Here is a 42,761-nt window from a genome sequence, read left to right as displayed (position 1 = left end):
CCGGTACAATATCGAACTCATGCCCTAAAGGCTGCCTAATGAAACGACCTGTCTAACTTTATGGGGTCAGTTCATATCCAGGATCCTGCTTTCAATCCTGACCATCCTCCAGCTGGCTACAATTTGGGGTCACCTCATTTTATGTATGATGTTTCTAGGTGGCGTCCAGTTGAAGAAGCAAAATCACGAAAAGAGCCTTTACTCATTCTGCAAGGAGCACGTGATTATCAAGTAACAGTAAAAGATGAATATACAAAATGGCAAGAAGGGCTTGCAAACCGCAGGAATGTTCAGTTCAAAAAATATCCGAAATTGAATCATTTCTTCACGGAGGGTGACGGAGAATTAAGTCTTCCTAGTGAATACGAAATCCCTGCTAACGTTCCCGAATACGTCATCCAGGACATTATTACATGGGTTAACGAGACAAAAAAATAAGAAAACATCAAAAGCCTTCATGCAATTATCATTGCGTGAAGGCTTTTTGAAACTAGTGATTCAGAGATAGCTATTATAATGCAGCAAAACGAAAATTATATTTTTCTACGTACTAAATAAAATGCTAAGGAACCCATAATAACAGGTGCAACGAAGTCAAAAAAATGTGAAAAAGTAAAAGTAAAAAGAAAAAGATATGGTATAAGTGTATAGATCAATGCTAGTCCTATAAATAAAGGAATCCCAAATTGAAACTCTCTACATCGTTTAATTTTCCTATATAAGACTTCCCCAATTAGACAAGCTATAAGAGCTGGTATACTACCATAAGTGACGATAGTTTTTATAAATCCATGTAAGACGTCCGGGTGAATAAAGCTAGGATTAAAAATATATGAAATTAAGAACCATCCAAAAATAAAAGCAAATAGACTTGCAGCATAACTAACTACAAATTTGATTAAAGTAAGCAACGTAATCATCCCCATAATTTCTTAATATTATCTTCATTTTATCATTTTCTCTTAAAAAGATTCCAAAAGGATATACTTGCCCTTCAGCTTTCTTTTTTAACGCTTGTTCAAGACGTATTTTTTGATGTTATTTTGTATAAAAAACTTTTGGGAGCAACCCGCTCTATTAGGTTGATAGCGATGGGGTGCCGCCAGCATTCCGAAAAAATCACGCTAAGCCAAAAACCATAATAAGCTGTCCGTATGAGCAGCTTATTTACATAAAAAAAGACACTCTAAGGTGCCTTTCTCCGACTCGATAACCACTTTAATTTTACTAATGTGTATTGGACTTTCCATCCTCATCAATGAATGGAAAGTAGAGATGCTTCAATTATGTACCGATTTGGAGCGTCTCCTATATAGTCAAAAGGATAACAAGTTGTTAATGTTAATGTCGGCTCACTTTTTTCTACAATAACTGTTCGATCTTCTGAATCTGTTACCCAATGCTTGTTAATTTTATATGTATATGTTTTATTTTCATATTCCACGATAAGTTGGTCATTTTCCTTTAACTGACCAAGCTCGGTAAAAACAGTATCTCTATGTCCACTTAAAACTGTATGACCATTTCCTGATGGTGTAGTAGTTAAGTCACTAACAAACATACCTACACCCTTTTTTAGTACTTTATCATCAGCTCCCCAATATATAGAGTATTTCTTTTGTATTTTAGGGATAATTAAATATGCTACTTTATTTCCTAACTGATGGTTTACCTTTGAAGCAGGAATTTGTACAGGTTCTTCTTGTAATGAAGTGTCAGTCTTTATCTCTGTCTCTGTTTGATTGATGTTTTGCGTTTCATTTTCTTTAGAAGATGTGGAGGTCTCATATTGTTTAGCCTCGTTAGTTGTTAACGACTCTGCTGATTGTCTAGCACTATACCATTCTAGAAAATAATAGGAAAAGATAGTAAGTCCAATAACAGTTAAACATAAGCCTATCCATTGTTTTTTATTCACTCTTATCACTCCATTTGAAAACGACAGGATTTCTCCTGCCGTTTTAAGGAACTATTTTATGCGTTTGTCTTTTTACGACGGAACATTAATACAGATCCAGCTAATGCTAATCCTAAGCTTGCTAACATCATTGTAACACCGTTTGATGCTGTATTAGGTAATTTTTCACCTTGTTTTTTCGTTTCTTTTTTCACAACTGTATTAGTATTTTTCTTTGTTTCTTTTACAGTTGTTTGAAGCTTAGTTTGTTCTTGTTTATTATTTGTTGTTTGATTGTTTTGTTTTGAATTCTCTTGCTTAGTGTTTTCTTGTTTAACAGGTTCTTGTTTAGTATTTTCTTGTTTAGGTTGTTCTTGAGGTTTAGTAGTTTCTTTATTTTCTGTTGTAGTATTTGTGCTCTTTGGATATTTATAATCTTCACATGGAATGCCGTCTTTATCATTATCTAAACGGTGCGGATCATTTCCAACACCATATCCATTTTGATCCCAGAATGCTTGAGCATCTTGTTGACTTTTAAAATGGCCACAGTTTTTTGTATCATTAGGACTCTTAGCTGCAAATGCAGAAGAACTGTACCCCACTGTTAATAGTGTTACCGCTGTTGCTGAAGCTAATAATTTTTTCATAAATTTCTTTATCCTCCTAAATGGTATGTATTTACATTGAAATATTTTACATTCTAAAAATTAAAAATACAATAATAATTTGTAGATAAATGTAATATTTCTAGATAATAATACCAAACTATTAATTCGTATATTGTCATATTATGTCGAAAGAAAATAAAAAAAGAGCCAAGGCCCTCTTTAATAACTACTAATAACCATAATCACTATTCTCACAGTAATATGAATTTGATTTAACACAACAAATATATGTTGTTTGTTGGATAAATAATGGCCTTGATGAAGCTTTAACTGAAGTGGCATTTAACATCCTCAAATAAGAAAGTCCGTGTATCTCCCTGGTGTTAATCTAATTGTTTGTGGAGTTGTGAAATTAAATGTTCTACTAGTCAATGTGACGAACGCAGCAAATATCGGGCTAAAACTAAAGCGAATAAGAGTTTTATTGTGGTTAGTTGTAAAATTTTCAAATAGAGTAATCGTAGAGTTAGATGGAATTTCAAGACTTGTAGGGTTAGTTTCTGATCCAAACATTGTAAAGGTCTCTATAAAACAGTTGGTAAAATTTGAAGAGTTACATGATTATCTTTATTGAGATCAAAATAAGCTTACACATCCAAGTCGTTGATAATAGCTAATATTTGATGATCTGTCCATTTGCCATTAATCCTTATATTTTCTTTCGCTATACCTTCTTTTTTAAACCCCACTTTTTCTAATACACGAATAGATGCTATATTATCAAGCATCGCTCCTGCTTCAATTCTATGTAGCTTTAATTCCCTAAAAGCAAAATCTACAACAAGTTGAAGAGCCTCTGTTGTATAGCCCTTTGCATTATGCTCCTTATCTAAAGTAAATCCCGTATAACAGCTTTGGAGGTCTCCCCTAACAATTTGAGTTAATGAAATGTCTCCAATCAGTTTATCATTTTCTCTTAAAAAGATTCCGAAAGGGTATACTTGCCCTTCAGCTGTCTTTTTTAGAGCTTGTTCAAGACGTATTTTTTGATGTTATTTTGTATAAAAAACTTTTGGGAGCAACCTGTTCGAAAAATTGATAAAGAATAAGCGATTGAAGGATGAAAACAGAAGACTACAAGGAAAACTGTATGAACAAATATAATGAAACAAGGCTCTTACTTTGTAGTGGTATCCACAAAGTAAAAGCCTTGTTTTTTCTACTCATTTTTTATATCAGTCTTGATTTTCCGATGGAAAGGCACAGAAAATCTACTACAGAAGTTGTGATACCTCTAGGATTAACAAATTCTTTAAATTTCTGTGTACTACGTACAAGCCCTCTACTTTTGGCACGTACCTCTAATTCAGCTCGAACTTGTATTGTATCCAGAGCCATTCTTTCTAAAGCATGCGCAGAATATTTACGATCATTAATTTCGAGTTTTTAAAACTCATTTATTGTAACTGTAAAATGTGGTTTGAATTTTACTTCGATTGTTTTGTTTTCTACGCCACCTTGGACATATAATGAGTCATTACGGGTATAGATTCGTTTCGCCGAATGCATCTTGGTTTCAAAGATGCGTTTATTTTTATAATACAAATTTAATTCAACAGTTTCCTCGTAATAACACATAATCATTACTAATTCAAAGCCTAATTTATCTATTTTATTATATCTATATGCACCTGCACCTGGAATAAAATAATCTTCTGGTTCACTCTCGAATATTTCTAATAATTCATATTCATCATATTGTATATTCAATTTAACAACTCCTTACGTGAATGGGCTCAATCCACTTTATTTATAATATTCACGATTTATTAGGTACAACGGATACAACATCGCCATTATCATTCAATACGACTCTAACATCTTTCCCATCGTATTGCCATAGACCAGGTTTATTTCCAGGTTTTTTAGTAGCATGCTTAATTGTTTCTTCTACTACACTTGGTGTTACACCACGTGGATCAACTTTTTTTAATTCCTCCATGTATTCTTTTGATCCGAATGTGTAACCATTCCTTTCAGCTCTTTCACGTGCACGCTTTGTAAGTTCTGCTCGAACCTGAATTGTATCAGGCGCCATTCTTTCAAGCGCATGTTCAGTATACTTACGCCCATCAATGACGCCGCCACCTCTTGGCATACTCCATCCAATTTCTTCTGTTACCTTTGATACTTTTCCTAAATCCTTCGCTTTTTGCTCTAATTCTCCATATTTACCAAATACTCGACCAATAACTTTAGGAGTGCCACCTACTAGTGTAGAAACAGTTCCCCATACATAATCATTCGGCTCATATTTTCTGTCTGTGAAAAATTCTCTTCCGTTATAAAGTTGCAGACCTTGTTTAATTTGCCCAATAACTGGCATAAAATCAAGTGACATGGACCCAAGTTCATTCGTACGCTTCTGTTCTTCCAGATATTCTTTCATTTTTTCAGGTGGTACACCAAAATCCTTAAGACGATTTGTTAAACCGTCCATGTTTCCGACATTTTTAGCTACGTTAGATGTATCAATTTTATATCCCGCAATCTTATTAGCGGAATCTAAAAGGTGGTTCGTAGCGTCGATACCTGACATGATATCTGTGTGAAGAGTTGGGAAGGCTTGTTGCGCTTCTTTAATGTGTGTAGAAACACTTCTTGTTAAGTCTTCGACCATCAAAGCTTGCTTATGTAAAGATTTAGCTGCTGTATCTACTGATTTAGCAAATTTATCTACACTTTTATTAAAGGTGTGTAAATCTTTAGCCATGGATTTATATGCGGGTATCCTACCCTTGAAATCTTCATGCCAATCTTTTATTTCTGTTGCAGTATCCTTTAATCCATTTGCTTGTTTTTTTAATTCATCTTTCGGTAAGGAATCTATGAATCCTTTTATCGGTTGAACATATGCTTCATCTATTTCTACAGGAAAACCATAAGCCGCGTCTAGTTGTGCGGCAAAAATCTGTGCATATTGGTCCATGAATTCTGCCACGAGTTCTACTACTTGTCTTTTCGTTTCTGGTATCAAATCTTTAGCAGCTTGTACATTGTTAATCATTGTACCAGAGTCTTTTGTTGCTTTATCTAAAACCATAATACTATCTTTTAATAACATAAACTTATGGATTTTACTAAAATCATCCTCCATCATTTGCAAGTTCGTGAGGATAGATTGATATTTTACTTGTACATTTGGGTCAGCTTCTTTTGCGTTTATGTTATCAACTAAGCTTTGTATATGAGATCCTTTTAAAGTCGTTAGGAACTGATTCAAACTTTGTGTCAATTCGCTAGATTCTAGTATAGCCGTATCGATATTCTTCGCTTGATTAGCATCAGCTAAGCGTTTTGAGTGTTTTTGTATTAATTCTAGTCCGAATTTCAAATCGTTTACATCTTGACGAATCGCATCCATTTTATTGGATAAAGATTGATCAAACAAAACTACAAATAGTTTTTTTACAACGTATGTCTTTCCGTTATAATTTACTCTAAACCATAACGGATCATCTTCTCCCACTACTTCAAGAACTTCATCGTCTCCAACTTGAATAGGATTATATCCTTTTAAAACTGTTCTTGAACCGTATATATTATGATCAAATGAATTAATTTTTACCCAGCCTTTGACCATCTTTCCTGTTCTGTCGAATTGAAACTGTTTACCTTTATAAGTTACATCACCTTTTTGAATTGCCCCTTCATCGTTTGCGAAGTACCAATGTGTAGCCTGCGGGAACCAGCCTTTTTGGGCTGCACCAGTTGTTCTATTAAAATAATAGTCCTTCCCGTCAACGGTATTCCATCCCACAGCTAGATTACCATTTTTATCGAAGAGATAGGTATCATCCCCTGAACGTAATAATCCAGTATGTTTCACGCCTGGTTTGTCATAATAGTATTTCTTTTCTCCATCTACAACCCATCCAACCGATTTATTGTTTTTTATACCTGATGTTTCCATGATTGTTCTATATAAGAACACAGAAAATTGCTCTCTTGTGACAAGTCCATTTGGATTAAAATTTCCATCACCAGTACCATTTGTAATTTTATTTCCAGCTAATATTTTGACATATTCGTTAGCCCAATGACCTTTCATATCCGTAAAGTCAAAATTCCCTTTCGGTTTTAAATCGAATGTTCTGACAAGCACTGTAGCCATTTCAGCACGCGTCATATTATTTTTCGGATTGAATTGTTTCTCTACATTTACGCTAAATATGCCCCGTGCAGTAAGTGCCAAAATTTCCTTTTTAAAATTGCTGTCACCAATATCAACAAATGGATTATTGGTACTATCTTGCGGTTTTAAATATCGATACAAGAATGCAGCAAGATGTTCGCGAATAATAGGATCCGTAGCACCGAAATATCCATTTCCGTATCCTGTTATAATCTTATTTTCAGCCATATACATCATTTCTTTATATGCCCAGTGGGTTTTAGGAACGTCAATAAAAGATGATGAATTCACTTGACCATTTTGTTCTGCATACGCTGTTCCTACTGTACTGAATAATAAAATACATATCACAGAACTTAAAAATAATTTCTTAATTGTATTCATAATAGATCTCCTATTCAATTTTTAAAAATATAATTGCAAAATCAGCACTTATTTTATCCTTCATTTACGGCGTCTTATATAATTATCAAATTTCTATTCATACTAATATTTCGCATAAGGACAACCTAAGTCATTCTGTCTAAACAATAATTAATTCATAAGATGTTTCATGTTTTAAATGTAGTAGCCCGTTTATGGAACCTTCTTAATAAACAGTAAAACCAAGTTTTTTAATTTGAAAATCCCTTAGTCTAAAATTCGCATTATGTTGACGAGATCCATAATAATACTAATCTCCTTTCTCTTTGACGCGGCCTATTTGATTTAAAACTTCGACTTCCTCTGTAAACATTGGTGCATAGGTAGAAAGTAATTAAAATAATGATAATATAAGTCCTATGGTTTTCTTCATACTCGCATCTCCTTATCAATTCGTAAAAAACTTTTTAATTATATATTAGGTTTATTTACTATTAAAATAAAAAAATATAAATATGCATAATTGCATATTTACCTTCTCAATAGAGTGTACTCTATTGAGAAGCTTACAAGTTATTGATTTTAAAGGATTTAGAGTTTCTCAAATACACTTATCAAAATCGAAGCGTGGTATTTAATTTCAGATTGGCCCTTGAAACTCATAATCGTTTCCGTACCCCTATAATGCTATTCATTTTTTTATACATTCCTATCCTAGTGTGGGTTGCAGAGTTTCCGTTTTTTACTGAATTAGCCGAAAAAATCACGCTAAGCAAAAAATATAATAAGCTGTCGATATAGACAGCCCTTTACATAATTATCGTTATTGGAATCAAAATAAGCTTACACATCCAAACTGTTGATAATAGCTAATATTTGATGATCTGTCCATTTGCCATTAATCCTTATATTTTCTTTCGCTATACCTTCTTTTTTAAACCCCACTTTTTCTAATACACGAATAGATGCTATATTATCAAGCATCGCTCCTGCTTCAATTCTATGTAGCTTTAATTCCCTAAAAGCAAAATCTACAACAAGTTGAAGAGCCTCTGTTGTATAGCCCTTTGCATTATGCTCCTTATCTAAAGTAAATCCCGTATAACAGCTTTGGAGGTCTCCCCTAACAATTTGAGTTAATGAAATGTCTCCAATCAGTTTATCATTTTCTCTTAAAAAGATTCCGAAAGGGTATACTTGCCCTTCAGCTGTCTTTTTTAGAGCTTGTTCAAGACGTATTTTTTGATGTTCTTCTGTATAAAAAACTTCTGGGAGCAACGGGCAAACTCGTTGAAAAAATTCGCGATTTCTAATATGTAAGTTAGCTAACTCGTTAGCATCAGCGGTTTTATAAAGCCGGATATAAATGTGCTTCCCTACTAGTTTCATAACATCCCTCCAACATTTTTTATTACAATTTTATATGTCTAATGAGGAAAAAGTATACCGTATACTATATACAGTTGGATAATATCAGGAAGCATTTTGCACGAAAGAAAAGACACTCCATATGAGTGTCTTTTCCAATAGTTTTTAGCAGAAGCAAGAAGCTCCAACGATGATTAATAAAATGAATAACACAACTAATAAAGCAAAGCCTCCCGAGAAGCCACAACCGCCACAACTACCACCATAACCCATAATAGTTCCTCCTTTAGATAAGAGGGGAAAACTAAGGTTCACTCATGTATTTTAATGGATTCGTTTTATCTTATGTTTTTTCGTATTGATTGAGCAGGTCCTTTCGAAAACTATTCACATATTAACTATATTTTTAAAAATGAATAATTTAACTATAACAATAAATAGATAAATTAATATAATGTATTAATTCTAAAAGAAGGGAGGAATAGCCATGCAATTAGTTTGTTTTAAAATAGTAAGTGGTCAGTATTTCTTGTTTGTAGAAGGTATTCAAATTCCTGTACCAATTCCAGCAGTTGCTGCAGCTTTATTAATTGGTTTAGGAGTAATTCCACTTTGTTCTTAATGTAAGGAATTCAAATCATTCCTATCTTTCCATTGGAAAAGCCTCAAGTATAGGAATACTTGAGGCTTTCTTTATATTAAAGAAAAAACACCTTACAGCGCTTGAAGATCTCCTGATTTAACTAATGCGGCCGTTACATCATCACCGAAAGTATTGAGACAGAATACTTGCTCTTCTACCGTATCCATCACTGTAGCTTCACCTATCACGCCACCTTGAAGTTTAATAAAATAGTTATGTTCTTCTACAATTTTACTAAAATCTCCATTTGCCCATCTTTCAGTAATTGCTAATAGTTCTTCTTTGTTCTTGAAATTGTTTCCGTTTAGAATGTTTCTTACTTTCTCTGCATTCTTTTTGGACATAGGGGTTGCTCCCTTTCCTTCACACGCTTTTACTTTTTGATGAGTCATACTATGCATAGCTGAAATCACTTCTTCTTCAGTAGAAGTTACTGTAATGTGAAGTTGTGCATTTGAGCCTTTCACTTCTGCTTCATTCGATAGTGTGTCTTCTTTATTAACCTCTGCAAAAACATGGTCCTCACTCTGAAGCGGGACTTCAGCAAACTGTAACATTCCATAAGTCATACCAGTTGCAAGTACTACTCCCCCTATAATAGATGCTAGCCAATACGTTAGCTTCTTGTCCATCTTCATTTCCCCTGTCTTCGTTTACATACATTAACTAAAGAATATCATATTTAATTCCTTTTTATTGAAGAGTCTCTAATTTCTACTATCTAAAAATATTCTCATCGTCTAATGTAATACGATATAATCATTTTATAATACAAAAAAAACATATTCTCATTCCCTATTTTTTTGGAGGTGATTGTCTTGAATAAAAACATCAATCTACTTCTTCAAATAATAATTGGAATTATAATCATGATTGCACCTATTCTCATAACAGGATCTATATACGATGTCACTAAATCATTTGGTGAACTATTAGTGGCAGAACTTATTATAAGAACACTTTCTCTCATTATTGGACTTTTAGTTATTAGCACAGCTTTGCATTGTTATTCTCAATAATTATTCACGTTCAAAAAATACAATATTTCACATACCAATTCTTATGTATGAAGACAACTAAAACAAGTGTTACAAAAAAATATAAAAAAGACATCTTTTCTAGGGAAAGATGTCTTTTTTATATAAACCTTAATGTTCGTTCTGTAAAACTCTCGCTTCCTTTACTCCTTCTTTCTCTTCTTTTAAGAATAACGATACGATAAATGCAACAATAATAAAGATTAACCCAAGTGCAAATGCACCTTGGAACCCTGAAGTTAAACCGTTTAACTTCTCTACTGGATTCAGTGGATTTGCGGAGCTTTCCATATACTTAGTTGTTCCTGAAGACATTTTCGAAATAAAGATAGCTGTACCAATTGCACCAGCTACTTGTTGCAACGTATTAAACAGTGCTGTTCCATGCGGATATAAATCTGGTGTTAATTGATTTAAACCGTATGTTTGTGCTGTCATGACAAACATAAGTCCAACCATTAATACGCTATGCATAACAATAATTTGTAACATTGATGTATCAGGAGTAATGCCTTTAAATAAGAACATTGCAATCCCTACTAACACAATGCCGGGAACGATAATAACTTTCGGACTAAATTTATCAAATAGTTTACCTGCGATTGGTCCCATTATAGCGCTAATAACACTTCCTGGAAGCATGATAATTCCTGATTTAAAAGCTGTAACGAGTAAAACGGTTTGCAGGAACATCGGTAATAAAGTCATCGTTGAAAATAACGACATCATCACAATGACAATTAATCCGACTGATAATGTAAACATCGGAACTTTAAATGCGCGTAATTCTAAAATTGGATTCTCAATTTTTAATTGTCGAACGACAAAAATACATAATGAGATAAGCCCAACAATTAAAGCACCATATACTTTCGTATCAGACCATCCTAAATCACCTGATGCACTAAAGCTATACACAAATCCGCCAAATCCTAATGTCGATAAAAGGATTGATGGGTAATCTACTTTTGGCCTTGTTAACTCTGAAACATTTTGAATGTACTTCATCCCAATCATAATGGAAATGATCACGACAGGAATAACAATATAGAATAACCAGCGCCAATTTAATGAATCCACAATTACTCCAGATAATGTAGGACCAATTGCCGGAGCTGCCATCATCACAAGTGCGATTAATCCCATTGTCGCACCACGTTTTTCAGGCGGACAAATAATTAAAATCGTATTCATTAATAACGGTGAAATTAACCCTGTCGCTACCGCTTGGACAATACGGCCGATTAATAAAACAGAAAATGTTGGTGCAAATCCCGCAATTAATGTACCAGCTAAAAACGTTACCATAGCGATCAAAAACATTTGTCTCGTTGTGAGCCATTGCTGAAGTAACGCTGTAATTGGGACTAAAACCCCAACCACCAACATGTAAGCTGTAGAAAGCCATTGAATCGTTGAAGCTGTTACGTCAAATTCCTTCATTAATACTGTTAACGCATTACCAAGTAATGTTTCATTTAATAATGCAACCATTGCTCCTAAAAGTAACGCAATTAAAATGGGGGTATGTTTCAAATTAGAAGTATCAACTTTACCACTTGCGGGGCTCTTAGTTGTCATATTCATTTACAGATTCTCCTCCTGTTTCTTACTTAAAAAACTTTAAATACACCAGAACACATGTAATATAATATACATATGTAGATTAAAAAGGGAGAATCAATTTTCAACCACTGTATATTTAATCTACAAAAAAGGAGAATTGTAGATGAATGATAACGAAAAACAACTTGATTTACGTATTAGACGTACACATAAATTACTGTGGGATTCCTTATTTGAATTAATGACGCAATCAAAACAGAAATATAGTACGATTACGATTAACCAAATATGTGACCGCGCTATGGTACACCGAACAACCTTTTATAAACACTTTGAAGATAAAGATGCTTTATTAACATTTGGATTTAAACGATACGGCAAGATGATTGCTGAAATACCGGTTTCAGATCGATTAAGTAAACCATTTCAAGTAATGGAACAATTCCTACATCATGAAGAACTCGGTAAAATATTAGAAACGCAAATGTCTGATGAACAATTTATTACCCGTACACATTATTTAAGTCACGAAACGAGAAAACAAGAAATAGAAGCATTAAATCAACTTTGCAAAAACCATACGATACCAAATGATTTAATCATTGAGTTTTATTCAGGGGCAATCACCTCATTAAGCACATGGTGGTTTAAAAATAAAAAAAGCGTTTCTGCTGCTGAAATGGATAGGTATCTCCACCAACTTATTAATCGGGATATTTTTCAGTTTGAAGAGGAATAAGACTACACCTTTTCAATCATGCAATCAAATTGACCACAAAATAGGAATATGATATATTTTCCGTAGAATACTATATAAGTATGACATCAAATAAAATGGCATATAATAAAAAGAAGAGATGCGCTAACATCTCTTCCCTAACTGCTACCGCTTAGGGTGGTGGTTATTATAAGCTATTTCTTTTTGCGGAACCCACCCTTTTGCTTGTGACGGCGCGGAGTGGGTTTTTTGTTGTCCTTATCCAGAAGTTGCTTCCGCAAAAAATACGCTGAAACTTCGCGCACAGTCGCTTTGACAAACTCTTTTACAAGGTCAAACAAAAACTCCATATTATCACCTCCTTTCCTTCCGAATAGAAAGAAGGGATAACCATCCACCCTCACAATATGCAGTTGACTTTATTTTATCAAATGATTGTAAAGATATTATGTAAACAAAACAAATGAAATTTTACATAGAAAAATATGAGTTTATATTATTTTCATTTTTAATAAGACTTTTTTAGATGCTATCTTCAAATAAGGTAACATCTAAAAATTGTGCAAAGAAATTTCCACCTAGTATCTTCTTATATTTTATGTAGTCTGCGTATTTAATCTTTTCTACGTTCTTTAATTACTTATTGAATATAGTCATACAGATTTTTCGCTAACAATAAACAAGTTACTGTAATGAAAAGAGCACGAACATACCCGCTCCCTTTTTTTATAGCAAATTTGGAGCCAACAATCCCTCCAGCAATTTGAGCAATCCCCATTATAAAACCATATGCATAGTTTACTTGCCCTACATACATAAACATCAACAATGCACCAACATTACTTCCTAAATTAAGAAGCTTCGCATTACCTGCTGCTTTTAAAAAATCATACCCAATAAATAAAAGAGAAAACATTAAAAACGAACCTGTTCCAGGACCTAGAAATCCATCATAAAAACCAATAGCAAAAATAAAAAAGGTAAAAATAATGACGTGTCGACCAGACAATTTCTTATGAGTGGAAATACTACCCCAATCCTTTTTGAATATCGTATAAATAGCGACCGCACCAAGCATAATCAACATCAATGGCTTCAGTACTTCTGGATTCATTAAATGAACGGTCCATGCCCCTATTATGGAACCTATGAAAGTGAGCGGAACTAATTTAAACGCCGATTTCAAATCAAGATTACCAGAACGATAAAACACAATATTACTAGTTGCACTCCCCATTGTTGATGCTAATTTATTCGTGGCTACTGCACTTGCTGGATTCAATCCTGTAAATAATAAAGCTGGTAAAGCAATGAGTCCGCCACCACCTACAACTGAATCAATAAATGCAGCTACAAATCCAAAAACAATTAAAATCATTAATACAGATGGGTCTAAATAAAAATCCATACTAGTAGCCTCCCCTTTAGTCACTATTGTAATAGTAACTATCAATTTGCTAAATGTAAAGAGTTATTGTAACGTTGAAATATAAAGTGAAACTTTAATCAGTGGGGGTTTTGTTCATCCCCCACTGATTATTAGCCTTCACCAATCGGGCTTTTACGGGCAGCCCGCCCCCCACCTAACTTCTTTGCTTCCGCTGAATTTTGAGGTGGGGGTCTTACTGCCCGTTAAAGCGGGATAAAAGCAAACATCGGAGGACGAAAAAAGTGGACTACATAGTGCAACAGCTTAAAAAAATTGGTTTCAATGAATATGAAGCTAAATCTTATGTATCTCTTGTTAAACAGGGGCCTGTCACAGCCTATCAAGTGAGTAAGGATTCGGGTGTCCCAAGAGCGCGAATTTATGAGATTTTAGGTAACCTTGTAGAAAAAGGAATTGTCATGAAAGAAGAAATAAATGACACCACTCGCTATTCACCTCTACCTGTTGAAATCTTTTTACAGAAGGCGCAATCAGAATGGCAGTCTACATATGAAGGAATAAGTGATTCATTAAAAAAACTAGAAACTTCCGAAGAAAAAACAGATAATCGAGTGATTACTTTAAAAGACAATCAAACAATCATTAGCTATTGTCAGGCATTAATAAAAAAAGCAGAACGACGTATTGTCATTTCAATGTGGGATGAGATGTATGAAGCGTTAAAAGAAGATCTATCTGAAGTAGCTGATAAAGTTACAATACAAGGTATTACCCTACATGTTGAAAATCCCATTAAAAATCTAGAAGCCCATCGCATAACACCTTATACAGAAACCTTGTCTACAGAACATTGGTTTATTGTATCGATAGATTCTAAAGAGATGATTTATGGACCATCACTTGAAGAGCGTAATATTGCTTTTTATACAGATGACCCCGTTCATATATACTTATTAGAGGATTATGTATGGCATGATGTTTTAGTAAATCGACTTGTCCGACGTAGCCAAGATGACTTGCAGCAATGGATTACTGCAGAGAGAAAGTCTTTCTTTATGGGGAAATAAGAAGCATATTCAAGAGCAAACCAAAAGATTTGCGTATTAAACCTAACAACTTCTCCGTACAAAAATAGCCGACTATTATATAGTAAATATTCGGCTATTTTTGTATAAATTTATACAGACGCTGCCATTATCCCAGCGATTAATGAGATAAACGCTTCTCCCACTCTTTCACCTTTTCAATTGTTACATCTAATTTTTTAGCTATTTCTTCTACACTCATTCCTTTAAAGAGCATTCCAGCTGCCGAAAGTGCTTTATCAATTTCTTCTTGCTTCTCTTGTTCATATAAACGACCTACTTTTGTCATCCGTAACCACTCCTTTACCTTTTTATATGCCTTCTTCTATTTTATCATCAAATCTCCACAAACCGCCCAAACTCCTTCAAAAACCTCAGCTTAAAACTCCCCACAGGTCCATTCCGATGCTTCGCCACATGAATCTCCGTCATCTCTTTCTGCTTCGTTTCCTTATCGTAATAATCCTCGCGATACATAAGCATAATGACATCCGCATCTTGCTCAATTTGTCCTGTCTCTCTTAAATCAGATAAAAGAGGTCGCTTATCTTGCCGTGACTCTACAGAACGAGACAATTGCGACAACGCTACTACACAAACATTTAATTCACGTGCTAATTGCTTAAGCTTACGCGAAATTTCACTAATCTCTTGAAATCGATTGCCCTTATGCTTCGGATCGCCCGTAATAAGCTGCAAGTAATCTACAATAATTAAAATCTTTTTATCACTATGCTTCCTCTTTAACTTACGAGTTTGCATCCAAATATCTTGCACCGTAACACCTGCATGATCGTAAATCTCAAGTGGCAATTCACCAATCTCCGCAAACGCCTTACTCACCTTTTCCCAGTCTTCCATCGCAAAACGATGCTTCGGATTTTTCAGTCTACCTCCTGACACTTCACCTACGCAAGACGCCATCCTTTTTAACAATTGCTTACTACTCATCTCTAACGAAAACACTCCTACCGCCGCTCCAGACTTCGCCGCATGCAGCCCCACATTTAGCGCAAACGCAGTCTTTCCCATAGAAGGACGCGCACCAAGTACAACAAAATCACCTTCCTGCAATCCGCACGTCATTTTATTTAGCGATGTATAACCAGTCTCAATACCAGTAATCTCTTTCGCATCTTGATGAAGCTCTTCATATAAATCAACTAGCGCATCCTTCAAATCAAACTCACATACACAGTCCTTCTCCTCTAACTCACAAAGTGCTGTAATCGTCTCACCAATAATTTTCTCATTCTTCTCCGTAATAAGACGCTCTCCCATCTTGTGCCCGAGAACACCTGCCTGATACATTTTCCAGGCACCTCGAACAAGCCCCTCATAATATGAGAAGTTGCTAGTAGTAGGAACACCATCCATTAACCCTATAAAATACTCCATTCCCCCGATGCCCTTCAAAAAATTCGGGTCCAACCTAGAAGTGAAAGTCACAAGATCAATCGGTTGCCCCTCGCCCTCCATCTTTCGCATTAACTGAAAAATAGACTTATGTACTGGCATTGAAAAATACTGCTCCGTCAAACGGCACTCCTTAATAAGCTCTCCATCAAGTAATAGAGAACCTAACACCGTCTTCTCCGCCTCCACATTTTGAATACTCATGGCCGCCACCCGCGCTCCGCTAAAAAGCGCTGCAACTCTTCCTCAGATGGCGCATTCTTCTCCCACTCCTCACACCTCGCCAAAAACTCCTCCGTCTCCCCCGTACTAACAGACGATCCCTTCTTCCTAAAGCTCGCCGTATCCGCCTCAACCTCAGAAACTTTCGTAAACCCTTTCCCATGCCAACCTCTCAAAATGCCCTTCACATAAGCAACCGTCCTCTTATTATTCTCAAACGCAATTTGAAGAGCCTTCAGCACAAGCTCCTCTGACAAATCTTCCATCCACGCACTCAGTTCCTCCACAGTATGAGGAGACAAACTACCGAAATGTTGCTCATAAAACGTGAACACCTTACTTCCCGTCTCTTCCTGAACAACCTCTTCTTCCTCTGTCTCCTCACAAATTGGCTCAACATCATCCACAGCCAAATCACTCGGCATACCGAAATGTGCTAAAAGCATCGGAACATTCAGCTCCTCCTCTACACACTTCTGAAGAAACATATGTACAAACTCCTTATTCTTCACACCCTTCAGCTCACGAAGCACACACTTCTCCACATTCGTATTCGTCACAGGATTATAACGAAGCCAATTCAAAACGAATAACTCCCGCGTATCCGCATCATAAAGAATCTTCCCATAATCAACAAAACGCTGCACAAGCTTATCAACAGTCTCCCTGTTATAACCCGTCTCCATCTCAGCTAACCGCTTCGGAAAAGGAAAAATCCCGCACTGCGTCGTCTTCGAACAAGTTAATAAGTAAACATAAAAATATCGCTCCTCCGGCGTCAAATCCAAAACAAAATCATCCTGCCAAAAATTCACCTGCACATTACGATACACTGCCATCCCAATTCCTCCCGTCTTCGTTCAAAAGCGAAAGCCTCTTCATAATATATATGGGAGGACGGCCAGGTTTTTGGCGTGTTATTTCAAAATTTTTTTCGACTCCTACTACGGTGTTTGTTGGTGTTTTTGTTTTGTTATGTTTTTTCTTAGTGATTTATTACTTGGTAGGGGCTTGTAAGGGGCTTAGGAGGGGTTAGTTATCGGTTACTTCGATTAGGAAAACTCGATCTGAGAAGCCACCTCGTTCTTCTGCTTTCTTTTTTCGGATGCTGTTGATTTCTTCTAGTGTTGTGCCTTCGTGTTCGGCTAGGGCGTTTATTAGTTCTAGTAGGTCGGATAGTTCTTCGAGTTTATGTTCTTTTGTGTCTGCTTCTAGGTATTCGGTTAGTTCTTCTTGTGTTTTGTTGCAGATTTCTTTTATGTATTCTTCTTCGGGTAGGATTCTTGTTGTGGGTGTTTTTCCGTTGGATTTTATTATTTGTGGGATTTTGTTTCTGATTAGTTTGTTGTAGGTTGGCATGTGGGTTTCCCTCCGTTTGATTTTTCTTCTATTATAATGGAAAAGCAGTTTAACTAGGTGTTAAACTGCTTTGTTGCTTCTTATTAATTAATATCAATTTTTTCTACTAACATTGCTGGAATACTAATTTCGCCACCCATAGTAGATTTATAAGTATATATACCTGCAGATTTCCCCTTAACAGTAACATTATCTTTTTCTAACACTCTTGAATTTAGAATGTCACTTTTATAAACAACGTATAATACTTTATCGTAATTTCCATTAACCGCTATTCTTAATTGAGTCTCACCTTGTCCTTCCATTACTTGAAGAACTTTTCCTGTAAATTTAGCTTTCTTTCCTTTAAAATCATCCGGTGTTCTAGCTAATTGATCATATGTAATTCCTGTTTCATATCCAATGCGCTCTTCTTCCTCTTTTGCTGCTTTCTCCGCTGCTGCTTTCTCTGCCGCCGCTTGTTCTGCTGCTGCCTTCTCCGCTGCTGCTTTCTCTGCTGCTGCTTTCTCTGCCGCTGCTTTCTCTGCCGCTGCTTGTTCTGCTGCTGCCTTTTCCTCAGCTGTTAACTCTTTCTTCTGCTCAGCTTTAGCTGGTTTAGCCACAGCTTTTGTCTCTTCTGCCTTTTTCGTATCATCAGCAGTTACACCAACTAAAACAAACATTGCTATTACACCTATTCCATAGAACTTTAACACACTTTTTCTATTTCGTTTTCCTTCTTCTCCCCATCTAACTACTAATTGAGGTTTAATAATCCCAATAATTAATGCTATTAAGCATACAACAAATAATAATGCAAATAAAGTATTCAAATCGCTTATCCCTCTCACTTTTTTATTTAATTACAATTAATTTCATTCAAACTATATATTCCCATGTTTTAATGTTTTTTTCAACACAAAATTATTTGATTGATTTGTCAGATAATAAAAATTAACACTTATCAAATAAACTACCTGTAAAAATACTTATAAAGGTAGTAAACGGAAGGATTTGTATTACAATGATGATCAATGAAAAAAGAATAAAGCATGATATCGAAAATAGTTTTTAGTCTTAATAAAACAGAAAGACAGATTCCCCATTTTATTACTAATAGGGAAACTGTTTACTTACAGGCTATATTTTATTGATTGCTTCTTTTATATACTGTTCTTCCTCACCCGTAAAAAGAGTGGGGAATTCGGCTAATGGGATTTTTGATTGTTTGATTATATCCTCTATATCACTTTGAGAGATATCAAGATAGTTCGTTACCTCTTCTATTACATTGAAAAACTCCTTCAAAGTAACTTGAACTTCATGATGACTCGGATCCTTCTCTTCCTCCTTATACTTTTTCAACGTCCCTATCACATCCATAAAACGCCGATCAAATTTCTCTTTTAGTTCCTTATTATTATAAAAAGCTCGAACACTATCCGTTGAAAAATGTTCCTCTAGCCATTCCTTATTTTCTTTCTCCCATATAAAAGTTTGCAAAAACGAAGAAAACAAAGCGACATCCACTCGTTCTTCCTTTTGAAACTTCTTCGTCATCTCATCCATATGCGAAAGTACCTTCGCAATTCTTTCTTGCTCCGCCAAAAGCAATTCCCTTTGAAAATGCATTTGTCTTAAAAATTCTTCCGTCTCTATATCACGCTGCAATATAATATTTTGAATTTCACTAAGTGAAAAACCGAGATGCTTAAACGATTGAATTTGCTGCAGCACATACAAATCATCTTTCGTATATAACCGATGCCCACCCTCAGTATAATCGCTCGGCTTCAATAAATTAATCTTGTCATAATAACGAAGCGTCCGCACCGTAACATCCCCAACACTTGCAAACTCACTAATCATCCACGCCATATCATCACCTACTCTGATAACTTCTGTTTTACATACTGAAGCATACGAGAAAAATTCATCTCGGTCTGCCTACAATATTGAAACAAACCTAAAACAATCAATACAAAAGGAACATTCCCTCTATACCGATTGTCATACTCACTAATACCATCATAAAAGTACTCATACTTTCGTCTTCGTAAAACGATATAAATCGCAATAAATAACACTGTGACCACAATAAAAATCCGCTTTCCCCTTATCTCCACTTCTTGTTTCATCACCTATTCTCCTTCCACCGCATACTTATCTTCTTTAAATAACGGTATTCGAATGAAATAGCGATATGGTTCGTCGCGTATTACTTTCCACGCAACAAAAATCACTTGAACTACCTCAAAAACAAATACGATTCAAAACAAAACATCACTAATACGCGAACTAATATTAAATAGAAGAAAGATTAACAAATGAAAGTTGAACGCCTTTCGGCAATGGTATTTGTACATCTCATTTTTCCGTGCCAGTGTAATGTACATGAGTAGTGGTGAAAAGATTCCTATTGCGGCTGAGAGTAATAGCATGATGATGGTGTTTCTTTTTTCTTTTCTGGTGGTTTTCATGAGTAGTTTTGTCCCCCTTTTTATTTTGTCTTCTTTAGGTTAGGGGGTGACGTTGGGGGAGGTGCAAGGAAGAAATTTATATATGTTTGTTTTTTAATCGAAAATTTATTAACTAGCTTTTCAATTCTTCAATATTGATATCGTTCTTTAATACATGCTGTAGGCTGCCGAAAAAAGTGAAGTAAATAAAAAACAACTCCATAATCTACTTCTAGTGTATATTTTGGAACTAAATACCCCAAAACACTACTAATCTTAAATGTATATAAAATAAGTTTTTTCAAAGTATTATTTCATAAAAAAAGGGCCAAAGAAATACTTCCCTGGGCCCTTAATGATTCTTATTATTTATTCTAATTCTCAATGATAGCTCCGAACCAAATCCCCATTAATTTATACTCATTACTCCAGCGTTATCTAATATTAATTTTTTAATAGGTACCTGTAGTTAAACAATACAATAGTCTTATAGCCATTATGGCGATTTAAAACCGGCGCTCCGACTCAATAATTCGCTTCATTTCCTCAATCTCATCATCAACAAACTCAGGAACAAGATAGCCTCCATCAATTGCTTCCCTCATCCGTTCTTCTTTTTCAGCCAGCTTTTCATAAATCTTTTGATCAATAAAATTATAAATTTCCCCATCGCTCACCGTCATCAAATAGTAATATCGTGTACTTTGATTTTCAAGCAATCCAAGTCGATGAATACGATCACGTGATTGTAGCATAAAGGTCAAGTTATAGTTATATTCAAAGTAGATTGCATCATGGACAATATTGTGTAGAGACACAGATTCTCCAAGCGTGTTCGGATTGGATACTAGCACTTGTATTTCATCTGTGTTCTCTTTAAATTTGTGGATGATATCGTCGCGTTCAGCACGAGGCGTGCCGCCATAAATTACTTTTGTATTAATGCCTCTTTCATTTAATACACGAGTGATTTTCTTCAATGTATTTACGAACAGCCCCCATACTACGACTTTCCTATGTTTCTTCACTATATCCATCACAAGTTCAATACCTGCATTGAATTTAGGGGAATCCACATTTGCTAAATCCCAATCACTTACTTCACCAATGACCGCTTGATGAATGCTTTCTTCTAGCTCTTTTCTTGCCTTCGCACTGACCTGATCATAGGAATCATTATCTATACTGGCATCTTCACTAAAACCTAGATCACTGTAATTTATCGCCTGATTGACAATTTCAGGGTTGGTTGATAATTGAATCATTCTTATCCAGGTCGCTAGTGGATTTTGCGTTTTTGTGTATAGTATTTCCGCTAGACGAAGCTGTTCTTTAGATGGAGGTATTTTTATAATATTGTCTTTATCGGCTGGTGGAACACCTAAATCTTCCTTGCTAGTTCTCCAAAAATAAGGAGCCAATTTTTCATTAATCTCATCAATTTCCCAACTATCGGGATTTTTCAGCATATTCTGCTCAAATCCAAAATATGCACTATATTCCTTTTTAAATAAGATATTTAAGAAGTTATATATATCTAAATAGCCATTAGGAATAGGGGTTCCTGTTAAGACGTAGCGATAATCGACCTTGTCTGCTATTTCTAAAGCAGCAAGGGCCCGTTTAGCCTGCACCCCTTTTACACGATGGACCTCATCATAAACGAGCATAGTATCCGAATCATTGGCTAAGCATTTTATGATTGAATCTTTAAACTTTGGTAGTGATTCATAGTTAATCAAAATCAAATTTGCAGAAGACCACTGAGCTTCTAGCGCATATTTATTCCCACCAATAGATTCATCATGGACACTAAGCGCTCTTAAATTTTTTTTACTTTGAAAGACAGCTTGAAACTCTTCCTTCCAAGACATAAAGGCGTTAATTGGACTAACAACTAATAATCGCTTAATCGGTTCCTCTTTTCGCTTGCTATTTAGATAGGCGAAAACACCTAATAACATAGCCGTTTTCCCTGCTCCTGGAACGGAAAAATTTGCCGCTCTTTTTTGTGTGAGCATATACATAGCTGAGCGAAGCTGTAATGCTTTTAGAGGTCTGGAAACTTCTGCCTCCACGACTTCCTTAAACTCCTCAAACTCTTCATCCCACCTGCTATCTTGATTCTTCAAGGTCAAGCCTGATTTTCGATATTCTTCTATGGAATACTTCTGACCATTAATATAGCTATCTACACGTGAAGAAACGATAAAGTTGAACTGATGTTTATCTGCTTGCTTATTGGCAAGTTCGATTATCCTTTCAATATCTCGATAAGTTAAATCTCCCCTGAAAAATGGATAGCCCTTGTCTTCATCTACATAAAAGCTGAATTTATTCCTAAAGGTCTTTTTTGTACTTACTTCATCTTCGCTTTTATCAACGAAAAAGAAATGTATATCGTTCATATCAAAAATAATGGAATTATTATCAGGGTTTGGTATTCTTTGAATCTTTCCTATATCAAACTCTTGTAGAAGAGGATAGATAATTTCTGTGGCATCAATCACTTGAACACCTGGATAATTATCGTTCCATAAAAGAGAAAACTCTTCTGCTTTCTGATTTATACGAGAACGAACATTGATACTTACGTCCCAAGAAAAATCCACATCAAAGGAATCAAAATTGTTCTCTATAGCATTTGCTGTTTCATTGAGTGAACCATTAAAATAAATGATATCCCCCTGCTTATCTTCAAATAATCCCCATTTTGTGTGGAACAAACCGTTTTTCACTAGACCAAACTTCACATCTGCTTTTCCCTGTGATATCAAGTAGGCTAAATTTCCTAGACGTTGCTTATCAATCTGGGTTAACGTTTCCCCTTTTGAGCGTTCATGATATCCTACCTTAATTTCTTCAAAATCCTTTTCTGAAATATGTTGAGAAATGATGAATTGAACATAGCCATCATTTTCAGCAATCCTATCTAATCCTTCAGCGTATATAGAAAGTGCTTTACAAGAAAAATAGCCACTCACTCGTTTATAGCTAATAGATTCACCCAATATTGGATTATAAAATTCATCTGAAACACTATGAATCATCGAGTTATAACTAGATTTAAGATGACCTTGCAGATTCTTTAACAAATTTACCCCTCCATAGAAAGAAGCACATCAATTTGTTTCCTTAGCTCTCCCAAACTTTCATTTAACTTCTGCCTTTCAGCTTTAGGCAATTCTTGGACAATTCTTTTATCAATTGATTCAATTGTAGTGATTGCCTTATCTGCAAGTTTTGCTGGCATGTTTTGTTCTTGACGATTTTTGGACTTTTCAGAGTGCTTGTTTGAAATCTTTTGAACTTCTGCGATTGCTTGAACTACTTCTTGATTATTATGCAAACGAGAAAACAGTTCGACATTGTTCTTGATTGGCTCTTTATTATCTAAAGCCTCTACAATTGTATCAGTTGACTCTTCCATTTCTTCAATGAATTTTTCTTCATTTTTAGTACCAACAACCGTTTTGACTATTTGTCTGAATTCTTGTTTGTAATCCTCTTTTACAGAACGCACCTGAATAATTTTTGCAAACAAGCTGTTCAATAACTGATCTGCGTTTGCTGTATTCTTGAATTTTTTATACTGAGGAAGCATATCTCGAAGTGGCCCATCTAACTCTAATTGTTTTGCCAACGCATAATTATCTGGATTGGTATTCGAGAATTCTAAGAATTTCACAATTAGCTCTGCTTCAAGCAGTAAATTGCTTACCTCATTAGGTTTTAGTCCAGCAAATTTAGAATATTCCGTTGCAGTCATAATAGTATTCACTGAAACGGTTTTGTAGGCATCGATTGCTCTATCAATCGGATCGTAATCTACTTTATCCAATCTTCCAAATTGAATCTGTAATTCCAGCGACTTAATCCGCTTTCGGTCATCAATGTTTTCTACAGATAGATCATCTAAAATAACTGCTTCGAAATATTGCTGTTCTATTATTGCAGGATCCTGATCAAGTAATCTTCTTGCTGTAAAGCGGCGATTGCCATCAATGACACGCCCATCGCTTAAAACATAGCCAGGCTGATCTTGGCCTTTCATTGCAATATCTCTTTTTAAGACTTCCATATCTTTTTTGGTCTTATCGTCATCGTTTGTTAACATATTTTGAACAATCATATTGTATTCTTCGTTATGCCCTGGGGACAATTTCCCGTTAGCACTTTCATAATTCGACAGTGCAACACCAATTCGACCATTTTGCTCATTATAATAGAGATACTTTAAAGGGATGGCGTAGGTTTTGCCACTATACTTTTCTCCACTCGCCTTTTTGATAGGAACATTAATATCATGTCCCCCATCCTTAACAAATCCTTCATTATATAAATCAAACAGATTAATATTTCCCATAAATCTTCACCCGTCCTATAAATCTATAATTTCTTTTATATATTCTACATTGAACCAAAAGCGCTGTTTTACTATACTTTGCCCTGTAGGTAACTCCACTTTGTCATCGCCATTTTTCCCACCTGGTCTTAAGTGACCGAGTGAATTAAATTTACTAGATGGTAGATTATTTTTATTGATAATCTTTCCACTCTTTTGTTCTACAGGTGTAATCTCAAGTTTTCTTTCATTGATTAAGTAGCGAACTTGATCCCACACTTCTTTCAGACCATGATTCATATCGTATTCTGACATCTTCCAAACCTTTGCATCCAAGAAAGTCATTTCACTATCATCTACACGCTTACCAGTAGGGTATTGTTGGAATATGAAGAGAATTAATGTCTTGCTTTTAAAATATTTATACAAAGAACTACTCTTCCAGGAATCCGCTGCAATCCATTCATCAAAATTAATTGGCATGAAAGACATAGCTTCAGCAGGAGTTTCCATTCCGGTTAAACGCACCGTTTTTAAAACCGCTTGTACTTTTTTATCACATAAATCCAATTTATTGTTGCTTATTTTCAACATCTTCCTAGCTAAATTTACAAAAGAGGCTTTACTATCCTTTTCAAATAATCCCAATTCATCTTTAAGTTCAGAAACTTTCTTTCCTTTATAGATAGACAGTTTTTCATCTAATTCTTTTTGAGCAAAAAGAATTAGCTCATTACTTTGACTCATAATAATATTCTCCCTAAGTTATTAATGAACAATCCTTATTAATTATAACATCAACAACCACTTTTATTAATTTACTCTTTAAATTAGAAGATGAAACACCCAGTATTTCCAGCAATAAGTAAAAAATAAAAATGAATATAACAACTATAAAATAGTCAGCTATCTTCATTTAAATAATAAGGTATTAGTAATAAAAACATTTCACCATCAAGGATGCTCAGGGAAATACTCAATCTTCCTTTTATAAACATTTTATTTTTTATAATATAATAATATTTTATGGTTTATCACCAGTTCATTTAATTATGCCTGTAACAATAGCATTTCCCATAAAGAAGTAACCCCTGCTTTCAGTTACTTCAATATTTTCGCTATTGTTTAGTTTATAACGTATTCAGTCACTTGAAAAATTATTTAATCAATTACTTATATTTTGGAATTACTTTATGTTCACATTAATTTCTTCTACTGTTATACCTTCGTGCTCGACTAGGGCGTTTATTAGTGCTAGTAGGTCGGATAGTTCTTCGAGTTTGTGTTTTTGGTTGTTACTTTTAGGTATTCATTTAGTTCCTCTTCTATTTTTTTCAGATTTCTTTTATGTATTTATCTTCAGGTAGAATTTTTATTGTGGGTGTTTTTTATTACTTGTGGACTTTAGTCTCGGATTAGTTTGTTGTAGGTTCCCTTGGTTAAGTTTTTCTTATTACAATGAAGCAGTTTAACTAGTTGTTAAACTGCTTCATCACTTCTTTTATATAGTTTTCTTCTTCGTTTATGAAGAGTGTTGAAATTTTGGATAGTTGTATTTTAACTTACCAACTATATTATTCTACAAAAATTTAATTTTGTAGTGAATTTATTATACCTAATACAGTATCCTTATTAGCCCAGAAAGTCCTTCTCACTTCTTGTTCGCCATTAGTAAATTCAAACGTATCTTTACTATTTCTGGCTTTAGGTCTAATGTGAAATGCCCCATCTTTTTGTGAAGACTTAGGGAATTTTTGAGAATCACCTATCCTAAAAGCTTCTATTGTTTCTTCAAAGGCTTTTTTTGCCTTTTCTAAATAAGCGCTAAAATTAAAGTTTTTAATAACCGTAATTTTACTTACCTCTGAATTATCCTCTTCATAAAAAACAACCAATATAAACGGTTGCTCAACTTCTTTTTTAAAAATTGAGTTTTCAAAGGTCAAACTACTAGATAACGTTAAATCATTATATATTTCTGGATAGTTTTCATGTTCATGTAATGAACTAAATGTTTCTCCATTAAACGGAAAGCTCTCCTTAACTTTTCCGTTTACGATTGTAACCGTTCTAATTCTCCCCTTAATTCCTTGCTTTTTAAAATAATTCTTAGCAAATATACTTTTAGTAATTTTACTCTTTGAGTTATGACCTTTATCATTCAAGTATTCAGATAACATATTTTCCTCATTGATAGAATTATCCGACTGTATATTTTTTTGCTGATTCTCCATTTCTCTAATATACTTTTGATATAACTCATCTTTCTTAAGATCATTTGAATTAATAGGATCTTCTTGTTCCTTTAACACTATAAATTCATTAATGAATTGTTCATATTTTACTTGCAATGCATCCGCAACATCTAATTCAATATCCACTAATTCTTTATAACTTCTCCAACAATACGATTTAAAATAACTTTTACCATTTCTTTTAAGTCCATCATACACACTCGAATCTTTCCCATCCTCGAAAGGATCCTCTCTTTTCCTCCACCATTCATCTATTTTAGAGAATAATTGAATAGCTTTACTAAAGCTATTTACTTTTGACTCATTACCAAATGCTTTTGATACATCATTCAATATACCACTTAATTTATCTTTCTTTAAATTTCTAGCTGTTCCAGGCTTCTCTTCAAATATTAAATACGCCTTCGCAAATTCTAATACACTGAAGGTTCTTTCATTATCAAGGTATTCTCCGGATCTACATATCTTAATCCCTTTATTTTTCAATCTTTTATTAATTTCTTCCGAGGAATCAGAAGCTCCTAAAATATCTTCCTCCAAAATTGGAATTTGCGTGTTTAAGCCCCGAGTTATTGATTTTTTCAAGCCACTATCTTCAGAAAAAAGAAAAATGACTTTCAATTTCACTTTTTCTTTCAAAAATTCTAACATATCCCCTAATTCTGTTTTTATTTCTGCAACTATCTCTCCCTTTTTATTTTCATCTATATCTTCATCTACTTCCACTTTTTCTTTTAAAATATCAAGCCATTCTTGTTTAATCTGTCTAATCAATGAAAAACAATGTGTCAAAGTTTGAGCTCCATTAATTACACTTACTTTTTCAGCTACAAAAGATATATAATCATATTGAACATTGTATTCTTTCTCAGAAAATATTGTTATGCCATTATGATGGAACCAAAAATCCTCTAGAATTTCAGATTTTTCTTCATAACTCTCAAGTAGCTTTTCATCAAAATATTCCCTTATTTTATTAATATATCTGCTATTTTTTTTCTTATATAAATGATATAAACCTATTTCAAATGTCTCCTTAAACACACTTTCCAAAGGAAATGATTTGTTATCATGCCTTCCCTGCCTTACATTATCTTTAAATAAATACTTCCCAGTTGTATTATATAGTTTACCTAATTCTAATAGTGAAACATTAAAAATAAACCCTTTCTTACTTTTGTCTATGTATTCTAAATAATTAATACCTTCATCTTTTTCTAAATTTATTCTAACTTCATCCTCTTTAATAAAATATACTATTCGAGATTTTTTAACGAGATTCTCAATTTCTCTTCTCTTCTTAGCAATCTTTTCTTCATTTTTTTTCCTATCAATAAAATCCTGCTCTTGTTCCCAATTCTCAAATATTAGTAATGACTGCATTTCTATGTTCTCATTTTCTATTTTACCTATATATTCTGTTATATCACTATTATTTTTACGAAAATCTCCTATATAATACTCTAATGTATCTCCATTATCATCATTAATCTCTAATATCTTTCTATCTTGCAAAAAACTTGCGCTCTTTTCAGGAATATTCAACCTTCTCAGCAGCAAGTTCTTATCATTATCAGTTAAAATCATATTTAAATTCTCCTTAATTCTTCTTCACACATTAATTTTAAGCCTTCAAAATTAAATTGCGCTTTCTCTATATAAAATTCTTTATCTACAGATAATTCCTCTATACTCTTTTTCAAATCATGATTAGCCTTCCTTAGCTTTCTATAAATTCTATTTTTCTTATCTTCTAGCTCTATACCTTTAGCATTTTTAAATTCGCTAACCTCTCTTATATCCCATTTTATATCATACGTTAAGTATTCAAAATATGACTCTAATTCTAAATCAATATAATTTTGATTTTTTTCTACTCGCCCCCTTTTCATAGCTTCCAACACAATCTCTTTGCGTTTTTCTTTCTCTGGAAAAACAGAAGATTCATATATAGAAAAATAAGTTACAAGATCTTTACGAATTGACTCTTTATACCCGAACGGAATTGTTATAGTACGATAGAAACATTTAGGTATTGGTGCCATGTTTTCACTTGGAAAAAGAACAAATCCTCCACTTTGCAATTTCATACGCTCATTATAGTATCCGTGCGTAATAACTTTAAAGTTATTACGTAGTATTAAATTTTTCTTATTATTTTCCATCATATTTGTATAATACTGGTTTATATATTGGGAACTAGGTGAAAAACATTTAGGAAAACAAAAAACATATAGTTGAGCATCCAAATCATTATCTTGCAATGTTGCAAAATAAATAGAAATAAGTACATTGAAACTTATATCTAGTAATCTGCTTGTTTGTAGATAATGTTGCGCTTCTATTGCCTTTTCTACATAACTAGCACTATTATCACTTATTATGCCGTAATCTCGTAATGAATCAAAAAAGTTTTTCTCATCATTAATACTCATATTTATTCTATTCATTGAGGGTAGTAGTTTCGTATCTCCATAGTCCTGAGGCTCACCTCTAAAGGCAATAATGCTATTACTTTCATCCAACTCTAAAAAACTTCTCAGTTCATCGATTTCAAGTTTGGCAGTCGATAATATCCCAAACAAGTCCTTAGTATAACCTTCCAAATTTATTCCAACCTCCAATAGCTCTTTCTAAACAAATAATTTATCTATTAAATAAAATAACTCCCAAAATTTTCAATCCAAATTATATAATACACTAAATTTTTAAAAAGACTATCCAAATATAAGAGATTTCTATATTTAAACAACCTTTATTTCTTAATTTGCATTCTATTAAATAATAAAAATGCAAATTATTGTTACACATTTTTGTATGATATACTTCCTAAATCACTAACGCTTATAAAAACACGGCCCTTATCTTTTACATATCAGAAGAGCCTTGAACAAAGTTTGATGGAATAGCACTATTTTCATTGTTAATCGGCATAAAATCTCTCCTTGTCTTGAGTTCTGCAGTTACGGAATTCTATTAAATGTAAATCATCCTTTAATAATTAAATTTTACATCTAACAAAATTCTCTTTTGAATTTAATTAGCTTATTTTTATGTTTCAATTCCCCCATCCGTAAAAAAGCGTTAAGATAACCTAAGCCTATAACTATAGAACTCAGGTTATCTTAACGCTTTATTATTTTTAAATATCTAATAAATATGCACTATGTTTACTTCTTAAAATAGACTGTACTGAACAGTACTATCCATCTTCTCTTCTTCTTTGTTAATCTCTAAAATCCGTTGACCCATTCGCTTCACCAAATCAACCACTAAAGCATTTCCCATACAAAAGTATCTATTTCTTTGAGGCATACCAGTATTCGTCCAATCCATTGGGAAACCATTTAAGAGCTCACATTCAGCTGGCGTTAAATATCTTAATCTTTTTGTATAAGGATCTTCAATTACATGCGAACTTCTATTACAGGTTCCTTCACTTGTTAACATTGTACGTCCAGGCTTATCTAAATCATCAGGGAAAGCCATTCCTCCCTCAGAGTAGTAATATTTATGCCCCGTTGCCTTTGATACTCTTTCTTCTTTTTTAGGACCCTTAAGATACTTAAATTCTTCAAATTCCGTTCTGCCCTTTTTATTAACTTTATCCATTTTTAAATAATATGATTCATCTGCAGGGCCGAATTTTTCATATACTTTTTGAACAACTTCCCCTAAAGTCTTTGGGTTTTCCGTTACTGGGACAACTTCTTCAGTATACACTTGTCCATCTATCATCACGCCAGAATTATAGTATTCAGCTTTAAATGTATCAGAAACCTCAATAATATCGACTGGTAAGTTAAATTGCCCTCTTTTTTTGTTTACTTCAGGTGCTTCATGCACATTAAAAATCGGAGCGAAGAATCCATTTTGACATAATATTTCTAATGACTTCATTTCATTTTGAACAGATGCAAAATGAGATTCTTTTAAGTATGCAAAAATAAATACTCTGCGTCTTCTTTGCGAATATCCATAATCAGCAGCGTTAATAACTCTCCATTCTACCGCGTAACCTGCATCCTTAAAACTCGCCAGCATAATAGAAAAATCACGACCTCTTTGTTTTGCTGGTGACTTCAATAACCTATCTACATTCTCTAACAAGACAAACCTTGGGTGGTGAGAATTAACTATGTTCATTATCTCCCAAAAAAGAACACCTTTTTTCCCCTGTATTCCTTTTTCATTTGATAAAGTACGTGCAACAGAATAATCTTGGCAAGGAAATCCCCCTACTAATAAATCATGCTCAGGTACTTCCCGCCAAGCTTCAGCGATATCTCTATTTACATGTATTCCTTTATTTTTAAAGCGAGTTGCATAACAATTAAATGCATGTTGTGCTTTAGTTGAAGGTTCCCACTGGTTCCCCCACAGAACTTCAAAGTTTTCATTTTCTTCTAGCCCTAATCTAAAACCTCCTACTCCCGCAAAAAGTTCTACTACTTTCACCATAAATACACGAACATCCTTTCGGTATTTTATTTACTTATGCTTCTTTATAATTAAAAGTGAGGAAAAGATTATCTACAAAAGTTTAAGAACTATCCTTTTTTAGCTTATAAAAATTAAGAGAGCATACTTCTCTACCATATCAATATTATAAACGAAATAAATTATCTTGAAAAGATCCAATATTACTGTTTTTCAGTGGTAACAACTACCTTTTCCTTCTTATAAATTTTACCTATATAAAATTGAAATAGCTTTTAATTATAGCATAACTTTAATTTGTATTAAAATCATACAACTCAACAACAAATACAGAAAGGAGATTATTATGGACTACACTACAATAGAAGAATTAATGCAAAAAGCGCAAGAAGCTGCAGGAAAAACATTTGGTGAGATTGATTCAACAAACCGACTTGCAAATGCTAAATCAAAAGGTGGACTTGGGCAAGTAATTGAAGAAAGCTTTTTTGGGTATGAAGTCAATTCAAACGCAGAAGCTGACTTTAAGCACCTGGGTATTGAGCTCAAAGTAACTGCATTTAAACAAAATAAAAATGGTTCATTATCAGCCAAAGAACGACTAGTCTTAAATATTATCAACTATATGGAAGAAGTTCATACACACTTTGAGACATCAAACTTTTGGCAGAAAAACGAGAAACCCCTATTAATGTTCTATGAATGGGCACCTGGCGTAGACCGTAAAGATTTTCACATTACAAAAAGCCTTCTGTTTACCTACCCTGGAGCTGATTTAGAAATAATTAAGCGAGATTGGAAAACCATCGTAAATAAAATTCGTACCGGCAAAGCTCATGAATTATCTGAAGGTGATACAAACTATTTAGGTGCTTGCACTAAGGGCTCCAATAAAAATTCACTTCGCTCACAACCGTGTTCTGAAATTCAAGCAATGCAAAGAGCTTTTTCATTAAAGCCACCTTATATGACAGCACCAGTTCGTAAATATCTCCTAAACGAAGGACTAGTAAGTTTCACAACAAAAAATGAATTTCAACGGCGTTGCACATATTAGACCAAAAGCTCGTAATGGATCTAACAAGGTTACTTTACCTGATGGACAGCAAATTACAAGGCAGTGTTATTGGTTGAATAATTATTATATTGCTTCTATTATTGCCAATAACATTAACAAATAATTTATCTTAATCTATAATCTCTATACCATAAAAAACACCTTCTCACCTCACATAATTAGTACATGTAATAAGAAGTTTTTTTATATAAGAGATTACGTAGCTTATTTTATGCATGCTATCTCTCATCATTTCAAGCCAATGCCTCCTATCAACTCACTATATCCTAAACTACTCTCCTCCAAAAACCCCCTACTCTCACCACTCCCCTTATAAAAACTATCCCAACCCCGCTCCCTCAAAATCCCATTCCAACTATCACTCTCCACCATCTTCTTAATCACATCATCCCAATAAGCAACCTCTTCCTCCGTCATATCTTTTGGGCCCATAATTCCTTTCCAGTGCTGGAAGATGACGTTGATTCCTTGTTCTTTCCATGTTGGGATTTCTGGTAGTCGGTCTAGGCGTTTTGGTGCGGATACGGCTAGTATTTTTATTTTGCCGGCTTTGTATTGTTTTTCGGCTTCGGATAGGGTCATGGTTGCGGCGTTTATTTGTTTGTTCGTTAGGGCGTTTATGATTTTTTCTTTGTTTTCGTAGACGAAGAATTGTAGTTCGGCTGGGTTTATGCCGAAGGCTTTGCTTACTTGTACGAAGGATAGGTGATCGTCGTTTCCTAGGCCGGGGGCAACACCGATTTTGAAGTTTCTCTCGTCTTTTTTTAGTTGTTTCATTAGTTCGTTTGCGTTATCTATGGTGCTGTCTTTTGATACGACAACGACTTCCCAGTCTGACGCAAGTGTTGCGAGTGGCGTGAAGTCTTTATATGTTAGTTTACTGTGGCCTAGTAGGTTGTTCGTTATGAGTAAGCTTGAGTTGATCGCGAGTACGTGACCACCTTTTTGTTTCGTATATTTCCAACCGACATCACCGCTGCCGCCTACTTTGTTTGTGACAGTGATTGGTTTTGTGAAGATTTTTTCTTCCGTTAGTGTTTTTTGCATCGCTCGTGCCGTTAAGTCCCATCCGGCTCCTTGAACGTTCGGCGCAACGATTTCTACTTCTTCTATGTTTACTGTATTCGTTTGAGTTTTTTCCAAGGAACAACCAGTTATTGCTCCTGTCATGATCCATATACATAGTAATAATCGTTTTTTCATAGTCCTCGTCCTATTCGGTATTTTCGTTCTGGTCGTCCGATAATACCGTATGTGTACTCTACTGTGCATTCGTTTGTCGCTACTAAGTATTCTAAATATCTTCTTGCGGTTGTTCTGGAGGCCCCCATTTGTTCTCCCATTTCTTCTATTGTAATGCCCTCTTCGAATCCTTTTATAATCCCTTTCACTTTTTGCAGTGTTAACGGATCAACACCTGTCGGTAAGTTTTTTATGTCTTGTGTTTGCGAAGTCCCGAAGAAGTTATCGATGAGTGCTTGATTTATTTCATTGTTACTATGTAATAGTTGCTTCTTTCTTTTATAATCTTCAATTGTGCGAACAAATTTTTCTAACGTGACCGGTTTTATAAGGTAGTTGCTTACGCCATTTCGAATTGCTTTTTCTAGCATATAGTTTTCATTCGCCGCCGTTACCATAATGACGTCAACGCTTGGAAAGTCAGCATGAATTTTTGGCAATAAGTCTGTTCCAATTCCATCTGGTAAGTAATTATCTAATAGAAGCAAATCGATTTCTTCCCTTTGTAGTAGTTCCATCGTTTCTTTTGCGTTTAATGCTTTTCCGATCACTTTTACATCCTTTATTTTTAATAAAAACTCTTCCTGAACTTGCGCGACGCGGAAATCATCTTCTGCAATTGCAACCTTCAACATATGTCCATCCCCCTGTTTGTCATGTGCTTTCTTTCAATGTTTTCGGAAGGTAAATTGTAAAAATAGCTCCCCCATTTTTCTCGTTTTGAATTTCAATTGTTCCCTCTAGTAGATCTACCATTTCTTTCACGTTTGCTAGTCCGTAACCACGATCAGTTCCTTTCGTTGAAAATCCTTTTTGAAAAATGGTCGTTATTTTTTCTGCCGGTATCCCTATCCCGCTATCTATCACTTCAAACACAATATCGCGTCCAATATCCGTAACAAAGAAGGAAACACTCTTTTCCTCTCGTTCATTCACCGCATCAAATGCATTATCGATTATGTTTCCAAGGATCGTAATAAGATGCGACACTTTTATATGGTCTGGTAACGGATGAAGCGCACTATCTCCTTCAATATGAAAATCAATTTTCTTTTCAGACGCTGTTCCGAGTTTTCCTAATAAAATAGCTTGTACTTTCGCATCGTGAATTTGATGAAATAAAATATGATTTTGGCTTTGATGAATAGTAGATTCTTGCTGGATAAATTCAATTGCTTCTTTGTAATGTCCTAACTGAAGTAATCCTGATAAAACGAAAAGTTTATTTGTAAATTCATGTGTTTGAGCACGTAAGTCCTCGGAATATTTTCTTACCTCAGATATTGTATTAACAAGGTTTTGCAGTTCTGTTTTATCTCTAAAACTACATACAACTCCTACCGTACTGTTATTTTCGAGTATCGGCGTCATATTTAAAATAAACACCTTATCTTGAAACGCGATTTCTTGATCGTTTTCTAGCACTCTCTCCATATTAAATTCCGGTAAAACTTTTGAAATGTGCTGCTGCATATAATCATCATTTACATGAAGCATTTCTTCTGCCGACGTGTTCATCATCGTAATAAAACCGTTTTGATCAATGGCGATAATTCCTTCTTTTATAGATAGTAGTATCGCGCTTCGTTCCCGGTATAGCGTTGCGATTTCATTCGGCTCTAACCCGAGTGTATCCTTCCTAATACTACGTGCTAAAAGAATGCCCCCAACAATTCCGGCTAATAACACCGCTAAAGAAAAGAGGATAATTTCTTTCGTTCTGCTCAATATGTTAGATTCAATTCCTTTTATTAAAAACTCTACTGTCACAACGCCTACTACTTGATCATAGTCTCCGTTATGAACAATAATAGGTGCCTTCGCCATTAAAGACGGACCACTTGTACCATTTCCCTCAAGCGTATAATAGCCACCAAAAGTAAGTGCTTCATAGTTATATGGATTGTTACTCTTTGTGCCAATTAAATCCGAATTAGAATGGGAATACATAACCCCAAAGCGATCTTCTATAATGACGTAATCTGCACCAGCTTGCTCACGAACTTGTTCCGCAATAGATTGAATCGTACTTTTATGCTCGTTATTTTGAAAAGCATCTTTTATAGCAGGCATAAAAGAAAGCGACTTCGCTGTTTGCAGTGCTAGTTGCTCCACTTGGTGCTTCGTATCAACGGACTGAATGTAAACAAATATTCCCGCTAATAGGAGAACGACAAATAAAATTAACGCGATAATTAAGCTTACTATTTTCGTTTGTAATGACACTTTGCGTGATTTTTTCATGCTCCTTATCCTTTGATGAAATATTCTAAACTATCAATCTCCTTTCTATTATTATGACAAAACTAATAATGAAGCAACTATTAAAATTCTCCGTGTACATAAAGTACAAAAAGAATAAAATTGTCATAATATTGAGATTTCATTCTGTAGACAGTACAATTCAACTACAATGAACACGCTTTCATAATTATCATTTTATTACTAAGCAAGAGGAGGAATGATTATGGCTCAAGTAAAATCAAACCGAGTCGCCGGCAATATTTTTAAAGGTTCTGTCGGCAATTTAATTGAATGGTACGACTGGTACGTTTACTCTGCTTTCGCTGTTTACTTCTCAGCGGAGTTCTTTCCTAAAGGCGATCCAACGAGTCAGTTACTGAACACAGCAGCTATTTTCGCAGTTGGGTTTTTAATGCGCCCTATCGGCAGTTTATTAATGGGACGTTATGCGGATCGGCACGGACGCCGGGCAGCATTAACGCTTTCCATTACGGTTATGGCCGGTGGTTCTTTAATTATCGCCTGTACACCGAGTTACGAAAGTATCGGTATTATGGCACCAATTATTTTAGTTCTTGCTCGTTTACTTCAAGGGTTGTCACTCGGCGGAGAGTATGGAACTTCCGCAACGTATTTATCTGAAATGGCTAGTAGTGGCCGCCGTGGTTTTTATTCAAGTTTCCAATATGTAACGCTCGTTGCTGGACAAATGGTTGCGTTAGGCGTTCAAATTGTTCTTCAGCAATTACTAAGCGAACCAGATATGAAAGCTTGGGGATGGCGTATTCCGTTCATTATTGGAGCGATGGGCGCAGTAGCTGTATTATGGCTTCGCCGCACGATGGATGAGTCGGAACAGTTCTCAAACATAAAATCACAAAAACGTGAAAGCGCAGGAACCATTCGCGCTCTTATGAAACATCCGAAAGCAGTATTAACAGTAGTCGGCCTAACATTAGGAGGCACTGTTGCATTTTATACGTACACAACATATTTACAAAAGTTCATGGTAAACACAGTCGGCCTTCCGAAAGAAGTTGTAAGCTGGATTAACTTTGTCGCACTACTTATATTCGTCGTACTTCAGCCAATTGCAGGGCTATTATCCGATAAAATTGGACGCCGCCCACTATTAATGGCATTCGGTATTCTCGGAACGTTACTAACAGCACCAATCTTCTTCTTCATGGAAAAAACGACAGAACCAATCGTAGCATTTTTACTCATGATGGTCGGTCTCATTATCGTTACTGGTTACACATCCATTAACGCAATTGTAAAAGCAGAACTCTTCCCAACTGAAATTCGTGCACTTGGCGTAGGTTTACCATATGCACTAACAGTTGCGATATTCGGCGGAACAGCTGAGTTCATCGCATTATGGCTAAAAAGTATCGGAATGGAATCACTCTTCTACTTCTACGTAGCTGGATGTATCGCGATCAGCTTTATTACGTATTGGCGTATGGATGAGTCATCGAAAACTTCGCAGATTGAGGCGGAGCTTGGTGGTGGGGATAGTTTAGTTAATAATAAATCTAGCTAAAATTATGTATTCTATGTTCTTCGTTTATCTGAACTCGATTTGCTTTATCTAAGAAAGCATAATTCATTAATATATAATTTAAAAACCTTCGGATATTGGTTCTATGAACAAAAGATGTAGCGATGTTGCAAGAAATCCTTAATCATCATACACCACAAATTACACTTAAATACATTGGTATTAATAAAGAAGAAAAGGATAATATCCTTGATACATTTCTCCTTTAATTTCTTTTTAAAAATATATATCAACCTATTAAAAAGCAAATAAAAGAAGACTAAAAAGCAAATATTAGTCTTCTTTTTTAATTAAAATATTAAAAGCAAAAAAACTTTAATATAAATTTAAACCCATAAATAAAATTTAATTATTTTTCTTACATTATTCTTTTAACATACTTAAAAACTCACTAAAATTATCTGCAACTTCACTAGTTACCGGATTCAACTCTTCTGATTCTTCATGATACCATACCACAACAGATGGTATTTCTTTTTCTCTAAAATCTAAACAAAGAAAATCACCTGCGAATAAAACAGCAAACGGAATAACATTTATCCCTGTTAAATCTTCATCATCCGTTAAACGAGTATCAATATCAGATAATACAACCTCTATATCATACCAACCATTTTCATCATCATCTTCTGGGTCCTCCAACAAACATAAGAAACGTTCAATTAAAAGTTCGTTTTTTCCATGTGAAAAAACATTAGTAATTGGAATAGAGCCATTATATTTTTTCAAAAAACCTATAAAATCAGTTGGTAATTTTATCTCACAATATTCCTCAAATGATTCAATTAATTCATCATTTGGTGATTGAAGTTCACTACCATTTTTAATCTTCATTTTAATTCCTCCATTTCTTTACCTACCTTTAGATCTATAAGACCAATGTCCTTCACTCCGCCCATCTTTATGAAATATGTATTCCAAATGGTACTAATTCCATTTTACCTGGCATCTAACCATTTAAATTGTTGTTTGTCACTTGCCAACCACATTTTCTCTGGTAACTCATCCGATTTAATAATTAAACCAGCTTTCTTAAAATCAGGATATTGTGTACCTAATTTCATAGGAACATCAGGTATTAAACCTTTCTCAATAGCAACCTGCTTAATAATAGCTTTTTGGGGAGCTGTTAATTTTTCTCCACCACTAATCTACCTCCATTTCCACGGACTATTAGAATTTACTACTGCAGCATTATATTCTAATTCAAAATTGAGATATTTCCCTTCTACAGCATCGTCTAAAATCTTTATATATTCATCCACTTCATATAAATTTTCTATAAAATCAGATACAATAGCAATCTCTTCCTGTAAACGAATTCTTAATCCACTAAATGGATCACACCAAAATTCATGTGAACTATCTCTCCACCCATCATCATATCTAAATACCTTTAGATTCTTTTGCAATGACTATTGCTGATAATTATTTAGGAAAAAAGACTTTAAAACCTGAGATAATGGAGAAATATGAAATAATAGATAGAGCTGACCTCTATAGGAAGTCAGCTCTATCTATTATTTCAATTCTTTATTTTTTCCTTTTTTAAATTCTTTTTGTTTATCTTGCCAAATATGAATTAAATCTACTAATTCAATCGTTTCTATCTCACAAAAATCTCCCTTACCATCTTCAGCCAAATTGTCTAGGACAGTAGTTGTATCTTTCCGAATTTCTAAACCACAAATGTTTCCATTTACTACTACGTAATTTTCTTTCCCATTTAAAACACTATGTATTTCTTCTAAAATCCAATCTCCAAACGCAGAAACTTCAACGCCTAAAAAAGTCTCCATAAGTTTAATTTCTTGAGGAAGCCTCATAACTAGTTTTCCATTGGTAAGTACTTCAAAGCTATATGGATATTTCATTACTATTGTACTCCTTTATACTAAAGATAAAATTTATTCCGATGGGAAAGCAGAGATAATTTTCCCATTCCCATCTATATACATGCTAATCCTTATACCCTCTGAACCTATTCCAGAATATGTGTTACCAAATTCATACGTTCTATTAAATCTCTAAGTTCATAAGAAGCAAATAAATTATTAAAAGATTGTAACCCCTACTATAAGAAATACTATTATTACTAAAGGAAGAATGATAATCATAAAGGATATTATTATTGTTAATAATGCTTTCCATGCTGAAAATTGTTGTGCTTCTCCTAAACATTTTAAGGAAATAATGATTGTCCAAATTGCAATAACTATATCAATTATGGCAAAAATAATAAACAAAATCGTTAAAGTTATGCTACTATCCATTTTCGGTGTCTCACTCGTAAAGTTTTCTATCCCAAACAAGAAAAATGAAGGCAACCAAACTAATATAAGAGAATAAACGTAAGGGATATAAGAATAGGCAACTGAGTAACGTGTTTTTTCAAAGGTACCTTGTCCACCAAGTTTTTTTGCTACCCAATTAAATAACGCTGGTAGCAAAAAATAATAAATTAAGAAAGCAACGAAGGTACCGAATATAACTATTGAAATTATTGAAAATGGACTACTTATTGAATCCGCCACATTTTTAGAAGATGCTCGATCTAAAGTCTGTACGAATGAGCCTAATAAAATGAGTAAAAACACATTCTTAGGTTTGGATATAAAAATTTCTTTCATTGTATCACGTGGTTTTGTCCAAATGGAGAACCAAGGATTAAGTGCACGCTTAAATTGATTTTCTGGAGTTTCCATATAAAAAAACATTCCCCTTTCTTAAAACATATTAAATAAAATTTCCTAATCATTCCAGTTATGTACATAGAAATATTAAAGCATAAATAGACGGTTATTTAAATATAAATATTCAATCATTTAATTTCATCTGAAACTTAGGGGGATTGCTTCTTAACAATCCCCTCCATATTGCCTTGCATTTTTAACTATGGGCTGAGTAGTTACTTTCATTTTGAGTACCTCACATTCTTTAATACATTGGATAAACAGTTATAATTTTATCATCCTATTAAAGAAGGGTTATTTTTAACGCTTCCTCAAGCATTGTATTAAAATCATTATATGTGTTCATTACCGTACCAGATGGTTTATCAAGTTCTAAATAAGTACCTTCAGATATGTTTTTACAAAACCATGCTATATTTGAATCTCCAAGGAAAAGATACTCTTTTTGAAATTCATTTTCATACCAAATCTCATTGGTTTCTATAAGCCCGCAAATTGATTCGTCCCTTTCTGTATCTAACAAATAAGAGTCAACTCCATAAAGTACTAGCCCGTTAAAATCTAATCCATTTACATTTTTAAGAAACTCCTCATATTCACTCGGTAGGCCAACATTAAAACTCTCTTTCATGCGTTCTCTTAATTTCTGAACTTCACTATCCGTTGCGGGTGTATTCAGTTTATCATTAAAACTTTTCTCTATTTTTTCAATTTCTAAAATTAGATTTTTCCACATATAAAAAACTTCTTTCTAAGAGTATTTATTCTCCTTTAGGATAGGTATTATATTTGGGTATAGACCAAGTTATATCTGCACTATCTCCATCTTGTAAGTGTCTAGTTAATGTAAGCCATTGCTTCAACTTCTATCAGTTATTTTAGGACTTTCTTTTACATGTTTGCTTCTGAATCCCATACCTCTATAAATTCAAAACCTTTTAAATCACTTTCTAACACTGTATTTCTAAATTCATCTGATACAAAAACGGAAGGAATATGTAATATTTCATTTAAGTAAACTTTAAATATTGTTTGGTTCTTAACCATATTAGGTAAGAAGGCGTATTTTTTGAAATCTATTACTAAGCCAGAACGTAATTTCTTTAGTATAGCTTTCTCATAGTCAATGGCATCTATTGCATTTAGAACGTTAATTATATAGTACACTTCTCCCGTCACATCATGAATTAGGGGAAGAAATTCTACATTATCACCAAGCATAGACTCTAAGAATTTTTTAGCTTCCCCACTAACCATTGGTGTACCAACTTCTCCCCAAAAATGAGGAAAATTACTTTGATTTCCTTCTTCTACACATTTAATACGTATTTCTCCCCATGAATCAGATGCTTTTACTGCCGAGTCAATTTTTCCTTCAAAATACTGTTTAGAATCTTCTTCTAAATTCAATAGTTGAAAGGATTCATAGTCATCAAATGAACTCTTTAATTCCCAAATCTTCATTTTTACTCTCCTTTGTTATTTTTCTATCCTTCCTTTATCTAAATGTAATTCTATATTCATGATGTTGCTTCTCTCTTTTCTTTTCCATAGTCTTTACTGACTATAGGAGAACCGCGATTATATACTTAATATTCAATACAGACTCTTTAAAAGGTTTCCTGTGTTCTACCTCAACCTTCAAATAAAGAATATATGTATGATTAAAACTAATTATATTTTTTTACCTTTAAAGGAATAGATATAAAATACAAATCTATAGCATAAATAGTAATCAAAATACCTTTACCTTCATCAGCAAACTTTGATTGATGAAACTGTTCTGAAACTTTTCTTTTTCCCCATTTTTTAGGAAACCATTGAAATCCTGAAAACATATAATTAATCTACCTTTTCATTAAAATTTTGCTAATTTATTTCTTAACTCTAGCTCTTCAACTGTTTCAAAACCTTTAAAAAATAAACTATCGATTTAATTATGATTAAAAAATACATTGTATTCTTTAGATGCTTTTTTCAATCAAAAAACTATTTTTCTTTTTTCCATGATATTCGAAATTCCCCACCATGTTCTTCCGTTTTAATTTTAACCTTATATGTATCATCCTTAGGCACTTTAATATTTTTTTCGCCTTCGCCACTATTAAACTCTAGTATTGTATTATCATTTGAATCCACAACATAAGCAATTATAGTTCCTTGTTTAGTTTTATCATCAAAAGAAAAAATCCAATTCTCACCTTTTTTAACTTTCCTATCTTGAGTTGCAGATCCAGTAAATTTTCTATAATCTCCAGATATACTACCTGATACACTATCTGAAGAACCATGAACTTTACCACCAACAATAGTTCCCTCTCTTGTAAAACAACCACTAAGAATTATTAAACACAAAACAAATAAAATTGTATTTTTAAAAATTTTTACCATCATTACCCCTCCTATTCCCAATAAAATTTTCACCATTAAACTTATAAAAATAACTATAATAAAAAATTATATCCAATAAGATATATATATTTTATTATAGTTATAAATTCCAAATTATTATTTCAAATCTTCACACAACTTAATTTCATCCTCATTTATGTAACCAGTAAAAATAACTTCTGATATGTATTCATGGTTTAA

Annotated in this window: 41 protein-coding genes and 10 pseudogenes (1 of these 51 only partly in view); 9 read left to right on the top strand and 42 right to left on the bottom strand. The window is 34.0% G+C overall.

Going from position 1 to position 42,761, the window contains the following annotated elements; genetic code table 11:
- Positions 1–75 precede the first annotated feature (75 nt).
- Positions 76–438: pseudogene (locus tag ACS2QP_RS21990) on the top strand (alpha/beta hydrolase); the annotation flags it as partial.
- A 95-nt stretch (positions 439–533) separates the two neighbouring features.
- On the opposite strand, the gene ACS2QP_RS21985 reads toward ACS2QP_RS21990, so the two are convergent.
- From ACS2QP_RS21985 to ACS2QP_RS21970, 4 genes and pseudogenes are all read right to left on the bottom strand, one after another.
- On the bottom strand, positions 534–920 hold the full coding sequence (locus ACS2QP_RS21985; RefSeq protein WP_438882847.1) for a hypothetical protein: 387 nt from the start codon (positions 918–920) through the stop codon (positions 534–536).
- A 25-nt stretch (positions 921–945) separates the two neighbouring features.
- A pseudogene (locus ACS2QP_RS21980) lies at positions 946–1,068 on the bottom strand (GNAT family N-acetyltransferase); the annotation flags it as partial.
- A 187-nt stretch (positions 1,069–1,255) separates the two neighbouring features.
- Positions 1,256–1,918 carry a class D sortase gene (locus ACS2QP_RS21975; protein ID WP_438882845.1) on the bottom strand — a complete coding sequence of 221 codons (663 nt, stop codon included), beginning with the start codon at positions 1,916–1,918 and terminating at the stop codon, positions 1,256–1,258.
- 56 nt (positions 1,919–1,974) lie between these two features.
- A complete protein-coding gene (locus tag ACS2QP_RS21970) occupies positions 1,975–2,547 on the bottom strand; it encodes an excalibur calcium-binding domain-containing protein (RefSeq protein ID WP_438882844.1) in 573 nt (190 codons plus the stop codon).
- A gap of 394 nt (positions 2,548–2,941) precedes the next feature.
- On the opposite strand from ACS2QP_RS21970, the gene ACS2QP_RS21965 reads away from it, so the two are divergent.
- Positions 2,942–3,142 (top strand): hypothetical protein, encoded by a 201-nt coding sequence (locus ACS2QP_RS21965; RefSeq protein WP_438882843.1) that lies wholly within the window; start codon positions 2,942–2,944, stop codon positions 3,140–3,142.
- Between the two features lie 13 nt (positions 3,143–3,155).
- On the opposite strand, the pseudogene ACS2QP_RS21960 reads toward ACS2QP_RS21965, so the two are convergent.
- The 5 genes and pseudogenes from ACS2QP_RS21960 to ACS2QP_RS21940 all read right to left on the bottom strand — a co-directional run.
- Positions 3,156–3,593: pseudogene (locus tag ACS2QP_RS21960) on the bottom strand (GNAT family N-acetyltransferase); the annotation flags it as partial.
- A gap of 361 nt (positions 3,594–3,954) precedes the next feature.
- Positions 3,955–4,278 carry a hypothetical protein gene (locus tag ACS2QP_RS21955; RefSeq protein ID WP_001025898.1) on the bottom strand — a complete coding sequence of 108 codons (324 nt, stop codon included), beginning with the start codon at positions 4,276–4,278 and terminating at the stop codon, positions 3,955–3,957.
- A gap of 49 nt (positions 4,279–4,327) precedes the next feature.
- Positions 4,328–7,087 (bottom strand): S-layer homology domain-containing protein, encoded by a 2,760-nt coding sequence (locus ACS2QP_RS21950; RefSeq protein WP_438882842.1) that lies wholly within the window; start codon positions 7,085–7,087, stop codon positions 4,328–4,330.
- 822 nt (positions 7,088–7,909) lie between these two features.
- On the bottom strand, positions 7,910–8,455 hold the full coding sequence (locus ACS2QP_RS21945; RefSeq protein WP_000779763.1) for a GNAT family N-acetyltransferase: 546 nt from the start codon (positions 8,453–8,455) through the stop codon (positions 7,910–7,912).
- Positions 8,456–8,599: 144 nt separating this feature from the next.
- Positions 8,600–8,707, bottom strand: coding sequence for a YjcZ family sporulation protein (locus ACS2QP_RS21940; RefSeq protein WP_000540375.1), 108 nt, complete (start codon positions 8,705–8,707; stop codon positions 8,600–8,602).
- Positions 8,708–8,921: 214 nt separating this feature from the next.
- Between ACS2QP_RS21940 and ACS2QP_RS21935 the strand changes: the two genes are divergently transcribed.
- Positions 8,922–9,056 (top strand): hypothetical protein, encoded by a 135-nt coding sequence (locus ACS2QP_RS21935; protein WP_001177693.1) that lies wholly within the window; start codon positions 8,922–8,924, stop codon positions 9,054–9,056.
- Positions 9,057–9,148: 92 nt separating this feature from the next.
- Here ACS2QP_RS21935 and ACS2QP_RS21930 read toward each other — a convergent pair whose 3' ends face one another.
- Positions 9,149–9,709, bottom strand: coding sequence for a PRK06770 family protein (locus tag ACS2QP_RS21930; RefSeq protein ID WP_438882841.1), 561 nt, complete (start codon positions 9,707–9,709; stop codon positions 9,149–9,151).
- A 186-nt stretch (positions 9,710–9,895) separates the two neighbouring features.
- Between ACS2QP_RS21930 and ACS2QP_RS21925 the strand changes: the two genes are divergently transcribed.
- A complete protein-coding gene (locus ACS2QP_RS21925; RefSeq protein WP_438882840.1) occupies positions 9,896–10,096 on the top strand; it encodes a hypothetical protein in 201 nt (66 codons plus the stop codon).
- Positions 10,097–10,225: 129 nt separating this feature from the next.
- Here ACS2QP_RS21925 and ACS2QP_RS21920 read toward each other — a convergent pair whose 3' ends face one another.
- The gene (locus tag ACS2QP_RS21920) at positions 10,226–11,701 is read right to left on the bottom strand and encodes an MDR family MFS transporter (protein WP_438882839.1); all 1,476 of its coding nucleotides are present in this window, start codon (positions 11,699–11,701) and stop codon (positions 10,226–10,228) included.
- Between the two features lie 142 nt (positions 11,702–11,843).
- On the opposite strand from ACS2QP_RS21920, the gene ACS2QP_RS21915 reads away from it, so the two are divergent.
- Positions 11,844–12,419 carry a TetR/AcrR family transcriptional regulator gene (locus ACS2QP_RS21915; protein WP_000999318.1) on the top strand — a complete coding sequence of 192 codons (576 nt, stop codon included), beginning with the start codon at positions 11,844–11,846 and terminating at the stop codon, positions 12,417–12,419.
- 173 nt (positions 12,420–12,592) lie between these two features.
- Here ACS2QP_RS21915 and ACS2QP_RS21910 read toward each other — a convergent pair whose 3' ends face one another.
- Both ACS2QP_RS21910 and ACS2QP_RS21905 read right to left on the bottom strand, forming a co-directional pair.
- On the bottom strand, positions 12,593–12,748 hold the full coding sequence (locus ACS2QP_RS21910) for a hypothetical protein (RefSeq protein ID WP_000394753.1): 156 nt from the start codon (positions 12,746–12,748) through the stop codon (positions 12,593–12,595).
- A 290-nt stretch (positions 12,749–13,038) separates the two neighbouring features.
- The gene (locus tag ACS2QP_RS21905) at positions 13,039–13,806 is read right to left on the bottom strand and encodes a TSUP family transporter (protein WP_000348456.1); all 768 of its coding nucleotides are present in this window, start codon (positions 13,804–13,806) and stop codon (positions 13,039–13,041) included.
- A 263-nt stretch (positions 13,807–14,069) separates the two neighbouring features.
- Here ACS2QP_RS21905 and ACS2QP_RS21900 point away from each other — a divergent pair, with 263 nt between their 5' ends.
- Entirely contained in the window at positions 14,070–14,855 is a 786-nt protein-coding gene (locus tag ACS2QP_RS21900; RefSeq protein ID WP_048565174.1) for a TrmB family transcriptional regulator, read from the top strand.
- Positions 14,856–14,994: 139 nt separating this feature from the next.
- Here the strand turns inward: ACS2QP_RS21900 and ACS2QP_RS21895 are convergent, their stop codons facing one another.
- The 15 genes and pseudogenes from ACS2QP_RS21895 to dcm form a co-directional block, all read right to left on the bottom strand.
- Complete coding sequence (locus ACS2QP_RS21895; protein ID WP_000169783.1) at positions 14,995–15,162, bottom strand: hypothetical protein; 168 nt, start codon at positions 15,160–15,162, stop codon at positions 14,995–14,997.
- Positions 15,163–15,209: 47 nt separating this feature from the next.
- Complete coding sequence (dnaB, locus tag ACS2QP_RS21890) at positions 15,210–16,493, bottom strand: replicative DNA helicase (RefSeq protein WP_438882838.1); 1,284 nt, start codon at positions 16,491–16,493, stop codon at positions 15,210–15,212.
- Positions 16,490–17,350, bottom strand: coding sequence for a DnaD domain-containing protein (locus tag ACS2QP_RS21885; RefSeq protein WP_438882837.1), 861 nt, complete (start codon positions 17,348–17,350; stop codon positions 16,490–16,492). Before ACS2QP_RS21885 ends, dnaB begins: the two co-directional genes overlap by 4 nt.
- Before the next feature lie 193 nt (positions 17,351–17,543).
- Positions 17,544–17,870 carry a nucleoside triphosphate pyrophosphohydrolase gene (locus ACS2QP_RS21880; protein ID WP_088351727.1) on the bottom strand — a complete coding sequence of 109 codons (327 nt, stop codon included), beginning with the start codon at positions 17,868–17,870 and terminating at the stop codon, positions 17,544–17,546.
- 83 nt (positions 17,871–17,953) lie between these two features.
- Positions 17,954–18,682 carry a hypothetical protein gene (locus ACS2QP_RS21875; protein ID WP_016122017.1) on the bottom strand — a complete coding sequence of 243 codons (729 nt, stop codon included), beginning with the start codon at positions 18,680–18,682 and terminating at the stop codon, positions 17,954–17,956.
- A gap of 307 nt (positions 18,683–18,989) precedes the next feature.
- Positions 18,990–19,727, bottom strand: a complete 738-nt coding sequence (locus ACS2QP_RS21870; RefSeq protein ID WP_438882836.1) for a MerR family transcriptional regulator — start codon at positions 19,725–19,727, stop codon at positions 18,990–18,992.
- A gap of 8 nt (positions 19,728–19,735) precedes the next feature.
- Positions 19,736–19,987 carry a hypothetical protein gene (locus ACS2QP_RS21865; protein ID WP_438882835.1) on the bottom strand — a complete coding sequence of 84 codons (252 nt, stop codon included), beginning with the start codon at positions 19,985–19,987 and terminating at the stop codon, positions 19,736–19,738.
- Positions 19,988–19,990: 3 nt separating this feature from the next.
- Positions 19,991–20,329 (bottom strand): annotated as a pseudogene (locus ACS2QP_RS21860) (DUF4870 domain-containing protein).
- A gap of 485 nt (positions 20,330–20,814) precedes the next feature.
- The gene (locus tag ACS2QP_RS21855; RefSeq protein ID WP_438882834.1) at positions 20,815–23,403 is read right to left on the bottom strand and encodes an SNF2-related protein; all 2,589 of its coding nucleotides are present in this window, start codon (positions 23,401–23,403) and stop codon (positions 20,815–20,817) included.
- A 2-nt stretch (positions 23,404–23,405) separates the two neighbouring features.
- Positions 23,406–24,674 (bottom strand): RNA polymerase subunit sigma-70, encoded by a 1,269-nt coding sequence (locus ACS2QP_RS21850; protein WP_088106492.1) that lies wholly within the window; start codon positions 24,672–24,674, stop codon positions 23,406–23,408.
- Positions 24,675–24,689: 15 nt separating this feature from the next.
- Positions 24,690–25,400, bottom strand: coding sequence for a DNA mismatch repair protein MutH (locus ACS2QP_RS21845; RefSeq protein WP_438882833.1), 711 nt, complete (start codon positions 25,398–25,400; stop codon positions 24,690–24,692).
- A gap of 454 nt (positions 25,401–25,854) precedes the next feature.
- Positions 25,855–26,041: pseudogene (locus ACS2QP_RS21840) on the bottom strand (nucleoside triphosphate pyrophosphohydrolase); the annotation flags it as partial.
- 201 nt (positions 26,042–26,242) lie between these two features.
- Complete coding sequence (locus ACS2QP_RS21835) at positions 26,243–28,495, bottom strand: DNA mismatch repair protein MutH (RefSeq protein WP_438882832.1); 2,253 nt, start codon at positions 28,493–28,495, stop codon at positions 26,243–26,245.
- 2 nt (positions 28,496–28,497) lie between these two features.
- Positions 28,498–29,514 (bottom strand): FRG domain-containing protein, encoded by a 1,017-nt coding sequence (locus ACS2QP_RS21830; protein WP_438882831.1) that lies wholly within the window; start codon positions 29,512–29,514, stop codon positions 28,498–28,500.
- Between the two features lie 571 nt (positions 29,515–30,085).
- Positions 30,086–31,369 carry a DNA (cytosine-5-)-methyltransferase gene (gene dcm, locus ACS2QP_RS21825; protein WP_438882830.1) on the bottom strand — a complete coding sequence of 428 codons (1,284 nt, stop codon included), beginning with the start codon at positions 31,367–31,369 and terminating at the stop codon, positions 30,086–30,088.
- A gap of 325 nt (positions 31,370–31,694) precedes the next feature.
- Here dcm and ACS2QP_RS21820 point away from each other — a divergent pair.
- Positions 31,695–32,387: pseudogene (locus tag ACS2QP_RS21820) on the top strand (Sau3AI family type II restriction endonuclease); the annotation flags it as partial.
- 267 nt (positions 32,388–32,654) lie between these two features.
- On the opposite strand, the gene ACS2QP_RS21815 reads toward ACS2QP_RS21820, so the two are convergent.
- From ACS2QP_RS21815 to ACS2QP_RS21805, 3 genes are read right to left on the bottom strand one after another with little or no spacing between them, the layout of a single operon-like run.
- Positions 32,655–33,629 (bottom strand): tripartite tricarboxylate transporter substrate binding protein, encoded by a 975-nt coding sequence (locus tag ACS2QP_RS21815; RefSeq protein ID WP_438882829.1) that lies wholly within the window; start codon positions 33,627–33,629, stop codon positions 32,655–32,657.
- Positions 33,626–34,303, bottom strand: a complete 678-nt coding sequence (locus tag ACS2QP_RS21810; RefSeq protein ID WP_438882828.1) for a response regulator — start codon at positions 34,301–34,303, stop codon at positions 33,626–33,628. Before ACS2QP_RS21810 ends, ACS2QP_RS21815 begins: the two co-directional genes overlap by 4 nt.
- Positions 34,304–34,322: 19 nt before the next feature.
- Positions 34,323–35,912, bottom strand: coding sequence for an ATP-binding protein (locus ACS2QP_RS21805; protein ID WP_438882827.1), 1,590 nt, complete (start codon positions 35,910–35,912; stop codon positions 34,323–34,325).
- A gap of 223 nt (positions 35,913–36,135) precedes the next feature.
- On the opposite strand from ACS2QP_RS21805, the gene ACS2QP_RS21800 reads away from it, so the two are divergent.
- On the top strand, positions 36,136–37,458 hold the full coding sequence (locus tag ACS2QP_RS21800; RefSeq protein WP_438882826.1) for an MFS transporter: 1,323 nt from the start codon (positions 36,136–36,138) through the stop codon (positions 37,456–37,458).
- A gap of 84 nt (positions 37,459–37,542) precedes the next feature.
- A pseudogene (locus ACS2QP_RS21795) lies at positions 37,543–37,685 on the top strand (tyrosine-type recombinase/integrase); the annotation flags it as partial.
- 154 nt (positions 37,686–37,839) lie between these two features.
- Here the strand turns inward: ACS2QP_RS21795 and ACS2QP_RS21790 are convergent.
- From ACS2QP_RS21790 to ACS2QP_RS21740, 11 genes and pseudogenes are all read right to left on the bottom strand, one after another.
- Complete coding sequence (locus ACS2QP_RS21790; RefSeq protein ID WP_212105556.1) at positions 37,840–38,310, bottom strand: SMI1/KNR4 family protein; 471 nt, start codon at positions 38,308–38,310, stop codon at positions 37,840–37,842.
- Positions 38,311–38,414: 104 nt separating this feature from the next.
- Positions 38,415–38,540, bottom strand: a complete 126-nt coding sequence (locus ACS2QP_RS21785; protein WP_438882825.1) for a hypothetical protein — start codon at positions 38,538–38,540, stop codon at positions 38,415–38,417.
- A gap of 117 nt (positions 38,541–38,657) precedes the next feature.
- Positions 38,658–38,888: pseudogene (locus tag ACS2QP_RS21780) on the bottom strand (hypothetical protein); the annotation flags it as partial.
- A 108-nt stretch (positions 38,889–38,996) separates the two neighbouring features.
- Positions 38,997–39,350: a type II toxin-antitoxin system toxin gene (locus tag ACS2QP_RS21775; protein ID WP_000877046.1), complete on the bottom strand. Its 354-nt coding sequence runs from the start codon at positions 39,348–39,350 to the stop codon at positions 38,997–38,999.
- Between the two features lie 33 nt (positions 39,351–39,383).
- A pseudogene (locus ACS2QP_RS21770) lies at positions 39,384–39,497 on the bottom strand (EndoU domain-containing protein); the annotation flags it as partial.
- Between the two features lie 33 nt (positions 39,498–39,530).
- A complete protein-coding gene (locus ACS2QP_RS21765; protein WP_139872625.1) occupies positions 39,531–40,181 on the bottom strand; it encodes a Yip1 family protein in 651 nt (216 codons plus the stop codon).
- A gap of 271 nt (positions 40,182–40,452) precedes the next feature.
- Positions 40,453–40,905, bottom strand: coding sequence for a YrhA family protein (locus tag ACS2QP_RS21760; protein ID WP_438882824.1), 453 nt, complete (start codon positions 40,903–40,905; stop codon positions 40,453–40,455).
- Positions 40,906–41,060: 155 nt separating this feature from the next.
- Entirely contained in the window at positions 41,061–41,633 is a 573-nt protein-coding gene (locus ACS2QP_RS21755) for an imm11 family protein (protein ID WP_438882823.1), read from the bottom strand.
- A gap of 206 nt (positions 41,634–41,839) precedes the next feature.
- Positions 41,840–42,007, bottom strand: a complete 168-nt coding sequence (locus ACS2QP_RS21750; RefSeq protein WP_000490950.1) for a hypothetical protein — start codon at positions 42,005–42,007, stop codon at positions 41,840–41,842.
- Between the two features lie 151 nt (positions 42,008–42,158).
- Positions 42,159–42,560, bottom strand: a complete 402-nt coding sequence (locus ACS2QP_RS21745; protein WP_000238711.1) for a hypothetical protein — start codon at positions 42,558–42,560, stop codon at positions 42,159–42,161.
- A gap of 117 nt (positions 42,561–42,677) precedes the next feature.
- A pseudogene (locus ACS2QP_RS21740) lies at positions 42,678–42,761 on the bottom strand (DUF4176 domain-containing protein) (its annotated part continues 129 nt past the right edge of the window); the annotation flags it as partial.

It is taken from the genome of Bacillus cereus group sp. Bce019, from assembly GCF_051781745.1.
Taxonomy (GTDB): Bacteria; Bacillota; Bacilli; order Bacillales; family Bacillaceae_G; genus Bacillus_A; species Bacillus_A cereus.
This window is presented reverse-complemented; position numbering and strand designations above follow the sequence as displayed.

Coding starts and splice junctions, on each gene's coding strand:
- ACS2QP_RS21985 (WP_438882847.1), bottom strand. CDS start 920: ATGATTACGTTGCTTACTTTAATCAAATTTGTAGTTAGTTATGCTGCA.
- ACS2QP_RS21970 (WP_438882844.1), bottom strand. CDS start 2,547: ATGAAAAAATTATTAGCTTCAGCAACAGCGGTAACACTATTAACAGTG.
- ACS2QP_RS21950 (WP_438882842.1), bottom strand. CDS start 7,087: ATGAATACAATTAAGAAATTATTTTTAAGTTCTGTGATATGTATTTTA.
- ACS2QP_RS21945 (WP_000779763.1), bottom strand. CDS start 8,455: ATGAAACTAGTAGGGAAGCACATTTATATCCGGCTTTATAAAACCGCT.
- ACS2QP_RS21940 (WP_000540375.1), bottom strand. CDS start 8,707: ATGGGTTATGGTGGTAGTTGTGGCGGTTGTGGCTTCTCGGGAGGCTTT.
- ACS2QP_RS21935 (WP_001177693.1), top strand. CDS start 8,922: ATGCAATTAGTTTGTTTTAAAATAGTAAGTGGTCAGTATTTCTTGTTT.
- ACS2QP_RS21930 (WP_438882841.1), bottom strand. CDS start 9,709: ATGGACAAGAAGCTAACGTATTGGCTAGCATCTATTATAGGGGGAGTA.
- ACS2QP_RS21920 (WP_438882839.1), bottom strand. CDS start 11,701: ATGAATATGACAACTAAGAGCCCCGCAAGTGGTAAAGTTGATACTTCT.
- ACS2QP_RS21915 (WP_000999318.1), top strand. CDS start 11,844: ATGAATGATAACGAAAAACAACTTGATTTACGTATTAGACGTACACAT.
- ACS2QP_RS21910 (WP_000394753.1), bottom strand. CDS start 12,748: ATGGAGTTTTTGTTTGACCTTGTAAAAGAGTTTGTCAAAGCGACTGTG.
- ACS2QP_RS21905 (WP_000348456.1), bottom strand. CDS start 13,806: ATGGATTTTTATTTAGACCCATCTGTATTAATGATTTTAATTGTTTTT.
- ACS2QP_RS21895 (WP_000169783.1), bottom strand. CDS start 15,162: ATGACAAAAGTAGGTCGTTTATATGAACAAGAGAAGCAAGAAGAAATT.
- dnaB (WP_438882838.1), bottom strand. CDS start 16,493: ATGAGTATTCAAAATGTGGAGGCGGAGAAGACGGTGTTAGGTTCTCTA.
- ACS2QP_RS21885 (WP_438882837.1), bottom strand. CDS start 17,350: ATGGCAGTGTATCGTAATGTGCAGGTGAATTTTTGGCAGGATGATTTT.
- ACS2QP_RS21880 (WP_088351727.1), bottom strand. CDS start 17,870: ATGCCAACCTACAACAAACTAATCAGAAACAAAATCCCACAAATAATA.
- ACS2QP_RS21870 (WP_438882836.1), bottom strand. CDS start 19,727: ATGGCGTGGATGATTAGTGAGTTTGCAAGTGTTGGGGATGTTACGGTG.
- ACS2QP_RS21865 (WP_438882835.1), bottom strand. CDS start 19,987: ATGAAACAAGAAGTGGAGATAAGGGGAAAGCGGATTTTTATTGTGGTC.
- ACS2QP_RS21850 (WP_088106492.1), bottom strand. CDS start 24,674: ATGGGAAATATTAATCTGTTTGATTTATATAATGAAGGATTTGTTAAG.
- ACS2QP_RS21845 (WP_438882833.1), bottom strand. CDS start 25,400: ATGAGTCAAAGTAATGAGCTAATTCTTTTTGCTCAAAAAGAATTAGAT.
- ACS2QP_RS21835 (WP_438882832.1), bottom strand. CDS start 28,495: ATGATTTTAACTGATAATGATAAGAACTTGCTGCTGAGAAGGTTGAAT.
- dcm (WP_438882830.1), bottom strand. CDS start 31,369: ATGGTGAAAGTAGTAGAACTTTTTGCGGGAGTAGGAGGTTTTAGATTA.
- ACS2QP_RS21815 (WP_438882829.1), bottom strand. CDS start 33,629: ATGAAAAAACGATTATTACTATGTATATGGATCATGACAGGAGCAATA.
- ACS2QP_RS21810 (WP_438882828.1), bottom strand. CDS start 34,303: ATGTTGAAGGTTGCAATTGCAGAAGATGATTTCCGCGTCGCGCAAGTT.
- ACS2QP_RS21805 (WP_438882827.1), bottom strand. CDS start 35,912: ATGAAAAAATCACGCAAAGTGTCATTACAAACGAAAATAGTAAGCTTA.
- ACS2QP_RS21800 (WP_438882826.1), top strand. CDS start 36,136: ATGGCTCAAGTAAAATCAAACCGAGTCGCCGGCAATATTTTTAAAGGT.
- ACS2QP_RS21790 (WP_212105556.1), bottom strand. CDS start 38,310: ATGAAGATTAAAAATGGTAGTGAACTTCAATCACCAAATGATGAATTA.
- ACS2QP_RS21785 (WP_438882825.1), bottom strand. CDS start 38,540: ATGAAATTAGGTACACAATATCCTGATTTTAAGAAAGCTGGTTTAATT.
- ACS2QP_RS21775 (WP_000877046.1), bottom strand. CDS start 39,350: ATGAAATATCCATATAGCTTTGAAGTACTTACCAATGGAAAACTAGTT.
- ACS2QP_RS21765 (WP_139872625.1), bottom strand. CDS start 40,181: ATGGAAACTCCAGAAAATCAATTTAAGCGTGCACTTAATCCTTGGTTC.
- ACS2QP_RS21760 (WP_438882824.1), bottom strand. CDS start 40,905: ATGTGGAAAAATCTAATTTTAGAAATTGAAAAAATAGAGAAAAGTTTT.
- ACS2QP_RS21755 (WP_438882823.1), bottom strand. CDS start 41,633: ATGAAGATTTGGGAATTAAAGAGTTCATTTGATGACTATGAATCCTTT.
- ACS2QP_RS21750 (WP_000490950.1), bottom strand. CDS start 42,007: ATGTTTTCAGGATTTCAATGGTTTCCTAAAAAATGGGGAAAAAGAAAA.
- ACS2QP_RS21745 (WP_000238711.1), bottom strand. CDS start 42,560: ATGGTAAAAATTTTTAAAAATACAATTTTATTTGTTTTGTGTTTAATA.